Raw genomic sequence first — 56,743 nt, 5'->3', positions numbered from 1 at the left:
CTGTGACATAGCTGACGTGACGGGCCTGTCGGCCTCCAAGTCCGACCTGTATCGTTTCTACTCCATGCAGCAGATGGCGGAACAGGCCTGCCAGGCGTTGATCCGGGATGTGAGCCAGGAAGGGCTTGCGCAAAACCTGCGCTGGCCCGAGATCGGCATTGTTCATGGCACCAGCGACTTCCTGGTCCAGTACGACTGGGATGACGGACTGTACCTGGCCAACAGCGGTGGCTCGCATCATTTCGTCGCCGCCCAGCATATCGCCAGGCAGTTGCAGCAAACGGTTACGCTGCAAGGCCGCCTCGTCCGTAACGGCCTCGATGCCGAAGCCGCTGCCCAGCTGAACGATGACTACGCCATCTACGCCGTCACCAAGGACGTATTCTTTGCTGAAGGTCTCGATGCCATGCGCGACTTCAAGGCCACCCACTACTGGGGCGACCTGCCGCAGCCTTATGACAATGGCGTAGCCATCTTCCTGCCCAGAGATGAAGCACGCTCACGCAAGGTCGCAGAGATCTTCGAGAGTGAAGGCTTTACCAATGTGGGCGAACTACTGATGGCGCTGGCCTCTCCCGACGCCACAGTCGAGCGTCGCGCCCGCCAGGATGAAATACGCTGCCGCATACAAGCCCTGCCCGAACTGGAAGCAAAGGCCGGCGCGGCGCACTTGTTCGGCAAGCACGCAGCAGCCAGCCTTCGTGACGAGTTGCCGACCGCGGTGAATTGGCAAAGCGTCGAGCAAGCGACAATGGATGAAGCCTTTGGCGTGCACCGGCTAGATGCCCAGAGCGTTTACGATGCGCTGGCCCGGCACAGCCCAGGCGCCATCTCCAGCCAGGCCTTGCACACCCTGCGCGCCACGGTGGACGGCTATGCCGCCCTGCATGAGCACCAGGTGGCCAAGCAGGCAACTCCGCAAGCACCGAGCCCAGACTGATCGACCCCTGCAGGGGCAGTTTCATTCCGGGCTAAGCGGAGCAGTACTGGTCTGCCAGCTGGTGGACACGCTCCGCCGATTGCGTCTGCGCCTGGGCCTGCTCGCAGGCCCATCGCAGTGTTCCGGCATCAGGAACATAGTCCTCACCGCTCGCCTTCTTGGCCACGAACCACAGCGCACGCATGACGAAAAGCGGGTCGCCGCTCAAGCGCTGGTCATCCGCCGCCTGCATGTGGCCGACCAGTGCCTGGGTCGCTTTACCCAACCCCTTGTCCCGGCTGAACTGCACCAGGTTGCCCAGCTCTTGCGGATTCATTGAAGGATGAATCGTCAGTGGCGTGCAGCGCTCGGAATCGAGCAAATCCCAAAATGTCACGCCGTCCTTGCAGACCATGCCCACACGGCGACCACCCGCCATGTCATCGACCTCGATGAAGCTGCCTGGCTGGTATTTGTGGATTTTCATGTTCTAACCCTTACCGATTGACTGGCCGACCATCGCCGGCAACAGGTGCATTCTAAGCAAGCAGGTTGCAAAAAGCGTTACTGCAGTGTGTGCCATCGCCCGTATGTGTAACAGCATTGGCTCACTCAGGGCGCTGGGGCCTCCCAGGCAACGGTTCGCTGCTGCTCGGGCACAACAGGGCAGTCAACCATGGCACGAACCCGTGGCCTGCCATCCGCCCCGGCAATTTCGTATTCGTTTTTCAAGCTGCCTTCCGGCCGTTCAGCGATCCATTGCGCAACCTGAGTGAGGCCCTCGCGAATGACCCCCGCCTGTGCACCTGGCGCCACATGCTGCATGTCTATTGCGATCAGGATGCCGCGCTCCCCCGCAAATGCCGGCGCCTCACGCACAGCCTCCAGGCTGCCCACCCTATTGCCATTGGTATCGTGGAGCGCGATCGGGTCATTGATACTCAGCGGCCCTCGATTGCCGGTCAACTCACCGGCATCGGCAACAATGCGGGCGGCCTCGTAGCCAAAGCCCAGGTCAGCAAAGGCAGAAGAACCTTCGGGATCGACGCGAAGCACTGCATACTTCGCCGACACGCTCGCGCCGGGAAGAGGCACTTCCTTCAGGGCCAGGCGCTGGATATGTTCGGCCTCCGGCTTTGAGCCCGCGAGCAATGACGAGAGCTCTGCCAATTGCTTGCGCGGCTCGGCGGCATTGGCATCGAAGTCGTCATCGATCAGCTCCATGGCGCCAGCCATGTTTTCTGAAGGGTTATCAGGCACGGCTGAATCGTTGCTGACCTTGCCGTTCCACCCAGCCAGCGTCTGCCCCACATGCCTGCCTATTTGCTGGATGAGAGGTGCAGCGAGCGAGCGATCATTTTCGAAAATGACTTTACGACCGCTCACTGGATGGTCGAAGGGTTTTCGTTGCCATGCCATAAACCCGGACGTGCTTTCCCACCCAATAAAATTCAATGTGCCGCTCTCAGCAGGAAACGGCCGGTTATTGATGCGGGTGTAAGACCCATCCGCTTCCCGCTTGAACGCTTCATTACCCTTTAGCAACCGGGAGTCAATCAAAGCCTCCTGCAACCGCTCGGGCTGTTTGATCAACGCATTATATTGCTCGATACGCTCAAGCTCTTTGGCCGGAAAATTCACCAGTTCCACGCCTGCTGACTTCAAGCGGTCATACATGAATGCAAGCGGGCCAGCTGCCAGCAAGTCATTACGGTAGCCACCCCCAACCTGCGAATGGGCCCCTGCAAACTTGACCTCTTCGATGCGCGAGTTGTCGTCATTGCGCAGCGCGCTGGTCAAGGGAAATGTCGCACGGTATTCATGCATGGCCACCAAATGCGTGGTGGACTTGACGTTGTTACTAATCTCCAGGTTTTTCCTGACGTGGCTTTCAGTAATGGGAATACCGTAGGAGGCAACCGTGTCAAAAATGGCAAGCTTGTTGATTTGCGCCTCACCAGGCGGGATCAGGTAATCGTCGGTGGCTTTCCATTGGCTGTCGAGTCGGGGCACACCACGGTCGATCACCTCGTTGGTAAAAGCACGGGCCTGCGCCGCCCCGCGACTGAAGCCGATCACATTCAATTCAATATTCAGATCAGGGTTCTTGTTGCAGAACGTGACGAAGGCATCATAAGCCTGCTCGATCCGGTTCTGGCTGCCGCGCCCTGTGCCCCGCTCGATCAAGGCGATAGGCGCATTACCCTTCTGGCTCCCCACCCCATCAAGGTAAATTTTCTCCGACTGGCCGGTAAGGCCGCCAGGGCCATACTTGCGGGGCGCAGCGCCGGAGTTGAGGGAAAGGTTGGTGCCGTGCGCGGTGTCGTATTCATAAAGCCTGGCCACATTGGTATGGCTACCGAGAGGCGTGTCCCTGTCCTTGTTGTTATCGGTGCCATCCATGTAGACACTAAAATAAATTGTATTAGTCACTTCATATCCCTATGAACAAACTGCCGCATCAGCCCTGATTCAACTTCAGAATATGCGCCTTTATGGCCTGCCCGGCTGCCTCGACAAGGCTCAGATAGAACGGCTTGCCCAGGCCGAGCAACGGTGATCCCTTCAATGATTCGGCCGTTGCCTTCAGCGTGATGACGCCGAATTGCTCGGCGATGATCTCGATACTGCGCTGGCGCTTTCCAGGCTGGTCATATGGCTTTTGATACCACGTGGCAATCTGGTACTGGGCGTCCTCTCTTTCGAATGCCGCGTACAAGTGCTGGGCCAGCGCAATAACCGTTTCACGAATCAGCCCAGGGTCGATATCGTGACTTTCCAGCAATGCCTCGAACGGGGCATTGGCTACCGCCAGAAGATCTCCAATGGTGTAACCCGCCATCGGCGGAAACACACCAGGCGGCAGCTCGACGGCTGGGCCACTCCCTTCATTTGAACTGTCTTCGTCGTGCATAAAAACTTCCTTGGGCTACAGGTAGAAAATCGGCCAGCCTTGTTTCACGTTCCAGATACTTACTGCAATCGCAGCACGGCCGCATGGTAGAGCAGCGTCAGGTCCTGCCTGGCATTCAGCACTTCACTGTGAAAAACCGCCGACACAAAAGGCGCCACCCTGAAAAAGTCGGGCAGCACCTCCGGCGCAGTGGCGTGAATAGGGAACACCGGATTGGCCGGTGCAGCCAACTGGAATTCATAACCAAACCCACCCAACCCGGCCCGCTCAGACAACGCCTGCGCAATGCACAGCACCGAGACCAGCCCGATGTCCGCTACATCATCAGCGTACAGTTCCCCGCCGTCATAGATGAACTGCTCACCGCGCACGATGGCCTGGTCAGCCAACCCGGTAAGAAGCCGTCGAAGCTGGTCTTCCAGTTGATTCTCATCCATGCGATGTCTCCGCCAAGCGATCCGAGTCGCGTATCAAGGTGCGCACACGATTGCGCGTCATCGTCCAAGACAACCGAAGGTTTGAAAAATTCCCACCCCCGCAGGCAGCCGACGGACCGTCATTGCACCCACGAAATGCCAAAACAAGAGCGGCACTTTGCCGCTCATCGACCCTCTTCATCGTCGTCTTTGGCGTTAGCCGAACCAGCCCCGGCAGGAAGCCCAGCGTCATTGAACTGCTGCCCCCGGGAGCCGGCAGTTTCAGGAGCAGCATCAGCCGAAGCGGCCTGATCCTGGCCCGCATCACTCCCGGCCGGTGCCGAACCACCCTTGAGCGAGTCCTTGAATGCCTGAACCCGGGCAGGCGCACCTTCGTGGTACGCCGCCTTGCCTTCTGCCTTGGCAGTCGAGAAGGCTTGCTTATAGTCAGCCCCAGCAGCGCTGGCCGTGGAAGCCAGGCCCGCACCGGCAGTCAGCGCGCCGGCCCTGACGCCGTCACGCAGCCGCCCGCCCATCGAACCAGAGCCCGAGCTTTGGAAGGATTCCACCCCCGAACGCCCTGCCGATAGCGCGGCGCTCCCCGCGCTGCGCAGCGACCTGGCAGTTGCAGCAGTGCCGCCCGTGATTGCCCGCCCCAGCGCGACACCAGCAGCCTCGGAGCGCTTTTCGCCAAGGCTTCGGGTGTCACCCGACTCGGCCGAAGCCTGTGCGCCTGAATCCCGGGCAGCTGCCCCACCGGCGCCCTGGCCGTTGGCATTAAGCAGAGGTGTTGCGCCACCCGCCCCGCCTCGAGGCCCGCCACCTCTGGGCCCGCCGCCAGGCGAAGAGCCATCGGGCGGCGGCAGCTTGCCTTTGTCATTACCGAGGCGCATGCCAGAACCCGAACCCTGAATGCCTGCGCCTACAGAAGCCATACCGCCCCGCATCTGGCCGACAGCATTGGTCTCACCCAGGTCGCCAATGCCTGCACCGATCCAGCGCAATACCTGGTCAGGCAATGTCTGCGGCAAGCCGAAGATCATGTACAACACAGGCAACAACGTCAGCCCGAACACCATGAACCACCAGGCAAAGGTCAGGAACTCGGAGATGGCACCTACACCACCTGAAGAAGACACCACAGCCCCCCGCATGGCAAAAAAGCCCTGGGCGATATAGTCGATCACCGGGTCTGACACCAGCACCGCGGCAAACAGCCCCAGAACAGCCAGCGCAGGGCGGGCGAACAGCGAAAGCAGAAGCAGGTAACCCTGGGTCTGGGAGCCTACGAACGTTCGATCCGGTGTCATGTGCATGACCGCCCACAGCGGCGCAGCAATGATCGACTGCAGCACGGCCAGCACCCAGCCAACAAAGACGATCATGAACAGCGTGTACGGCAGGCTTGGAAGAAAGACTGCAAAGTAGAACGCCAGAGGCTCGATGTACGAGGCCATCAGGGCGAGCTGCTTGACCGGCACGGTCATTACCCAGTCCCAGAGCGGGGTCACAACCTTGTCCAGATCAAGGCCGTTGCCCAAGCCCTTGACCGAGGAAAGCGCGCCGGCAATCACCCGAATCGCTGTCCCGGCAGTCTTGATGGCTACATCGGCCACAAGAATGCCGGCACGCGCAACGGTCAGGTAATCGCCCACACACTTCATGCGATTGAGCGAGCCCCCCATCTGCCCGGCCGTTCCGCACAGGGGTGTCTGCCCGTTGCTGCCCGCACCCGTGGCAATCTCCACCACGTTCAACATGACACTGTTGACGTACGAAGACATCTTGGAGTCCATGTCAGCTTTCAAGGACCCGACGTTGATATCGCTGTTGGGGTCCTTGGGAATGAGGCTGGCAATATCCTCAGGCTTGGCCGTGGTCGATTGCTTGTACCCTGGCTTCTCTTCTGACTTCTTGTCGATTGCCTCGGTGACCGTGGTCACGCTGTGCGTCAGCAGAGAGGCCCGGGCATCGGCAGGCAGTGCACCGAGAGAAGGCGCACTGACCGAACCGACCGGCTCGGACAGCACCCCGGCAATCTGGCCTCGGACCATACCCACGCGCTGGAACCATCCGCCAGCCGCCGACCAGCCATCATCGGTCAGCGTACCGAGGAAGTCCTTGAGGCCATTGTCGACATCGCCCTGATCACTGCTCACCTGGGCGAACAGTTGCGTGGCCACCTTCTGCTCCGCCGCGTTCACGATGGTATTGAACTGGTCGGAGTCGACCGCATCCCAGCCAGCGTCGTTGATCGTCGCAGGCCAGCTTCTCACCCAGGTGTCCAGCTGGGTCATCATGCCCATGGCCGCTTCGCGCTTCTTGCCCTGCACATTCACCCGCAGCGATTCCAGAGCCCTGGCCATCGCCTCCGTCTGGGTCTGTGCCGAATACACCGCCACCTTAACGGTGCCACAGAAAGCCGCCCCACCGGCCAGGTTTGTATCGGCGTTGCGGTCCTTGATTTCGAAGACGTATTCCGTGCGGCCATTTACCGTGTTGAGCTTGTCCTGCGTGTTGTTCGCCCTTACTTCGGGAACCGCACCGGATGCCGGGTTGTTGCCATAGATCGAGTTGGCCGCCTTGGCACAATACGACGCCGCCAGGTAGCTGCGGGCGAAATCGCGCAAGCCGTAGAAATTGCCAGGTGAGTTAACCCCTTCGACGATGCCGTTCGGCGACAGCACGCCCATGGCCATGCCTGCTTTGTAGGTGCCATTGGCAAAGCCGACGCCCCACAGGGAAAACATCAACACAATGAGCTGTATGAAAGAGAAGCCGCTTGTTGTGGGCAGCAACACTGCGCCGCCCGCCACGATCCGTACCGGCGTCCACAGCGAGGACCAGTTCTTGCCCATCGCCTCCCCGTCGTTGGCCGTGTTGGTGACACCCATTACGGCAACGTAGGAAACGATCAGCGAACCGATGATGAGGATCCCGCTGTTGAAGAAGCCGAACATCGTCGCGAGGATATTGGCGCTTGCCTGCACAGCGTTGGGGTCGGTGCCTTTGACCAGGGCATCGATTACCGGGCCAAAGATCCTGCCAAGCATCTCGACTGACTGGTCGGTGCAGGCGTTTGCATCGCTGCACGGTGAAAACGGCATCTGAGCCATTGAGAATACCTACCTGAATCGAGTTGCGGACGGTTGATCTAAATCGTTCGCGACGAATTCCCCTTGGAATGCTCCGTCGTCCTTGAATTGAGCTCGCTGCACCCGGTAGGCGATGGCTTACACCGATGCTTTGAGCCTGAGCTCATGATACTACTCTGCAGGCATGATCCTGAAGATATGGAAAACGCGGCAATCTTAAACCACAAATGACAAAAAAATCAAAATAATGCTACGAAAGAAAATTAACAAAATCTGGATCAATACTGATCATGAAGCCGTGCTTTTAACGCCACGGGGAAAGCGACCAACCTGTAAATTCGTGAAAATGCCGAAAATTTGGCTTAAATAAAGAGATATGAGCGCGAAATTTCATAATTAGGCCAAACATGAGGTTTTTTGAACCTTCGGGCTAGCACGTTATTCAGATGCCGGCGGGAGCCCCGTCAACCTGCCTTTTCTGCACAAAAAACGTACAGAAGGCTCTCAATTGAACGGCTTACAGGCTTGTAAAGTTGTGTAAATAGACATTTCACCTACTGGTCAGCACACGAAAGGGGCGGCATGATTGGCCACAACAGCCCGTTTTTAGTGGGCCTCCCGCTCGTCAGCGTCCTGATGAGGGCTTTTGAGGACACAAGCCAGCGCTTGCTCCAGGGGATACCTGATTCAACCAAAAAACCTATTTATCCGACTCAAGCACAAGAAAAATAACAGTAAAAATGCTATGGTCACTCAAGCAAGCGAACCGCAGGGTTCGCGGTGGACTGGCACAGCACGTCAGCGCAGACTCATTCGACCGCCCGCATCAGCCTATGCGCCTGGGTACGGCGAGCCGCACAGGGAAGCAGATGTTGCTGAATGCCGACTGACTCGGGCACGTTCAAGCCCCGTGAAAAAACGACGGACATAGATGCAGCTATCAATACGCGATGCGAGCCGATTCGTGATCGGCGCCGGGCTAATGCGACAAAAGGCCATCGAGGCCTCAGGCAACCCGGCAATCAGCCTTGGCAACGTAGCGCAAGCCGCCCTGCGGGAAGGCCCTGACGGCCAGAAAGTCCGCCAGACGATCGACACACTGGCCGATCAAGCGTCTGAATATTTGCGCAACACGCCTCCCCACACCCTGCGCTCCGAGCGGATAATGCAAAGCAGAGAAGCCGAAGCCAGCGCATTCACAGCCATCCATCGTGCCGTGATCAGCAGCGTGACCCTGGAAATGGCCAGCCCGTCCGGGAGGAGCGGCGCCGAGTCCGAGCTGCGCCAGTCGCTGCTCGATGCACTCGAAGCAATCGACAATACCCCTGGCTCACGGGCAGACAGGGAAGGTTTGCTGGCCTCCGTGCGCGATCAGGTAATCGCGGCCTCCTCCGACGCCGACAGCATGAAGCGGATGGTGCGTGAAAGCGAACAAGCCTACCTGGCTGCCGACCTGGACAAGACGTTCGCCCGCTACGCCAACCCATCGCTACCACGCAGCGAAAGCAGTAACGACTACAGCATGTAAGGATTCAAGCCATGCCGACCCCGCAGGAATTTCAGAGCTTCACCGCCTCCGTGTTCCCTTCCCAGGCGGCGGAGACTGTCATTGCCAAGCAGCCCGTACTGGCCGACTACGGCCGTGAGCTACGCAACGCAATCAGCCAGCTGCCACCTGAAGCCACACGGACGCTGCTCGGCGATTATGGCCAGGCATCCCCGGCGCTCATGACGTCGATCGAGGACTCCATCCTGCTTCGTGAATTTGCCCACGAACGCGTGGCTCAGCAGGCGGACGTCAGCCAGGAGTGGCTGAACGCTGCCGATACGCAACGGACGGGGATCGATGAGTCAGCGGCAGCTGCGGACGACACCTGGAACGCAGAGCCATAGCCTGACAAGCAGGCACAAAAAAACCGGACCTGCGTCCGGTTTTTTTGTGCCTGCTTCCGACTGCGAGGTCGGCCCATCACAGGTTATCGCGAAGCGGTCTTGAACTGACGAGTGCTGTCTTTGCAACCCATGGATGCAACCGTGAACAACACTTCATACCGCGTGTAGGCGCTTGCAGAAACACGTGATGGCCTGGGGCCTTTGTCTACGGTCTTGCTGTAGGCAAGCACCGCATCGCACGCTATCGCATCCACCACCTGGCTGCTGACCTGAGAGGCACGCTGGCGCATACCCAGTTCGAACTGCGCATCATCCAGAACAACCGGCGTACGTGCCGGCGTGGTTGCCAGCGCTACGTGGGCGCCCTGGGACTCTCCCAGCAAGCGCACGGCAATGGTGATGCCGCCGCTGCTCTCGATACGCGGGTATCCGGCAAACCGCGCGGTGAACTTGTCAGCAGCCGCCAACTGGCTGACAGTGCGGCCCACCACTTTGGCCCAGTACTCATTGGGCGGGTTCGAAGGATCATAAGCTGGCGCCCCCCGATCATAGGGCTTGCCCGCCATCCTCAGCTGCTCCTGGCGCAAGAAGTAGCTGGAGCGGCACTTGTTGCTGATCTGCGCGTCCATGGGGCGCCCAGACTTTGCGCTGTAGAGCAGGGCAGAAGCACACTCCAGCTCAAACTGCCCGTTGAGATACAGTTGCTCGCCCGTGCCAAGCGGGCTTGTTGTCGGAACAAGGTTGATCCCTCCCCCACCTGCGCCACCTGCAATCCCGGTAACGAGGCTGCCAGGCATCATCGAGGTGAGCGAACTGACAGCCTCGTCCGAAAAACGAATCTTGGTGGTCCCGTCCGGCATCTGCTCGGTGGTTACACAACCCGCCATCGCCGCAGCGGCCAGCAGGGGCAGGATGAGTTTGCACTTGGTCATGCTCGTGTCCTTACTTGAAAAATCTGCTTGAGCGCGTCAGAAGAACCGCCCCATGTCTTGCTGCTGTGCCTTCACCTTTCGCGTCTCGCGCAGCTGACCCACCACATCGCCCGACCGCATCGCAAAAGCCTCGCCACAAGGCTCGCCGACCTCAGCCACATAGCCTTCATGCACACTCACCCGCACGAACTGGACGAACCTGGCTTGAGCCATGAGTTCGCGCTTGCCCTGTTCGTCGACAAAAATGCCAAGCGCCAGCGGCGGCATGCGAGTGTCCATGAAGTTGACGCTCTCAACCGACAAATACAGCCGGTCGGATACGTAGGCAGCCTCGAAAGGCATGCACCCGGCCCAGGCGGCCTCGAAGGGCTGCACACCCACATACAGGGTGTCCCCTTCCAGCGCAAAGCTGAATCGCCCACTTTGCATGGGCGAGAGCAACATCACGCGGTCGTGCTCAGGATGGCGCAGCACTTCGTCCCGTTTGAAGTTCGCCGTCCAGCGCAAAAAGTTGGCGTACGCCACCACCTGCCTGGCGGCCCGCGCTATCCGGGCTCGCTCATCTGCGCTTATAGCCGGCCCGACATCCTTATGGCCTTGGGTTCCCATCAAATCAGTCCTCGTGCTTTTTGCGCTTTTCCAGCATCCCGAAGAAATCATCAAGAATCTTGTTCAACATCTTTTGCGGCGTATGGCCAAAGTTCTTGGCATGTTCCGACACCCGCTCATGATTGTCGTTGCGCAAGGTGTAGGCATTGGACGGATCTTTTTTCCGGTTACGGAACGAGATCAGCCCAGAACGGCGCGCCATCGACATCATGCGCTCATAATCGGTATGCGAAATGTTGAACTTCTTGCGGATATCGACCTTGGTCAGGCGCTCGTCCGCCTTCATCAGCCGCACCGACTCCAGCATCAGGTTGTGCAACTGGTTGAGCCGCACCAGGTGATTGAAGCCACTGTCGATCTGACCTCGCTCAACGGCACCGCGGTCGGTGTCCGGCCGGGCCAGCCCGCTGGAAAGGTTTTTCAGCACGACTTCATCGGACAGGTCCAGCGGGTTTCGGTTCTTCTTGGTTTCCTTGAAATCGGGCGACTCGCCACTGAGGTAGTAGACCGAGCCCTGCTTGGCTATTTCCACTTCCAGGAACGAGCAGGCAACCATGAAAATGTCTTCAGTGCAGAGCTTGCGCGACACGCCTTGCTGAATGGCTTCGCGGCTCAGGGGTTCGCCAGCTGCGCGCATGGCGGCATGGGTGTGCTTGGTCCGCTGAATGTCCTGGACCATGTTGAAATACGATTTCAGCGGCAGCACCTTGTCGGACAGGTTGACCAGCGGGTGCAACTCTTTGACGGTGTCTGCCAGTACATCCGGCGAGGGGACCAGCAGGGACCGCAAGCCTTGGGCAAGCGACAACAACTTGGTCCCGTCTTTCACTTCATTCGCTGGTCGCATATACGTACCTAAGGTTTTCCAATCCAAAATAGTCTTAAAGTGCCTGCAGGGAGAGCAACACCCTGCTCAAGCAGAACAGCACGGAAGGCTTCGCGGCCCTTGCCTGCTCTTAATCTCCAATCCTGGAAAAGAACCACCTTCGGCACCGCTTGGCAACAATCGGGCAAAGCGAAAAGGCATTACGCCATTTCACACGCCCGCAAACCAGCGAAAGGCATAACCCATCCCTCAAGATGGAAGCAACGGCAATCATTGCGGTGCCAGGCACCCGAGATCGCCGCCTTGACCTGGGTCAAGGCCCATGGACTGAAGCGTCTGCTTGGTAAGCTCCACCTGCGCCTTGATTGACTCAGGGTCATTCGCCATCTGCTGCGCGACAGCATTTTCAATCGGCGACGGGGAGGAAGCAAGATGAGACATGGTGGCCATTACCGCAACCACTACCAATGGCGGAACAACCCAGGCCAATGCAGTCTTGCGCCGGCGCGATCGAGCCTGGCGAGCTGCATCATCGGCGGCCTGTTCGCGCAGGGCCTTGCGTGACGGTTGTGGCGCAGCCACGGGAAGCGAAGCATTAAATGCCGCCGGCTGCAGCTGCCCACCCACCCTTTGAGCTTCATCGCGCTGGAAGTAGTCGTTCAGGGCCTCGTTCAAGCATTGCGCAAGGGCCTGGCGAACGGTGTAGGCAACCAGGGCCGGATCAATGTGGGTCAGCGCGCCCTTGCGATCTGCCTCGGCATGGAATACCAGCTGCAGGGCGGCCAGCTCGTGGTTGGACAGCGCGCCAGTGGCATCCTCGATTGCCAGGCTGACGCTGCCCTTCAGCAAGCGCTGATGACCATCGTCTTCAGCCGTATCAAAACCGGCAACCAACAGGGACAACTGCTGAAACCCCTTGGGAATACGCACGGTCCGGGGCGCCCGCAGCACGTCATGGGGGCTCTGGCTGTCGAACACCACCAGCAAGTGCTCGCCCGAGCCGAAGATGCGGATGCCGGGATCGAACTCGAAGTTCGGCGCTTTGGATTTCATGTACGTTGCTCCTTAAAGTTTCCCAAAGATGTCTTCAAGTACGACGGCCTGTGAAAGGCCCGTCATCATCCTTGGCTTCCCTGTGCGGTGGTCGATGAAGAACGCAGCCGGGACACCCGCCTGTTCCTTGCCGTTGTTTTCGAACGCGGCAAACAGGAACGCCAGGTTGGTGCTCAACTGTTCGACCGTTTCCGGCGATGGCTCAGAGCGGATCTGCTCGTGCTTGCCCAGCACTCGCGCCAGCGTTTTCTGGTCCTTGGCCTGCAGGATAGTGGCCGCAAGCGGCACGCCATCTTCCGGGTTGCCCAGCGCTGCTGAGGGGATCCACTTGATCGAGTGGCCCTTTGCCGCATACGCCCGTGTCAGGTTGTACGCCTCCCGGCAGTATGGGCAGCGGGGGTCGATGATGATGTAGACGGTATCGCCAATACCGCCCTTGCCTTCCTTCACCCCGGCAAGGGAGTCGACCGTCTTCATCGACTCCGGTACAGCCCCTTTGAAACTGCCATCCATTGCTGCGGCCTCACGCACGTTCGGTGCGACAACCGGCGACATCATCGGCGCGGCAGGTGCAACAGCAACGGCTGCAGGAGCAGGAGCAGGCGCAGGGTTGGCGACCTGCGCAGCGCCCGGCAGGAAGGCGTCGGAGATGTTGGCGCCCGATTCGGCATTCCAGGCCACACCGGTGAACAGCACCGCAGAATCCGGGGTGCTGAACAACACCACCTGATGGCCGTTTTTTTCCACCGTCCAGGCAGTCAACCCGCCCAGGCCCACCGGGCGGGCGTTGACGATGCGGCCATAGCGCGATACCCGTTGCGCGGTCAGGTCATCGAGTTCCTGCTGTGCCTGAGTGGCCGGCGCAACGGCTTGAGCGGTGATGAAAGCAGAGAGGTCCGCCGTTTGAGCCGGGGCGGCATGGGCGACTAAAACCCCCGCCGCAAGCACCGCAAGCACGGCAACAGGTCTTGCAAACACACCCTTCATGGCTCAACGTCCTTATTAATAATCCAATACGACCGCATTCTAACAAAAAAGCAGAAAAAGGCACTAAAAAACAAAAAATGGTCATATTGAATGATGACCCTCTGACAGCGAACTGCCGGCTCAGCAGTGCCACTTCATGTCATTTTCTCATCGTGCATCGCCTTCCGTGCCGCGGCTTCCTTCTCTTCCTGGACGGCCTCGTAACGCTTCTTGTCGGCGTCGGTATACTTGTACGCCGACATGGCCTGTTCAAGGCCATTGACTGCCTTGTCCAGCTGGGGCTCCGCCAGCGATGCACCTGCCTTGCACTCATAAAGGAAGTGCGACAGGATGCCCGGCGCCTCCGGGAACCCGGCCTGGCGCCCGATCGTCTGCAGGGCATACCACATGTCCCTGTCGAAAAAGCGCAGCCAGCGCATCTCGGCGGGAGGCAACACGCCCAGGCGCCGCGCCTGGAAGAACATGGCGAAGATGATGGTCCTGACGAACGCATGGGCATGCAGGATCGCACTGGCGTTAGGGTGCTTTATGTATTTCTGGATGATTGCCCGCGGCACCTCCAGTGGCACTTCAGGCTTCAGCCAGGCATAAGGGTCGGCGGCACCAGCGCCTTTACCCCCCTTCGCCGAAGGCGCCTTGAACTGGTCCCAACACCACGCAACCATGTAGTCGCTGTCGGCCATCGCCGCCTTGAAGGCTTCGTCATCGAGCGACGTGTCTGTGGCAACCACCCGTGGCAAGGCAATTGCCACCAGCAGGGTTTCCGCCGCAGACAAGCTGCCAACCCGGGTCCAGTGCTGGCCCAACTGACGCCGCATCACTTCGGTGGCCTTCTCACGGTCGAGCGTCGGCGCCCAGCTTCGGTCCGACTGCGCTTGCCAGCCACTGATCAGCAGATGCTCGTAGGCAAACTGGCGGGAGGTCTGCGACATGCCGAATACTGGGTGGTCCAGTGGCTGGGCGATCAGGTCGAGCTCGGCGAACATCCGCAGGTGCGGGTACTGCGCCTTGTTCTCTTGCACATAGCTCTTGATGTTGTGTGTCCGGGTGAACCTGAGCTTGGGGTGGGTCTTGTTTATGCGCAGGAACATGCGCACCGAAAGCACTACCATGAGTACCAGCAAGAACCCGTTCATGAACAGGGAGGACGAGGTAATTTCGCCCCACGCCACGTTTGAAAAGTCACGCTGGCAGGCGCCCACAATGCCGTCGGGCGCACACATGCGCCCGACCCATTCGTTGATCGACGAAATACCCGGTATGTCCGCAAAGTCGCCAAGCACGCTCGGCAACCAGAGTTCCACGTAGCGGATGTAGGTGTAGGCGGCGGAAATCTTTTCGTGGGCGAAGTACCAGGCACCCCACCCCCCCAGGTAAAGCACCACGATGATCCCTATCAATATCGCGGGATCATCCCACGTGAAACTTTTTTGCCCACCGCCTTGCTGCTTCATTCAACGCCCCTTCTGCCGCCACAAAGATTTTCGCCGGTCATGCCTGCCGTGCCCCTACCTGACCAGCTCTTTGAGGATGTTGTGGGTGGTACGCACACGCCCCACCATGAACACCGCAGCCTGACGAAAAACAGCGCGTACGGTCATTTTCTTGACCACTTCGATGTAGACCAGCCCGAGCGTCATGCACAACGCCAGCGGCAGCAGAAACTTCCACAGCGCCGGCACCAGCAACAACAGCAACCAAGGCAAGGCAGCGCTTGCGTTGATCACGAAGAAACGTGCGGGTGGAGCACTTCTGCTCCAGTGATACCGTCCTGTTGCCATGTTCTTCCCCTGAATTCTGTTGGGTAGCCTTTACGAGAGCGCCCCGGCTCAGCCGTGGCGCAAGTCGCGGGCAGCCGCTTCGTTGATCACGCCCGCTGCCAGCAGGCGGTCCGCCTCGGCAGCAAACGTATGCCCTTCATCGCGCACGAACTCGGCGACACGCTGGGTAACCCGCCCCATGTCGGTCAGGTCCATCAAGGTGTCACGCACCTGCTCGGTGAATTTCAGCCAAGAGCGCGCCGCCGTGCGCTTGCCATCGACCGTTGGCACCAGCTTTTGCGCCATCATGAAACGGCTGGTGTCGACCAGGTCGTAGATGGCCGTCGCCCGTTCCTGTTCGGGGAAGCGGGAGATCATCCGGCGCATGATCGCCGCCACGTCCTTGGCGTGGACCGTGCCGAACACCGGGTGGCCAGTCAGCGACAGCTCGACCGCCGCACGAATGGTTTCCTGGTCTCGCAATTCGCCAATTACACACAGGCCGGGGGCACGCCGCATGGCCTCGCGGTTGGCCCGGTAGAAATCCTTGAAGTGCGTGGGAATTTGCGACTGCACGAAGATCGAATGCTTGCTCTGGATCTTGTCGTAGGTGAACTCGATCGGCTCTTCATGGCTGATCAGGTTGCCCTTGATCGGCGTGTCGTTTTCCAGAATGAAACGGTTGATGGCGGCAAACGTGGTGGTCTTGCCATGGCCCGTGGCCCCGGCCACATAGACGATGCCATCACGCGGCGTGGCCATTCTGACGATGTCCTCGCTCAAACCGACGTCCTGGATTCGGGGCGGGTCATCGGGAATGGCCCGGATGACAATCTGGCACGACGTATCGCCATGGCAGGCAATAGGCGAGGCGTTTACCCGGTAGGCATAACGCAGGCGGGCGCCTCGCGCATCCTTGCGCTGCGGGTCGAACAACTCGTACCGCTCGTTGACCGCCGTCCCGGACACGATATCGGTAGTGGCGGTGTCCCGGTTGGCCGCCATCTTCAACAGTTCGTTGACTTCCCCGACATCGAGCGTACGGCGGGTGACCGCATACAACCGCCCGTACTTCTTCACCACCACCGGCAATGCGGGCTGGATGAAGATATCGCTGACGCCATGGGTAAGGGTTTCCAGCATCATCGCCTTGAACTGGTCGGCGCGGTCGAAGCGAAACGGGTCTTCGTAGCTGGTCAGCCGCTCCAGGCGCTCGATCAGTGCGCCCGGCTCCAGCATCATCACGTCATCGTGGAAGTCCTGCTTCATTGCGGCCCGCCTTCACCGGCAGCGGGCTGCGTGCGCAAGCGGCTGCCACCGGGGGCCGCGAATGCCTCGGCCGCTGCAGGCTGACGGGCGGCGGCCGGCGACGGTGCCGGGTTTGCGGCACGGGCTGGCGCAGCACGTCGCACCGGATCGGCGGTGGTGGAGGTGGCAATCGAGCTGCGCCAGACATTCATGTTGTCGTTGAACTCTGGCAGCGCCGTGATGCGCAACAGGGTTTCGTCCACCGCCATCGACCGCCCTTCCTTGGTAACAGGGATGGCCGCTCCGGAGATGATCGGCAGGGTGACCTGGCCGTGGCGGGCAAACTCACTGAAACGGCGCATGCCATCGATATCGCGGTTCATCCGGTCGAAGCCGTAGGTCAGCATCAGGTTTGCCTGCTCGACGCCTTGCTTCCAGCCTTCACGTACAGCCAGTTTCCATACCCGCTCTTCCTCGTCGGAACGCGGCACCAGCGCAGAAACCAGCGAGGTGCGGTCGAAGCTGGGCAGCGGGAAGGTCAGGTACTCGCGCCAGCTTGGCGGAACGGACGAAAAGCGCGCCTGCGATTCGATCTTGTAGGCCGCCCCCGACAGGCGCAGCGTGTAATCGCCGTCCTGGTTGTACAGGTGGCGCGCCTCGGTGATCACCGGCGGCACCACGCGGTCCTGGATCATCAGGCTGCTGAAGTCATAGACCGTATCGAACTCGCGCTCGCGCACCTTCAGCGCCTTGTTGATGTTGGTGAGCTGCCAGGCCAGGCCAGCCTTTACACCGACCTGCAGCGCGGCATCGAGAATGGCTTCGCCACGGGCTGCCGATGCCTGGTTCTTCTCATCGCGCATGGCCTCGACAGCGGACTTGGCATCGCCGGTGTCGCCCTGCTGCTGAACGTAGGCAGGCTTGTCATAGAGGCGCTCGGCGTCCTCAAGGGTCATCGGGGGCATGTCCATCGCCATGTTCAGCCCCTCCCCAGCGCCAACGGTACCGGCTTGTAGATCAGGCGCAGGGTATTGGTGCTCTTGTCGAGCACCACATCGGCACCGGTGTCGATCTGCGCGCCCACATCCTTGAGCACGTTGATCGGGGTAGCCCTGCGGACCCACACGTTGATGGGCTTGAGGTCCACACGCTTGCCGCTCTCGACGTAGGCATAGCCGTAGCGGCTGGCGAAGGTCTGCAGCAGCTCCTGGGGCTTGCCGATGAAATCGATATCCACCTGGTCGGTGTCGACCGCAGCCTGGCGAGAGGCGGCTTGCACACGGTCAGCGTTCAGGCGCGACACGTAGTTGTGCTGAGAGTTGACCGCTACCGATACCTTGTCGGCGATGATCCGGCTGGCAAACGCCTCGGTGTCGTCGGTGGTCGGTTTGGCAGAACTGGCACAGCCCCCCAGCGCAACCAATGCCAGCAGCACGCCTCCGGCCTTGCAGCAGCGTGCACCCATGAGCATTCCTTTCATTTAAAAACTCCTGAAGTTTGTCATTCTGATCGACCCTGCGCAGGGGCAACCTGCGGCGGCCTGGTTACTGGTAGCTGACCACCAGCCGGTCATGGCGCTGCCGTTCAAGGTATTTGCCCCATTTCACCGCGAGCGGGATCAGGTCTTTCTTGTAGATGTCGTTGAATTTGCGGGTGCGGGAGTGGTAGTTGGCCGCACGGGTCCAGAAGTCCTGACCATTGTTCTCGGCAAGCTTCTGGCGCAGCAGCCAGGCCGCCAGCTCTGCGTTGTAGCAACCGCGCCAGGCGACATCGGATTTGGTAATAGCCGGGTACGAGGCAAATACGCCTTTCGGCCCCCAGTGGGTGGTATTGATCTGGAAGTGGCCAAGGTCGAAGGTGCCGTTGCTGTTCGACACGCTTTGCCCGTTCTTCCCGCTCTCCTTGCTGGAAATGGCCAGCAGCACGTTGGCCGGCACACCCTGGCGCTGTGCGGCCTGCACGACGCAGTCGATATCCGCAGGCCGCACGGCATAGAAGTCGTCGGCCAGCACTTGCGCAGACCACAGCGCCAGCACGGCGACTACCCATTGGAGCCCGTTGCGCGCCATGTTCAGATAATCCACTTCTGATGCTGGAACCAGAACCAGAACGCGCCTTCGACAAACAGTTGCCCGGTCGAGACCTGCCAGCTGCGATAGGACTTCTTCATGCCGAATACCCACAGCGCAAAGCCGATCGACAACCAGTTCAGGGCGATCATGATGCCGGCGCCGGTCGCCAGCATGTAGACGAACCCGGCAACGGCGAAAAGGCTGGCGATGAAAAACGCCCTGGAATGCAGCCGGTGGTTGCGGGCGATACGGTCGAGTTCGTCGCGCTCGATGGTCGTCAGCTGTGCCTTGACGCGCTCATTGCGGTAGCGCGCAGCATGCTCGCGGACCTTTGTGACATTGTCCTCTTCGAACAAGGCGAAGTCACAGTTGTTGCAGCCCCAGCTGTGCAGCACACGCAGCTTGCCTTTCGGGCTCTGCTCAAGCTCCTGATGATCGCCTTCGGTCTTGAGCAGGACCCCGCGCTCGCACTCGGGGCAAGTGGGGCTGAAATTGGAACGCCACAGCGACTTGATGTGCTGGTTGCCCATGCGCAGCTGGTTCACGCCCAAGGCCGCCATGGGCATGGTGATGAACGCGAACTTCGCTGCCTTCTTCCCTGAATCGAACAACCCCATCACGTCACCCTGGCATGCAAAAATTCTAGTTTCTGATTATCTGTTAGATATCTATCGTCGTCAATTTATGACACCAATTAGAATCTGCTTCCGACCAGTGGACGGCGGGCTCGATGCCTACTCATGCGGTTTGTTCTTCATCAGCGCGCGGCATTGCGCCTGCAGTTCATTCAACCGTTCACGCATACCCGCCACATCCTGCGCCTCAGGCGCGGGCGCTACGGAATAGGCCGTTTCGCGAGCGATGGCATCGCAGGCTTCGCGGATGCGTTCTTCGGCGGCCCACTTGTCCGACAGCGATGCAAACCCTTCACCGGCAGCCATCACTTGCATGTCGAGCATTTGCTTGGGCATGACGATTGCCAGTTCACGGGCCCATTCATCGTCCAGCGTCTGCTCGTCCGCAGCCGCAACAGCGGGCACTTCTGGCGCCACCGTGCTCCCGACGATCAGGTCCGCCACCGCCAGAATGCTCGCCTCGATCGCCCCCGGGCTCAGTGGATCCTCCTGGGCTGCCGCTACGGGCGCAGCGGGTGGCGTAACGGGTGTTTCCAGCACCTGCTGCGGAGATGGCGCAGCCGGAGCCGGCTTTTTCAACGCACCGGTCAAATACCCCCCGAGCACGGCGAACGAAGTATCCAGCCTACCCAGCAGTGGCCGGTCGGGGTCTGCGTAGTTGTGTTCGAACGCACTGTGCATACGGGCAAAGGTAGGGTCGCCCTTGACCACCGCCCGCACCCGCCTGGCGAACGAGCCATCTTTCAGGCTGTCGACAAATGCCTGGCGCGATTGCCTGTTCTGCGGAAGGTCTGACGGCTCGGGCGGCTCGACCGGGATGAAATCGTTGATGCGCATTTCTTTCGGTGCCGGGCCGGCTGTGTAGAAGCCCATTCCGCGGATAAGGGCCACACCGCCGGTTTTGCCATTCTGCGATTTCTTGCCGACCAGGAAGGTGAACTCGCCGTTTTCCTGCATGGCGACGTCGTCGTAGTTCAACCGGCTGCGCTGCTCGATGCCAATGTTGTCCGACTGGCGCAGCTTTTCGTTGCCCGCAGTGCGTTCGAAATTGCCCAGCATGGCCTGCGAAGACTCGGCCGCCGCGCCCTGCACGCGCCGCCAGGTTTCCGATTCGGTGCCCGAGGTCAGGCGGCCGACGGCGCGGATGTTGGTGTTTTCCCAGGTGGCATCCGCTTCTTCGGCGCTGGATTTCTTCAGCGAGGAAAAGTCCTGCGCCGCGAAGGTGACACTGAAGCCCAGGCTACGCGCCTGGGCCGGGGCCACGGCGAAGCCGACCACGGCGTAATAGCCGTATTCGTCGAGGATGGTATAGAACGGGAACTTGGAGCCCGTTGGCCGGCTGTCGATGATTTCGCGTACCACCCCTTCGACCCGGTTGCCCAGGCAGCCGGCCATCATCTGCTTGATGCTGCCTACAATCATCTTGCCAAGCATGCGCATGCTGTCAGGTGCACGCTCCAGCGCCGGCAGCAGCACCACCAGCAAGCGGCGGTTGATCACCACATCGTAGAAGTCCACGTCACCGACGCGTGTCTTGAAGATATGGCCGTAGTTGAAGGTCAGGTCGTTGAAGATCCGCCCGAGCTGCATGACGATGTAGCCGTGCTGCTCCAGGGTCTTGGTTTCCTGCTTCTTGAACTTCGCCTTCTGGTAACCCGGCAGCGTCAGCAGGTAGGAGCGCAGCGGGGCCACGATCACATCGAACATCTCGCCGTACTTGCCGCCGTGCTCCCACACCAGTTCTTCGATCACGTTCAGCTCGAAGTACTCCAGGTACTTCTCGGGGGACAGGTTGATGTGACCCTTGTCCCGCAGATAGGTCAGCGGCCGCGTCAGGGCTGCCACGAACATGATCGCCCGCCCCTTCCACATGTCGCCGCCGCCACCGGAGTCATCCATCAGCGACACGATCAGCTCGATCAACATGCCCGACGAGGTATTCCCCATCATGTTCATGTTGTTGGTCACCTTGTCGACCTGCTTCTCGACGAAGTCGCGGCCAGAGGTGATGAAGTTGATGATCAACAGGTCATCTTCGCGGCCGAGGTAGCGCGACAGGCGGAAGATTTCCTTCTGCAGCTTGGGGTCACCCTTGCCGTCGACGTAGATGAAACCCGTGTTCTGCACCAGGGCGTTGAACACGATGCCGAGCAACAGCTCGGTGTTATGGGTGACCAGGCTGTCGTCGGTGATATACAGGTGGTGTGGGTGATCGATCTCGATGCACTGGCAGGGCGCCTGCCCGGCAGCGTCTACCTTCCACACCTCGGCCCAGCCATTGAACTTGGCAGACCCACGCTTCTTGCGCACCTTGGGCAGCATCACCACCACGCCACGCCCCATCAGCTCACGGATGGCATCGGTCGTCACGGTGTGCGCTGCTTCGCTACCATCCTGGCCGCGTGTAAGCACTCGCCACAGGTGGTCACCGGTGGCCTGGGCCCTGCGGCCGTCGCGGGTGGCAATCGTCCAGATCGGCTGAACGCCCTGCTCGATCACCCGCAGCACCGCAGCCTGCTTGCCATCGGGCGTGCACACGCTGTCTCCGACCCGGATGCGGCCCATTTCCACCCAGCCGCCCGGCGTCAGCACCTTGGCATGCTTGGGCTGCGGCTTACCGGAGCCCGTGGTGCCCAACACCAGCTGGTGCGTCCTCAGGTCGCTGTCGCCGGCGTAGATCTGCTCCCGGGTCTCCAGGTCATTGCCGAAAAGGGTAACCCCCTCGCCTTTCTTTTTGCCCTTGTACGAGCCGTCATTGACATCCGCCAGCTTGGGTACCCGGTAAGGGAAATCGAAGGCACGGTTTTCGACATCGACGAACTTTCGCTTGAACACCCAGGCCAGCAGCAACAGCAGCTCACCCGAGAAGGGCACCTTGATCGAAACCAGCGCCAGGATCGGCAGCGCGAAGGTGCCAAACACTGCGCCATCAGCAGACTGGAAAAAATCGCTGAAGCGCTGCCCGGCCAGGCGCGTGTCTTTGCGCCGCCGGCTGGTGCTGACTTCATGCTGACGGGATGCGCCCTTGTACTGAGCCATCTGTCACTCCCTCACACTACGTCTTCGTATGCACTGGCGCTGATGTAGTCAGCGACCAGATCCTTGGCGATGCGCGCAATCACGGACTGCTCCATGTCGTCATCGACGAACTCGACATCCTTGAACGTCTCGCGCTTGAGCCGCTCCACCATGTCCTTGCAGCCACCCGACGGGAAGCGGCGGGCCAGCAATGCGAGCGCGTCCGGGCGCGGCATGTGCTCGTAGAGCATGGTGCGCAGTTTCCGGTCCTCGGCGGTGGTGGTCAGTGCCCACAGGCGCATCGGCCCTGCAGACATGGTGAACAGCTGGCTGTAGGTGGCGTTCTTGGTTTCGAAGCGCGCCAGGAAGGTACAGCCATGCTTGTTGGCCCCGTGCACGAAGTTGACCAGCGCATGCTCCTCGGTGTCGGACAGGCCGATGTTCTTGCGCAGCCAGTCGCGGGTCTCCTTGGTACCCGAGTCGAGGATGAAGGTGGCCGTGGCGATCTTGGTCAGCTGGCCGAAGTCTTCCATCAACTGCGAAGCCAGGATGATCTCCATGTTCCACTTACGGGCCTCACGGCCATCGGTCTGCATCTGCTCCTGCAAGCCCACGTGGCCACCGGTCTTGTGGAATTCGTCCATGCACATGACCTTGTATTCATCCACCAGGTCCGCCACCAGGCGCTCGTAGAATGGCAGGTACTTCTCGGTGAAGAACGGGAAGTCCTCCTTCGAGAAGGCCACCTTCTTCATGAAGCACTGGCGGGCGATCATGTACATCAAGGCCGTCTGCTTTTTCGCCGATGCAGAGCCTTGCAGCGCCACGTCCTGCAGGTCGAGGGCCACGATGCGGGCACTGCCCACGTCAAAGCGGGTGTGATCGGAGAACACCGGGAAGTCACCCACCGCCTCGCGGATACCCAGGATGAAGGCGTCGACCAGGCTACGCCCGACCTCGCCGGACCCCTCGTATTCGGCCCGCACTTCCTCGGTCGACGCCACCGCCACCAGGTCATTGAGGGTTGGCACCGCGTAGCGCTGGGTCACCTCTGCCTCGTACACCATGCCGGCATCGAACATCGCGTCGACCAGCTCCCAGTAGGTAGTCGCCGGAAGAATCCGGAAGCCAAGCTGCGCCACGGCAGTATCCACGACATCGTTGTGCCCCGGCTTGTAGGTTTCCGGGCTGGCCCGCTCGATCTTGTCGTCCTTGCGCCGGTAGGCCAGGTCAACCATCCGGCCGACGAAGTTGCTCATCCCTTCATAGGGTTTTTCGCGCTCGGGCGGCGTCACTAGAATGGTCAGGAAGTTCTTGTTGAACTCACGGTCTTTCGGCAGTGGATAACGTTGGCCCAACGGCGTATCCAGCGGGTTGATGCAGTCTTTCCTGGCATTCTGCAAACGTTTGTACACCACCAGGTGATGAAGCCGGGGGGGCAGGTTGTCGCGCACCAGGTCACAGAAACCGGACGAGGAAATCCCGATGTCTGTGATGCCGATGTAAGGCAGGCCGGTCAGGCCCGGCATCAGGCAGGATTCGAAGTGGTTGTTGTTCATCAGCACCGACTTGCCCGAACCCGGCTTGCCTGCGATCAGCGTGATCCAGGTGGTCTGCTGAGACGAGAAACGCTGGTACTTGAGGATCTTGCCGTCCAGGCTGCGGTAGATGGTCGAACCCTCCTGGAACGGCGAGGCTGGCCGGGTCAGCGGCAGCATGGCCACGGCATCGCCAAGCGGCGCTGCGGCAGGGTCGCCAAGATGCTTGGTGGTCAAGGCCAGGCAGTTGGACTGGAACGCCTGCATCGGGTTGCCGGTACGCTCGATGAACACCGGTTGGCCCCACGACTCCAGCGTGCGCCAGAGCTTCGACTTGCGCAGCGCAAGCTCCTTCACGCCTTTCTCGTCCGGGCTGGCCCAGGTCATGGCGGCAACCTGCAGCTTGACCATGCACTCACCGTCACGCACCCGCTCGCGCAGCTCCTTGGTGGCCAGGTTGATGTTGCGGTTCTGCTCGGAGGTTACCGAAAGCAACTGGGCAAACAGGCTTTTCCAGGCCAGCACGCTCATGCCATCGGACGACAGCATGATCGACACCGAATACGGCAAGGCGCGTGACACACCGTTTTCCTGGGTTTCCGCGCGGTTGAGGCTGTTGAACAGGGTGTTGAAGTATTGCGGCTCTGCCGGTGGAATCGACATCAGCAACGGCGCATACACGCGCGAGCCAACCCGCACGCTGGTAGGGTCGGGCAGCAGACTGGTGCGCTCGCCACTGCCGATTTCAGCCGACGTGACCATGATCTGGCTGGGCAGCGTGGGGTACATGAACTCTGACATGTCCCCACTGCGCTTGCTGGTCTTCCAGCGCATCGGAATGGCGCTGCCCGGAATGTAGGGCTTCCAGGTACGCGGCGTGATGTCGGGGTTCACCTTCGCGCGGATGGCGCGGATTGCTTCACTGACGTCGAGCACATCCGCCGAGCAACCGAACTCGGGGGACGTCAGGTCTTCGGAAATCTTGGTGACAAAGGAAAGGTGGCGGTCCTTGAGGTAGGAAATGGGCCGCAACAGGTTCTGCGCTTCGGCGGTGGCCGGCCATTCCGATGCCTTCCTGAACTCGTTCAGCGCCTCGCGCGCCATCGACCGTTCGGTCTGGTCAAGCAGCGCGGGCCGCGACCAGAACACCAGGTAGCATTCTTCGTCATACACATACTGGGCGTACTTGCTCACGCCCTCGTTGATCAGGTGCCGCACGTTGAGGTTCAACCGCTCGGCAGTTGCTGCCTGCTGCGAGGCGTTCTGCTCCAGCGGCGCAGTCGCATCCAGGTCGCGGCTGAAGACAATCTGCAGGTGATGGCCGCGCACCTTGAAGTACACCGAAAGCGACGCTTCCAGCAGGCTCACCAGGCGCTCGAACTGTTCGCGCCCCAGTACGCTCTTGGTGCCGTTGAAACGTACGATGGACGCCAGTGAACCGTCGTTGGCGACGATGGACTGCCCACCGTCGACCGTTTCAAGGTCGCAATAGTCCTGCACGTCTGCCTTGAGCTGGCTCAGAACCGTCAGGATCACCGCCTCGAGTTTGTTAAACATTTCCTTGTTCTTCCTGTGTAAGGTTCTCAATGGCGAGGCTGATCAGCTCTGCTTCAGGTTGCATCAAGCGAATTGCTTCAGTAGCTGGCCGGTCAATGCCGACCAGTTGCCGGGCAGGAACAAGGCGCGGTTATTGGCCGCGTAATATTCAAGCTGCCCATCCTTGAACGCGCCCTTGGTTGGAAACAGCCGCAGCGGGGCCAACCATTCAGCACGTCTTTCATATTCTTCATCGCTGACAAGTGTTTTGCTTGCGAGGGTTTCGGCCACACTCAATACCGTGATCACTTCTCCGCCGAATACGTCCTTGAGCGTGTCGCCACCGCGAAACTGGAACGCTGCCAACAGGCTGGTCAGTTTCTCGTTGACCGCCCTGTCGCCGAGCAACTCATTGACATAGATGCACCGGGCAATGTTGTTGATCTCGGTTTGTGTCAATTCCTGAACTGCCACGAAAAAACCGGTGCCATTCATGGCGCAGGCACCCAGGTGATGAACCTGGCGGCACAAGTTGCACGCGGTGATCAGGTTGTCCTTGGTGCAATTGTCGGCATTGCCATCCAGTGCATGGAGTTCCTGAAACTTGGCAGACTTGAAACCACAGAAGCGACAGGTGTAATTGTCGCGTTGCCACACTGAAGTGCGCAGAGTGTTGTGCGCTTCACTGAACAGTTTTCGTTGATCATCGTCAGAGCGCCACAGTGGCCGGCGCACGCCGAATACCGGTTGGTTGGCAGTACGGCTGACATAACCACTCGCCAGCGTGGGCACAGTCACTGCCCTGCCCTGCGCAGAGTTTGTTTCGCTCACGTCCGATATCCCCGAAACTGTCTGGAAATTGCGGGGCCTGGCGCCCCGCTTTAGGGTCAGCGGCGCGCAGCCTTAGTTGACCATGGTGTTGCGCATGATCCACATCACGGTGCCGACACCCGCCATCAGGCCACCGATGAACAGGCCGACAATGGCCGACATCGGCTTTTCACGCTCATCCTTCGACGCTTTCCACAGGGTGTACAGCGAAATGGCAACGACCACGAAACCACCAATCGACACCAGCGAGATCAGCAGCGTGGCGCCGCCCTGAGCGGTATTGTCGATGTTGGTCATCACGTCGTCAGCGGTCTTGCCGCCCGAGGTGTCCTGGGTCAGGTCAGTCTTGGTAATGGCAAATGCCGACGGTGCTGCCAGGGCACCGATAACTGCAGTGGTCGCACGAACTTTGGCCGAATCGTAAGCAGCTTTCAGGGTTTTGAGTGCTTTCATGAGTGACGCTCCTTGGGTTTCATATTTCGAAAAGCCGTTACGACCACGGCGTGAAAAGTCCAACCAGATTGAATCCGATTGTGTTGTTGAGTACATCGCTGAACCATTTGAAGTTCCACGCCAGCACACCGCCGATGATCCATCCACTGGCGGTCCCCAGGCCGGCCTGAGTTTGATTGTTGTAATAACCGTTTACCGTCAACCAACCTTTCACCATGGCAATCAGACCGACCACCTGCATGATGCCCAGCAGGGCGAGCGTGGCCAGTTGTGCCTGTTGCTGCAACGTGGTGCCGGTAGAGGAATAGGACAACATGCGCGAGTTGGCATAATCCCCGGTCAACGTTCGCGACATGATCCCCATCCACTCCAGTGTGCCAATGGCCAGCAAAATAGAGCCGATCACCAGTTGCACACAGGCGGAGCCGACAGAAAAACGCTGTCGCCCGGCTACATACTTCAATGCGTTGTCATGGGTAACACCCCAGATTTCAATCAACGCAGCACCTGTCAGGTAAAGACCGATAAGTGCGGCAATACCCTGGCACATCATGATCGCCGTCGGGATTACTTTCCCGATATTGACCAATACATCTACTAGATCGGCAAATCCGGCCGCCATGGCAACGTCCTTGTTTAAAGAGCGGGTGAAGTCACTACAATACCGCTGTCGCGATCAACTGAAAGCACCTTCAATTCGCGCTGCACCGGTGGCAACGTGTCGCCGGCCTTTACGCTGTCTTCACTCTCACCATTCTTCACCCAGGCCCGGTGCCCGACCACGGCCTGCACTTTGTAGCCACTCGATTGCGGAATCGGGTGAGCGCTTCTGGCGTACCCCTGCGACGCGGCAGGTGCTGGCGCCCTGCGCGGCGGCTTGACGATTTCCACACGCTGACGGTTCTGCTCGTAGCTGTTCATGCGCTGGGCCAGCTGGGACATGCTGTTATCCAGGTTCTTGATCTGGCTCAGCAGCAGCTGGGTATTGCGCTGCGATTCCTCACGCACGATCTTCAGTTGCTTTTCACTGTTCTCCTGGGCTTGCAGGGCCGCTTGCGCCTGCTCCCTGGACTTGGCCAGCTCGATGCTCAGCACATCCATGCGTGGCTGTTGTGCCGACTGAGCCTGGATTTGCGCTGTGCGCTTGGCCTTGGCGACCGGCGACGAGGAGGCCTTGATCACGACCACGGCGACCACGATCAGCGCCACGAAGCTACCGGCAAAAACGCCTATGAGTTTTCCGAATGACCAGTTCTTCATGTCGAACTCCTTATCGAGATTGATCGTGAACGTCTTGCAGGAAGAACAGGCCAAAGCCTTTGTTCGCAGGTGTTGCGTAGGTAGCAGGACGGTTGAACCCACGGCGTACTTCCGACGCGATCGCGGTACCCATCTCGCCCACCGACGAACCGATGACCTGCTTGGTCGAAGGCTCGGTCGTGGTCTGGGCCACTACACCGCTGGGGCTGATGATCGTGGTACCTGCCGTCTGCTGGTAAGCCCGACCGTAGCCAGACAGCAGCGAGGCAGCCCCCAGGGCGAAGTAGCGCTCCATGGTGTGGTGGTCCTTGGTCTCGGCAATACCCTGCTTGGCATCATCCTCTCGCAGCGCCACGGCGCTGATGCGCATGGTCGGGCGGGAATCGTTCACCGGTGGCGCCAGAATGGTGAATTTCACACGGATGTTGTCCGGCGCCTGTTCGATCTTGCCGATCAGCTTGGAGCCGTTCCATTTGCCGCCACGAATGGTTGCCAGCACGTCGCCGCCGTCGTCGGTGTTGACCTCCGCATCCAGCGTGGCGTACATGATGGTACCGGTCTTGATGAGCAACTCCCGGTCGGTGTCACCCACGGCCTCGATGTCGTTGGGGTCCTTCTTGTTCTTGTCGTTGCCGGCACGCAACACGCCATCACGTTCGCTGCTGCCAGCACGCTCGGTCGGGTAATAGCTGACCGTGCTGAAGCTGCTTTTTTCGGCGAAGCCTTTTGCGCTTTCAGACTCACCCATCAGTTGCTTGATCGACTTGAGCGTCTCGGCCTTGAGCTCGTTGACGTACAGGTCGCGCTGCTGCTCGGCCTTTTTCAGCTGCTCTTCCAGGCGCAGGCGTTCCTGTTCATCAGACTGTGCGTTGCTCGCGCCGGCGCGCTGGTTCTGGGCGGCCTCGCGGGGCGGCTGCCCCGCCCCGACATAGATCGGCGGCGGCTGCATGCTGGCATCGTTGTACGGCTGCCCGGGCACATTGAACTGGGCATTCTGGCCACGGGCAGCATCCCTGCCGGTGGACTGAACGATATTGGGGTCGAAGCCAGGCTGGTACGACATGCCGCGCTCGGCAGCCTGCTCGGCCTCCAGCGAGCTTCGCTGGTTGCGACGCTCCGCCTCGGCAGCGGAAATAGGGTCGACCGACACCTCGGGCTGCGGTGCACGCGGGACATCCACCGTAGAGGCCTTGCCGACAGGTTCGTCCTTGCTGGTCATGCCGTTGTAGGCCAGCGCCCCCAGCGCAAGCACCACCAGGCCGGCCGCGATCAGCGACACCTTGCCCACACCGGAACCGAACACGGCGTGCAGATTGCGCTGCATCTCATCGGACTTGCGCGCCTTCTTCACGTGCGAGCCAGCCGGCCCGTCGCGGTCGGCTACCAGGTGCTCGTCCTCTTCATCGAAGCCCGAGTCGTTCGGCGGCATGTTGTGATCACTCATTGCAGATTCCCTTGCTCGATGAAGACGGTTACGGCTTGCCCGCCAGTCGTGAACGTGACGCTGTTCTGCAGGCCCGCGTAGCGATACACCGCCACACCGGTGGTGCTTCGCGCAGCGTTGGTGTAGGCCGGGTATTGCGCATCAGCCTTGGCTTTCACGTACATGTTCGGGCCATAGCTCCAGGCCTCGACGCCCTCCAGCCCGGTCACCTTCAGGCGATTGGCCTCTTTCGGCGGCACACCATCCAGGAAGTAGGTCAGCGCATCATCGATACCCGGCATCCTCAGCATTGCCACAGAAGCCGCAGCATCCGGATTACGCCCGGGCACCTTCGCATCCACGCGCATGTCCACTTCTTCCTGGCCGGCAGCCAGGATCAGGATGATGGGCGTGGCCAGCCCGCGCAGGGTGACGGTGACGTTGCCGTAGGCCGCCGCTGTGGCGGGGTCCAGGGTGAGGATGTTGGTCGGTGCGGCAGTGCCGTTCTGTCCGTTCTGACCGCCTCGCTCGCGCCCGTCGCTGAAGAGTTCGCGGTTGATCGACACGTTCTGAATCATCCATGGCTGCCCGGCATAGTCGGAGAACACGATCGACGACTGCTGCCCCTTGCTCAGGCGAACGATGGGTGGCGACACGCCCGGGTCCAGGTTCAGTGCAAGCGTGCGGGTCACAGGTTTGGCCGGGCTTATGTAGGCCGTGGCTTTCTGCTTTTCACGCTCCAGCCATAGCTGCTTGATCAGCTCTACCTGCGACGACGTCAGCTGCGAATCCTGAACGTCCTGTACCGTGTCGCTGATGACATCTTCCGGCCGCGGGTAGACCACTTGAGCAACACTGGATACTTGCCGGCCCAAGCCATTCATCGGTGGCTGGGGCGGAGCTTCGCCAGCTTGCGTCGCGCCAATCTGCCCCATGCCACCCTGGGCGGCCGGCGCTTCTGGCGCCTCGTTGGCAAATGCCGGCATGGCGATAGCGCTCGCAAGCAACGATGCGATCAGATGCTTCTTCATGGTCACTTCCTTGAGGTGTACGGCGACAGCTGAACAGAATCGACGGCGATGCCTTTGGTGTTGGTGGCCGAAGCGGGGATCTGGACGATGGTTACGGCTGCGAGGAAATCCTGGCGCGAGCGTGCTTGCTGATCACCGCCGACATAGAACTCGATGGCAATCGGCACCTGTACCACCCAGTAGTTCTGCCCGCTCGCCAGCACACCGCTTTCTTCGACCTGGGCCACCTGGGTGGCCATGGCCCGCAGGATCATCCGCCCCTTGAGCACGCGCTCCAGGTTGCCGGAATCGTCAAGCGTCTTCAGGAAGGCCTTGCGCCCCTCATCGGTGTACCAGCGCGCACCTGCGGCATTGAGGTTGGAGCGGTAGTTCACATAGTCGTAGGAGTACGAGTTGACCACCGCATCCTTGGCGTACTCGGCCAGCGTCGCAGGGGTGACGCGCGGGTTGCTTTCAGTGGAGACTTCACAGATGGCATGGTTGTCAATCGTCGGAATCCAGCGGTACTTCGGGTACCAGAACACCACCGCCGCGATGGTTACGCCGAACACGCAAGTCAGGGCCAGCAGCTGCCCCCAGACGCGCTTGTTACGGCGCTTGAGATCCAGGCACTCCAGCTGCAGACGCTTGACTTCCCTGACGGTGGCTGCGGCCTCACCGGGCGTTTCGTCCAGTGCCAGCTCCAGCAGCTTTTCTTCATCGGTGCCCCGCCGGGCCTGCGGCGCATCACCATCAGGGGTTCCGTGTTGGGTTTCCTTACTCGACATTGCGGATTTCCCCTGTCGTTCCGTCGTAAATGCAAATCGAGTCGGTTCCGTCATAGAACACGACATTTTCAAAATTCGTTTGCGTCACCAGCCAGATGGCGGCCACCGCTACACAAGGCAGCAAGCCGATGCAGGCCCACTCCCCGATATCCAGCAAAACACCCAGCAACCGGTTGTAGCGTCGTAGCGCGCGAACATCCACATCCTCGCCCGCACCGCTGCCCCATGACGTTGTGGTTGGTCCCAGTTCGTCCATATCTCGCTCCATGAAGCAGCATTTTCATCCAAGACTTAGAAATGTGCAACAGCGAAATTTTGACAGATTGGGTTAATACCTGCAATCCGCGACGCATTTCTGCACACCAATGTAAAAGCTTTTGACGCTAAATACCCAAAATAAAAGCGGGGCGCCGGCCAATACGGCCACGCCAAAATCAGGGCTATAGCCCTGATTACACTGGGGAAATCAACGAATTAGGTGGTGTTTACTGCACCTCGCCGGCATGCACAACAGCGCTGACCGGCCTACTCTAAAAAATTACCGTCGACCTATATTTTCGATGTGCAAAACCTGACCATTCGGACATTTAAAATGGCTGAAGTCAGCGGTCGGAAAAATGTGCGAAAAGCCCTGAAGGCCACGTAAACCGTGATCTCCAGCACCTGATCAGGAAGATCGGCAGGGTTGATGGCGGGGTTTGCAGCGTATCCTCCATGACAAACCTGAATCTTGGTCCAGCCCTCCTCCGTGAGTATCCATAGAACTGAGCGCTACTTTTACTAAAACCCTTGTAAAACAAGGGATAAATCCATTTTTAAGCCACACACCAAACAGTAGATTGCGGCAACCGCTGGCGGAATCGCCCGATGCTCAAGGGCGGTTTCTTCTACCCAAGGTACTGCCTTGGTATGGCGAAAACGTGATTTTCCACCATCTACACAGTTTTGTGCGATAGCGGCTTTTTGCCATCAGGACGGCAGATGGTGCTCATTGCACTTTGGCATCACTCAACAGGCCCGCAATCAATGACATTCGCCGTTCGAAATAGTTGAGGGCCCGGGAGAAATAATTGCAAAACGCTATCCTGTAACGCCGCGTGAGGGCTCACGCACCGTGCTCTGCCCACGCCTCCAGCTGCACTGGCGGGCGGCTCAGCAACACACCCACGACAATGGCAAACACCATGGCGGCAATGCCTGCGACGTGCAGCACGCTCTCAAAACCACCGATGAACGCCTGCCGAGCCAAGGGAGCAACCTCGGCACGCAAGGCGGGATCCAGCATGGCCAACGCGGCGGCCAGGTCACCGGCAGCCACTCGCGTGGCCATCGCTGTAACTTCTCCCAGGTGCGCTGGGGCCACCACTGCCATCGCCTCCTTCATCAACTGGCCGGTACGGGCGGCCAGCACTGCGCCCAGTACACCTATTGCCAGCACGATCGCGCCGAACCGCGTGGTGGTGCTCAGCCCCGACGCCATGCCAGTACGCTCACGGGGCACACAGGCCATGATGTTCTTCTGCGTATCGCCATTGAGCAGCCCGGCGCCCGCACCTAGCACCAGGCTGGCCACTGCAAACGCGCTGTAGCCGCCATGGTTTGCAGCCCAGGCACACAACAGGTTGCCTACCCCCACCAGCATCAGCCCAAGCGCAAACACCTGCGCAGCGCTGCAGTGCGCGGCCAGGCGCATGCCAACCCGCGGCATCAGCAGCATGGCCACGGCGAATGGCAACATGCCCGCACCCGCGGCCAGGGCCGACAGCTGCAGGCCGTTCTGCAGGTACAACGGCAGCAGGGTCATCATCACCTGGGCGCAAGCGGCGTAGGCGAACATGCCCAGCAAGGCACCGACGAAACGCGCACTGCGCATCAGCCGCAGGTCGATCATTGGCCGCTGCTGGCTGCGCTCGACCATGACGAACACGCCGAACAGGAAGGCGCTGATCACCAGCCTACCTAGCGTTTGCGCACTGCCCCAGCCCACCTGGCTGGCATCGATCATCGCCCAGATCAGGTAACCCAGGCCGCCGGCGAAAGTCAGGCTGCCCCATGGGTCGAGCCGGGCCGCCGCACTGTCGCGAGACTCATCGACGCTGTACAGCACCATGACCGCGAGCACTGCCACCAACGGCAGGTTGATGTAGAAGATCCAGCGCCAGCCCAAGGTACTGGCGATTATCCCGCCCAACAGCGGCGCGAAGGTGATGGTGGCACCCATGCAGGCACCCCAGAAGGCCCAGGCGCGCATGCGTTCCTGCGGCTCATGAAAGCGGTTGCCGATGGCGGCCAGTGCCGAGGTCAGCAACAACGCTGCCCCCACACCCTTGGCGGCCCTGGCCATGTCAAGGAACAACAGGCTTGGCGCTGCACCACAAGCCAACGAAGCGATGCCGAACAGCACCAGGCCGAGCAGCAGCATGCGCCGCCTGCCGAAGCGGTCGGCCAGGCTACCGGCAGGCAGCAGGCAGGCAGCAAAAGCCAGCAGGTAGGCGCTGACCACCCACTCGATATCGGCGAACGAGCCCGCCAGGTCACGGGCGATACTGGGCAGACTGACCGCGACGATGTTGGTGTCGAGAATGATCAGAGCGCAGACCAAGGAGGCAGTGAGCAGGGTGAAACGTGCAGAGGGCATGATAAGGCTCCGGAAGCAGAGCGGGTTGGCTTGGCGGTACGGTCAAATTGCAGCATCGCCGGGGGCTGCTTTGCAGCCCATCGCAGGCAAGCCAGCTCCCACAGGTTTTGCCTAACCTTCGCGAGCGGTGCAGCCCCCTGCAAAGCAGTGCCCGGCTATTCCACAAGCGGCCTTTACCCCCAAGCCACCAGCCTTGTAGTGTTGGCCTCAACCATAACGCCGCCAACCCAAAGCGTTGTTAGCCCCGGCGGCCTGCGTCATTACCCTGTAGGTAACACCCATGGAAATCCGCCATTTCCGCTATTTCCTCTGCGTCGCCCGTCACGGTCATTTCACCCGTGCCGCCGAGCAACTGGGGATCGCCCCGCCCACTCTCAGCCGCCAGATCCAGGACATGGAGCGCGAACTGGGCGTACGCCTGTTCGAGCGCAGCCAGCGCGAGGTCAACCTGACCGCCGCCGGCCAGGCATTGTTGATCGAGGCGGAGCACGCCGTGCGTCAGTTCGATGCGGCGCAACTGGGCGCACAAAAGGCCGCCCGTGGCGAAAGCGGGCGTATCGAACTGGGCTACGTGGCTTCAGCCGCCTACTCGGGCATGCTCCAGCAGCAAGTCAGCCGCTACAGCGAAACCTGCCCTGGCGTGCGCCTGAATATCCGTGAACTGCCCATGGCCGAACTGCCCGGCATGGTCCGCGACGGCTTGCTCGACCTTGCCTACGTGCGCTCACCGATGGAGCTGCCTGACGAACTGGAAGCCATCGCCTTGCACCAGGAAGGTTTCGTCCTCGCCCTGCCCGCCAGCTCGCGTATCAACGAAATACCGCAGATCCCGGCCTCGCGCCTGGCCAACGAATCCTTCATCCTGCCCGAGCAAATTTCCGGCACGCTGGAAGTGGCCGCGCAAGGTGGTTTCGTCCCCAGGCTTGGCCCACAACCCGGCAGCCTGGTGGCAGTGATTACCTTGGTATCACTGGGGCAAGGCGTTGCCGTCGTCCCGGAATCGGTGGTGCAGCGCATCAACCTGCCACAGGTGAATTACCGGCGGGTCGTCGATTGCCAAGCTAGCTCGTGGCTAAGCCTGGTTCACCGGCGCTTCGAGAAAGCGCCGGCGGTGATGAGGTACATCGAGATGATGACGGCCTGACCGTCGCCCTGAAAAACAAAGGGCACCCATCCTCGGGTGCCCTTCGCCCTACCGCCAGGTGAACTGAATCACCCCATCGACCGCGCCCCCACAGGTTGCACATGGCCGCGCGAGGTAACGATCCCCAGGAAGGAAATCACGATCGCCAGGCCCAACGTAGAACTTACCTCTACCCGGTGCTCGGGCGTGTACATCATCACCGCCAAGGCCCCGGCAATGAAGATGATCACCGCCCAGGTCAGGTACGGGAACAGCCACATGCGGAACTTCAGCTCGGTGTTCTCCCGCTCCAGGCGGCGGCGCATGCGCAGCTGCGAGATGGCGATGACCATGTACACCAGCAGGGCGATGGCCCCAGAGCTGGCCAGCAGGAACTCGAACACCCCCTTTGGCGCGAAGTAGTTGAGAACGGCGATAGCTGCCCCGATCAGGGTACTGCCAAACACGGCAGCGCGCGGTACGCCAACCTTGGAGGTCTTGTTGAGGAAGGCCGGGGCGTCACCGCGCTTGGCCAGGGAATACATCATCCGCGAAGCAATGTAGATCGACGAGTTCATGCAACTGGTCACTGCCACCAGCACCACCAGGTCGACCATGAACGCTGCGTTGGGAATGTTCATGATTTCCAGCGCACGCTGGTATGAGCCCACCACTGCCAACTGCGGATCGTTCCACGGTACCACCGAGATGATCACGAAGATCGACAGGATGTAGAAGGTGCTGATACGCCAGATCACCGAGCGGGTGGCTTTGGCGATGTTGCGCGACGGGTCGCTGGACTCGGACGCGGCGATGGTCACTGCCTCGGTGCCGATGAAGCTGAACATCACGGTGATGAACGCACCCACCACCGCCGACCAACCTTTCGGAGCGAAGCCGCCATATTCAGCCATCAGCCCGCTCAGGCCGCTGACCTCGCGGTTAGGCAACCAGCCCATCAACGCGGCAAAGCCCAGGCCGATGAAACCCAGAATCGCCGTAACCTTGAGGATGGCGAACCAGAACTCGAACTCACCGTATTTGGCCACGCTGAACAGGTTGGTGCAGGCCAGCAGCAGCACCGAAGCCAGCGCGAAGATCCAGCTGTCCACCTGCGGGAACCAGGCATTCAACACGTGCCCGGCAGCCAGCGCTTCGATAGGGATCACCAGTACCCAGAACCACCAGTACAGCCAGCCAATGGTGTAACCAGCCCAGCGGCCGATGGCCTGGTCGGCGTAGGTGGAAAATGACCCGGTATCAGGGTGTGCCACGGCCATTTCGCCGAGCATGCGCATGACCAGTACCACCAGGGTTCCGGCCACGAAATAAGAAACTATGGTAGCTGGCCCGGCCGCCGCGATGGCGTGGCCAGAGCCTACGAAAAGTCCGGCGCCGATGATGCCGGCGATGGACAGCATCGTTACATGACGAGGCTTGAAACCTTGTGCAAGGTTGCCATCAGATCCCACGGTGCTCATTGATGTTGTTCTCTTTTTGCTGACACAAGGATGGACGGGCAGGTGTAGGCGAAAATATCTCCTTTCAAATCAGTAAGTCGACAGGTTGCTCGCGCGCTGTTGTTGATCTTTGGCGCGCATCACAGAGCAACATGTCCGTGCGGTTCGGGCTTCATTTAAGCCTTGCAGGGCTGCGGGAAATTACACGAGAACGCCCCGGAACTGTTCGATCACGACAGGGCAGTTCCATTACCGCCAGATGTCGCGAATGGCATGCCCGATCGCGCCACCTCGCCATCTGGAGCTTTTGTTTTTCATCTGGATGTGGGTTGCCAGTGCCGGCCCAGGCGATTTCAGCTACTCACAAAAAAGCCCCGGTCACCCGGGGCTGTCTTTGCACTGCGGGCCTGTAACCGCCTCAACGCACCAGGCAAGGCCGCTTGTTATCGAAGCGCCAGCCCGGGATCAGAAACTGCATCGCCACGCTGTCATCCCGCGCCCCCAGCCCCATGTTGCGGTAGCACTCATGGGCCTTGGCCAACTGGTCCTCATCCAGCTCCACCCCCAGCCCCGGCCGGGCCGGGACCCGCACATGCCCGTCGACAATGCGCAGCGGCTCACGGGTCAGGCGCTGGCCGTCCTGCCAGATCCAGTGGGTGTCGATTGCGGTGATCTCGCCCGGCGCCGCCGCCGCCACCTGGGTGAACATCGCCAGCGAAATGTCGAAGTGGTTGTTCGAATGCGAACCCCAGGTCAGCCCCCAGTCATTGCACATCTGCGCTACCCGCACCGAGCCCTGCATGGTCCAGAAGTGCGGATCGGCCAGCGGAATATCCACTGCCTGCGACTGGATCGCATGGCCCATCTGCCGCCAGTCGGTGGCAATCATGTTGGTGGCGGTGCGCAGGCCGGTGGCACGGCGGAACTCGGCCATCACCTCACGGCCCGAGTAACCGTTCTCGGCGCCGCAGGGGTCTTCGGCATAGGCCAGTACGTGATGCTTGTCGCGACACAGGGCAATGGCCTCTTTCAATGACCAAGCGCCGTTAGGGTCCAGGGTGATACGCGCTTCGGGGAAGCGCTCGGCCAGCGCCGTCACAGCTTCCATCTCCTCTTCGCCACGCAGCACACCGCCCTTGAGCTTGAAGTCGCTGAAGCCATAGCGCTGCTCGGCCGCTTCGGCCAGACGCACCACCGCTTCCGGGGTCAAGGCCTTCTCGTGGCGCACGCGGAACCAGTCGTCATCGGCATCGGCCTCGTTGCGGTAGGCCAGGTCGGTGTGTTGACGGTCGCCGATGTAGAACAGGTAACCCAGCATCTTCACCGCATCGCGCTGCTGCCCCTCGCCCAGCAAGGCTGCCATAGGCACGTTGAGGTGCTGGCCAAGCAGGTCGAGCAGTGCCGACTCGATGGCCGTTACCGCATGTACGGTAATGCGCAGGTCAAACGTCTGCAGGCCGCGACCAGCCGAGTCACGGCTGGCAAAGGTCTGGCGCATGGCATTGAGCACGCGCTGGTAGTGGCCGATCGGCTGGCCGAGCACCAGGTTGCGGGCGTCTTCCAGGGTCTGGCGAATGTTTTCACCGCCAGGCACCTCGCCCAGCCCGGTATTGCCAGCGCTGTCGCACAGCACTACCACGTTGCGGGTGAAATACGGGCCATGGGCGCCACTGAGGTTCAGCAGCATGCTGTCATGGCCGGCCACGGGAATAACGCGCAGGTCGGTGACCACCGGAGTGCTGGTATGAACGGCGGGATTGGTCTGCATAGTCATGATTGTTGTCTCGCAGTCATCAGTGGGTATGGCCCAGGGCCGAGGGGGCCTTGAGGTCATCGGTAGGGGCGCCCTTGGGGCGAGTGCGTACAAAGAAGATGGCAATGGCCGCCAGCACCGAGGTCACGGCCAGGCCGTACAGCCCACCCTGGATCGAACCGGTCTGCTGCTCCAGCAGGCCGAAGGTGGTGGGGGCAACAAAGCCGCCGAGGTTGCCGACCGAGTTGATCAGGGCGATCACTGCCGCCGCGATGCGGGCATCCAGGTAACCCTGCGGGATCGGCCAGAACAGTGACGATGCCGACTTGAACCCGATGGCCGCGAAGCACACGGCGACAAAGGCGAACACCGGCCCACCGGTGGTGGACATGAACATGCCGATGGCGGCGACCAACAGGGCACCGGCTACCCAGGCCTGCTGGAACTTCCAGCGCGCAGAACCAGCGGCAAAGGCGTACATGGCCAGGATCGAGATCAGCCACGGGATCGAGTTGAAAAAGCCGACCTGCAGGTCGCTGAGGTCACCCATGCGCTTGATGATGCTAGGCAGCCAGAAGGTGGCAGCGTAGATGGTCAACTGAATGCAGAAGTAGATCACGCAGAACAGCACGATCTGGCGATCCTTGAGCAGGGTCCAGGCCGATGCCTTGACTGTACCAACGGCTTCACGCTCACGTTGCTCACGGTCGATGGCGGCCACTAGCGCGTCCTGCTCGGCCTGGCTCAACCACTTGGCATCTTGCGGCTTGGAATCCAGCCAGAAAAACACGAAGAAGCACAGTGCAACCGAGGCCATGCCTTCGATGAACAGCATCCACTGCCAGCCATGCATACCCAGGCCCTGAATCTGCATCAACGCCCCGGCCAGCGGCCCGGAAATCAGCGAAGCCAGCGCCGAACCGCTGAGGAAGATGGCAATCGCCTTGCCGCGCTCGGCGCCTGGCAGCCAGCGGGTGAAGTAGTAGATCACCCCAGGGAAGAAGCCCGCCTCGGCAACCCCCAGCAGAAAGCGCAGCACGTAAAACTGGGTTTCGTTTTGCACAAAGGCCATGGCCGTGGCTACCAAGCCCCAGGTGAACATGATGCGGGTCAGCCAAAGCCGCGCCCCCACCTTTTGCAGCAACATGTTCGAAGGCACTTCGAACAACGCATAACCAATGAAGAACAAGCCGGCGCCAAAGCCATAGGCCGCAGCGCTGATGCCCAGGTCGCTTTCCAGGTGCGGGCGGATGAAACCGATATTGACGCGGTCGAGGTAGTTGACGATGAACATGATGACAAACAGCGGCAGGACATGACGCTTGACCTTGGCCACGGCACTGGCCAAGGCGTCACTGTCGTGCCGGGCAGACGGAGTGAGGGTGTCGTTCACTTGCAAATCTCCCACTAATTGTTTTTGTGCGGGTCTGGGTTGTCTGACATGGCAGTGGGGATGAGCATATGCGTGGCGATGTTGTACGACAAGATCAACAATGTCGGTAAAACAGCAAAATACAAGCTGTCATAATGTAAACATGCTGCGATCTTTCAAAAACAGCGAAGCTAAACAGCAGTCTGAAGGCACAAAAAATCGGCAAAAAATAATTTGATGGTTTAACTTGTCGTACAAGTTAAGCGCGAAACGGATCACAGCATGGAACCCGAAAACGCCCGCAAGCACGGCCACAGCCGCGCCCATGACCTTGTCTCCAGCCTGACCCAACAGATTTTGCTGGGCACCTTCAAGCCGGGCGACAAGCTGCCTTCAGAGAACACGCTGGTGCGCGAGCACGGGGTCAGTCGCACGGTGGTGCGTGAGGCCTTGTCCAAGTTGCAGGCCTCCGGGCTGGTGGAGCCGCGCCACGGTATCGGTACCTTCGTGATGGCGCGCCAGGCCCAGGCCGGGCTGCGTATGGCAGCGGAAAGCGCGGCGAATGTGCGTGACCTGCTGGAACTGCGTATTGGCCTGGAAGGCCAGGCCGCCGCCCTGGCTGCGCTGCGCCGTGACGAGGGGCACCTGGTGCGCATGCGCCAGGCGCTGGATGACTATCAGGACCTGGCAGCCGCCGGCGACAGCTGTATCGAGCCCGACCGACGTTTCCACCTACTGATTGCCGAGGCCACCGGCAACCTGTACTTCACCGAAATGCTGCTGCACCTGGGCAACAGCCTGATCCCGCGCAACCGCATGGCCCTGGCCGAACGCGGCGGGGCGAAGCTGGCGCGGCAGGCGTACCTGGCCAACCTGGAGCACGAGGCAATCCTCAATGCCATCCGCCGGCAAGACCCGGACGCAGCGAGGGCGGCGGTCTGCCTGCACCTGTCCAACAGCCGCGACCGTTTGCTGCCGGGCTAGGGGCCGCTGCGCAGCCCTTCGCGGGTGCGCCCGCTCACACAGGTCCCGCGTATGGGCAGGGCCTTTGGGAGTCCAGCCTTCACCAGGTCAGGCAGATCTTGCCGAAATGCCGGTTGCTTTCCTGGTAGCGGAACGCTTCGACGATCTGCTCCAGTTCGAAGTGCTTGTCCACCACCGGCCGCAGGCCGTTGGCATCGATCGCCCGCACCATCGCCTGCTGCTGGGCGCGGCTGCCCACCAGCACACCTTGCAGACGAATCTGCCGCACCAGCGCCTGCACCAGCGGCAGCTGACCGGCCACGCCGGTAAGGATGCCGATCAGCGAGACATGCCCACCGATGCGCGCGGCAATCATCGACTGCTCCAGCGTCGCCGGGCCGCCCACTTCGATCACATGGTCGACACCGCGGTTGCCGGTGAGCGCGCGCACCTTCTCACCCCAAGCCGGGGTGCTCTTGTAATTGATCAGGTGGTCGGCGCCCAGGGCCTTCAGGCGCTCCAGCTTGGCGTCGCTGGACGACGTGGCGATCACGGTGGCGCCAGCCAGCTTGGCGAACTGCAGGGCGAAGATCGACACACCACCGGTGCCTTGCACCAGTACCGTGTCGCCAGGTTTGAGGTGGTCGTCGCTCATCAGCGCACGCCAGGCGGTGAGGCCTGCGGTGGTCAGGGTAGCCGCTTCAGCGTGGCTGAAGCCCTTGGGGGCCAGGGTGAACGCGGTGGCACGGGCAGTGACCTGCTCACGGGCATAACCATCGAGGCCGTCGCCGGGTACCCTGCCAAAGCCTTCGACGTTGGCCTGGCCGTCGAGCCAGTCGGGGAAGAAGGTGCTGACCACATCGTCGCCCACCTGGAACTCGCTGACACCTTCGCCCACCGCAACCACTTCACCAGCGCCATCGGCCATGGGGATACGCCGCTCGCTCGGGCCCCACATGCCGCTGACCACGGCAAAGTCGTGATAGTTGAGGGAGCTGGCGTGCAGGCGCACGGTGATTTCGCCGGCCTTGGGGGCAGCGGCCTCGCTTGTGCCGACCTCGACCTTGTCGTAGCCGCCGCCGGGTTGTACGTAGATGGCCTTGCTGGTCATGGGTGGGTCTCCGTATCAGAGGAAAGAATGGGGTTCAGCATAGACAGGTTCGGCCCTTTCGCGGGCACGCCCGCTCCCACAGGGGCACCACAGCCCTGAGACTCGCGCAATACCTGTGGGAGCGGGCTTGCCCCGCGAAGCAGGCGACGCGATGGATGGCCCCGGCTGCGCCGGGGTTCGCGGGACAAGCCCGCTCCCACAAAGTCATTGCTAAATCAGTAAATCAGTTGGGCTGCGCTGTCGCGCAGGGAGCAAGTGCCATTGTGGGAGCGGGCATGCCCGCGAAGAGGCCCGCATTGCCAACACAAAATCAGCCCAGCATCACCTTCAGTGCCCGGCAATCGGCCGCATGCCAGTCCGCCAGCTCCGGCCATGGGTTATCCGGCAGGTTCACCAGCACCGTGCGCGCACCCGCTGCACGACCGCAGTCCAGGTCAAACCGGTAATCCCCCACCATCACCAGCTCGCTCGGCGCCACGCCCCAGGCACCGGCAATTTTCAGCAGCCCATCCGGGCTTGGCTTGGGCGCCGCTTCGTCACGCCCAAGAATGTGCTCCACCGGGAAGCAGTCTGCCAAGCCGATGGCCTCCAGCGTCACATGCGCCAGCTCGCGGGCATTGCGGGTCAGGATGCCCAGCCGGCACCCGCGCCCGGCCAACTCGCGCACCAGCTCCACCGCCCCGGTGGCCGCCGTGGAGGCTACCGCCAGGTCGCGTTCGTGCTCCAGCAACCAGGCATGCTTGGCCGCCGCTTCGTCTGCCGGCAACGCCGCCAGGTGGGTGAGGATGTCGTGCTCGGCCGGTATCTCCAACGCCACGCGAATGGCGTCGAAATCATGCACGGCCACGGTCAGGGTACCGTCCATGTCGAACACCCAGTGACGCACCTCGCCCAGGCTCATGCCCAGTCCTTGCGATGGCGAATCAGGCCTTCCTGGCTCGACGATGCCACCAGTTGCCCGGCCTGGTTGAAGATGCTGCCGCGGCAGAAACCGCGGGAGTTCCCGGCCCAGGGGCTGTCTGTTGCGTACAGCAGCCACTCATCGGCGCGCAGGTTGCCATGGAACCACAGCGAATGGTCGAGGCTGGCGATTTGCATGTCGCGCTGCCACACCGACTTGCCATGCGGCAGCAACGCCGTGGTCAGCAGGCCGAAGTCCGAGGCATAGGCCAGCAGGTACTTGTGCAGGGCGGGTACGTCGGGCAGGTTGCCGTCGGCGCGAAACCAGGCGTACTTCACCGGGTCGCCGGGCTTGGGGTTGAACGGGTCGCGCTCGGTGACCGGGCGGATCTCGATTGGCTTGGCGCACAGCACTTTGTCGCGAATACGCTCGGGCAACTGGTCGGCCATGGCGCGGGCCAGCTCCACCTCGGTGGGCAGGTTTTCCGGGCCGACCACGTCAGGCATTTGCGCCTGGTGCCCGAAACCTTCCTCGTCGTACTGGAACGACGCGCTGCAGGTGAAGATGGTCTGGCCCTTCTGGATCGCCGTCACCCGTCGGGTACTGAAGCTGCCGCCATCGCGCACGCGGTCCACCGAGTACACCACCGGCAGGCTGGCATCGCCCGGGCGCAGGAAGTAGCCATGCAACGAATGCACATGGCGGGCGTCCTCGACTGTCTGGCTGGCCGCCGACAACGATTGGCCCAGCACCTGCCCACCGTACAACTGACGGAAGCCCAGGTCCTGGCTGCGTCCACGGAACAGGTTCTCCTCGATGGATTCGAGGCTCAACAGGTCGACCAGGTCGTCCAACACATGACTCATTGGGGGTTCTCCTCGCAAGGCAACACGTCTCTACAGCGCTCGTTATGAAGGCAAATGATACAGGGTTTGTCATTCTTACCGGGCATGGCCGTGCGTTCAGGCGCGCAGGGTGCGCTCCCAAAGCGCGCGGTCGATGCGGTACAGCACATGCGGGCGCAACGGGTGCCCCACGGGCAGGCGGGGGTGTTCGAAGCTGCCGTTCAGGTCCTGCTGCATGCCGATGGCCTGCATCACCTTCTGCGACGGCAAGTTGCTCTCGCTAGTGAACGACACCACCTCTTCCAGGCGCAATTGGGCGAAAGCACAACGCAGGCAGGTCCACGCCGCCTCGCTGGCAAAGCCCAGGCCCCAGTGGCGGCGTGCCAGGCGCCAGCCGATCTCCACCGCCGGGGCAAAAGGCGCGTCGAAGTTGACATTGAGCAACCCGGTCATGCCGATGAATGCGCCACTGTCCTTGCGCTCCAAGGCCCACAGGCCAAAGCCGTACTCATTGAAATGCCCGCGTACCCGGCCGATCAACGCTGCCGCCTCAACACGCGTCAGCGGCGCCGGAAAATAGCGCATCACCTGTGGGTCGGCGCACAGCGCGGCGAACTCGCGCAAGTCATCGTCATGCCATTGACGCAGCACCAGCCGTGCGCTTTCCAGTTCAAGAATGGGGGTCATCGTGCCTGCTCCGGTTTACCGCCTTGCAGTTTACAGCGTAGGCGCGGGCGCGGGGTTCACCCAGCCGGCAGCAGCCAAATGCAATTTTCACACGCCCTTCACCGGTCCCCGACAGGCCACTTGGCAGGATGCTGCCATCCACCTCCGCGCCAACCGCGGCACCGCCAACGGAGCAACACATGCTATCGAGCAACACCCTGGGACACCCTGCCATTCACGCCCGGCGCAAGCGGCGCCTGTCACGCAAAGCCCTCGGTGCCGCCCTTGGGCTTTGCATGGTCGTGGCGGCGGTGACCACCTGGCTGGCGACGAGGACGCATATCGTGGACCTTGGTAACGAGCAACAACTGAGTGACAGCGGCCTGCTGCAGGACTGGGCCGACGGCGCAGTGATCGTGATGATCCGCCACGCCGAACGCTGCGACAGCGCCCCCGGCCCCTGCCTGGGCGACCCCACCGGCATCACCGTGGCCGGCAGCCAGGCCGCCGGACGCGTTGGCCAAGGGTTGCACCAACTGGGCCTTGACAACGCCGATATGCTTAGCAGCCCGAAACTGCGCACCCGGCAAACCGCGCATTTCATCCTCGGCCAGGCGGTGGCCAGCGAGAACTGGCTGGAAGGCTGTGACAACCAGTTCGCCAGTGAAGCACTGTCACGCAAGCGCCCCGGCCACAACCTGGTGCTGGTGACCCACAATGGCTGCATCGACCATTTCGCCCGCCAGCAGAACGTTGCGGGTGGCGAGCGCGAGAGTGGCTATGCCAGTGCCCTGTTCGTGTCGGTGGATGGCAATGGCAAGGCACGCATCCTCGGGCGACTGAACGAACCCGACTGGCAACGCGTATTGGCCAGCACAGGAAAATAGCCCTCAAACGTAAACGCGATCCCTGTGGGAGCGGCCTTGTGTCGCGATAGGGCTGCGCAGCAGCCCCAGCAACTTGTGCATTTGCGCTGAATTTTTGGGGCTGCTGCGCAGCCCTATCGCGACACAAGGCCGCTCCCACAAAAGGGCCAGTACCGGCGAAAAAAACAGGTACTCCCATTGCAGTCACCCGTCATGGCAAGATCAGCACTGGCCCTGATTGCGACCCCACCCATGCCGTTGCCGCTGATCTACCACGAAGACTACAGCCCGGAGTTCCCCGCCGAACACCGCTTCCCGATGGACAAGTTCCGCCTGCTGCATGACCACCTGGTGGACAGCGGGCTGACCACCGACCAGGCATTGCTGCGCCCGGACATCTGCCCCAACGACATCCTCGCCCTGGCCCACGACCGTGGCTATATCGAGCGTTACATGAACGGCGACCTGTCCCGCGAGGACCAGCGTCGCCTCGGCCTGCCCTGGAGCGAAGCCCTGGCCCGGCGCACGGTGCGGGCTGTGGGTGGCTCGCTGATGACCGCCGAGATGGCGCTGCAACATGGCATCGCCTGCCACCTCGCCGGTGGCACCCACCATGCCCATTACGACCACCCCGCCGGCTTCTGCATCTTCAACGACCTGGCCGTGATCAGCCGCTACCTGCTGGAGGCTGGCCGGGTACACCGGGTACTGATCTTCGATTGCGATGTGCACCAGGGTGACGGCACCGCGCGCATCCTGCACGACACCCCCGAGGCCATCACCGTGTCGTTGCATTGCGAACAGAACTTCCCGGCCCGCAAGGCGCAGAGCGACTGGGACATTCCCCTGCCCCGTGGCATGGGCGATGCGGCCTACCTGAAGGTGGTGGACGACACCCTTAACTACCTGCTGCCGCTCTATCAACCCGACCTGGTGCTGTATGACGCCGGCGTCGATGTGCACAAGGACGACGCCCTGGGCTACCTGCAACTGACTGACGCCGGCCTGGCCGCCCGTGACGAAGCGGTGCTGCGCCATTGTCTGGGCCGTGACATCCCGGTGGTTGGCGTGATCGGCGGCGGCTACAGCAAGGACCGCGAAGCGTTGGCCAGGCGCCATGGCATCCTTCACCACAGCGCGGCACGCGTCATCGGTTGTTCACAGTGACTGTGGAACCGCTTGTGGATAACCTGCGGGAAAGGCGCTGTAGCCCTTTGTACGCAAGGCCTGCAGAACTATGATCATTTTTTGACCAGTGCTTCCATGGGCAGCGCTGCGCTAGAATGCGCATCTTTTCCACAGCCTGCTGCCCACCATGTCCGATCTGAACCCCGCCTCCCCTCCTCTCGCCGTCGTTATTGGTGGTGGCCCCGCCGGCCTGATGGCTGCCGAAGCACTGGCCCAGGCAGGCCTGGCGGTCGAGGTGTTCGACGCCATGCCTTCGGTGGGGCGCAAGTTCCTGCTGGCGGGTGTTGGCGGGATGAACATCACCCACTCCGAGCCGTACCCGGCGTTCGTTTCACGCTATGCCGGGCGCCAGGGCGAAGTCGAGGCGCTGCTGCGCGGCTTCGACGCCGAAGCCTTGCGCCAGTGGATTCACAGCCTGGGCATCGAAACCTTCGTCGGCACCTCGGGGCGGGTGTTCCCCACCGACATGAAAGCCGCCCCCCTGCTGCGCGCCTGGCTCAAGCGGCTGCGCGACTGCGGGGTAGTTATCCACACCCGCCACCGTTGGTTGGGCTGGAATGCCGACGGTGCCTTGCGGATCGCTTATCCACAGGGCGAGCGCGCGGTGCAGGCTGCAGTCGTGGTACTGGCGCTGGGTGGCGGCAGTTGGGCGCGATTGGGTTCGGATGGCGCCTGGCAGCCATTACTGGCCGAACGGGCTGTGGATATCTCGCCTTTGCAGCCCAGCAACTGCGGGTTTGAGGTGGATGGCTGGAGCGCATTGTTGAAGGAGAAATTCGCGGGCGCACCGCTGAAGAACATTGCCCTCAGCGTCCCCGGCAGCGCGCCGCGCAAAGGCGAGTTCATCCTCACCGCGCAGGGTGTTGAAGGCAGCCTGGTGTATGCCTGGTCGGCACCGGTGCGCGAAGCCATCAACCGCGAAGGCCGAGGGGTACTGCTGCTCGACCTGCTGCCAGACAAGCCTGTGGACAACATTGCCCAGGCACTGGCCAAGCCACGCGGTTCGCGCTCCATGGCCAAGCATCTGCACAGCCAGCTGGGCATTGATGGCGTAAAGGCGGCGCTGCTGCGCGAGCTGACCGATCAGGCGACCTTTGCCGACCCATTGGCGCTGGCCCAGGCGATCAAGGCCTTGCCGATCACATTGGTGCGTACACGACCACTGGATGAAGCAATCAGCAGTGCCGGCGGGGTACGCTTCGAGGGGCTGGATGAGGGGTTGATGGTCAAAAGCATGCCGGGGGTGTTCTGTGCCGGCGAGATGCTGGACTGGGAGGCGCCGACCGGGGGGTACCTGCTGACGGCTTGCTTTGCCAGCGGGTTGCGTGCCGGGCGGGCGGCGGCGGAGTGGGTTACGCGGGTTTCCTGACAAATTTTGGGGGCCGCAAAGCGGCCCCATCAATCTCAAGGCTTACGCTTACGCGGCCCACCATTGAAGCTCGGCACCTTGCGCACCGCCTTCACTGCCGGCTCCGGCTCCCCACTGTCCATCCAACGCCCCAGCCCGCGCTTGGCGCTGTTCTCTTTCGGCTTTTTGGGTTTCTTCGGCTTCTTGATCACCTGGCCACTGGCGTCGGTCATCGGCACCCGGTGATCAGGGATGAAATCCGGTTCTTCATGGCGTGGCAGGGTCTGCCGGGTCAGCACTTCGATAGCCCCCAGCAACTGCACTTCATCCGCGCACACCAGCGAAATCGCCTCGCCCTTGTTACCCGCCCGCCCGGTACGCCCGATGCGGTGCACGTAATCCTCGGCGACGATCGGCAGGTCGAGGTTGACCACCAGCGGCAGGTCGTCGATATCCAGGCCACGGGCCGCCACGTCGGTCGCCACCAGTACCTGAATCTCGCGGGCCTTGAAGCTGTCCAGCGCCCGCTGGCGGGTGGCCTGCGGGCGGTCACCGTGGATGCCGTCGGCGTTTACGCCTTCGGCCAGCAAGCGCGACACCAACTGGTCGACACCGTTACGGGTCTTGGCAAACACCAGCACCTGGCTCCAGCGCTGTTTGCGCAGCAGGTGACAGAACAGGTCTTCCTTGCGCTTTTTGTCCACAGGCACCAGCCACTGTTTGACGCTGGTTGCAGTGGCGTTGCGCGGGCTCACTTCGATACTGAGCGGGTCATTCAACGCCAGCCCCGCCAGTACGCGAATCTGGTCAGAGAACGTGGCAGAAAACAACAGCGTCTGGCGCTTGCGCGGCAGCGCGGCGTACACCGATTGCAGTTCTTCGGCAAAGCCCAGGTCGAGCATGCGGTCAGCTTCGTCCAGCACCAGCGTCTGCACCTGGTTGAACTTCACCGCATTCTGCCGGAACAGGTCGAGCAAGCGGCCCGGGGTGGCCACCAACAGGTCGACGCCACGGCGCAGGCGCATCATCTGGGGGTTGATGCTGACGCCGCCGTACACCGCGTAAGTGCTCAGGGGCAGGTTCTCGGCATACTCGCGCACGTTGTTGTGCACCTGCTCGGCCAGCTCACGGGTAGGCACCAGCACCAGCGCGCGGATCGAGTTGCTGGCCACCTTCTCGCCCTCCAGTGCCAGGCGCTGCAGCACGGGCAGGGCAAAGCCTGCGGTCTTGCCGGTGCCGGTCTGGGCCGCGGCCATCAGGTCGCGGCCGGCCAGCACGGCGGGGATGGCCTTGGCCTGCACCGGGGTCGGGGTGGTGTAGTCCAGCTGCTGCAGCGTGCGCAGCAGGGGTTCGATCAGGCCGAGTTTGGCGAAATTCATGGCAATACCGTCAGGGGGTTCAGCGAAGGCGGCAAGTTTACCGCATCACCCCGGCCTACTTGCAGATTTCGCCTTCCAACGGCTGCGCAGGCGCAGGTGCCTTGCGCCACTGTGGCAGGCCGATCAGCACCACCGCACCGATAATCACCGCCATGGCCACGCACTCCTCGGCGCCAATCTGTTCGCCGGCAAAGACAATGCCCAGCAGCACGGCAACCGCCGGGTTAACGTAGGCATAGCTGGTGGCCGCCGCCGGGCGTACGTGCTTGAGCAGGTACATGTAGGCACTGAACGCCAGGATCGAGCCGAAGAACACCAGGTAGGCCAACGCCCCCCAGCCGGCCGCAGTCGGCATCTGCGTCATACGCTCGCCAGACAGCACGCTGCCCAGCAACAGCGCCGCGCCACCCACCAGCATTTCTGCAGCGCTGGCCATCGGCCCTTGGGGCAACGGCAAGGTCTTGCTCCACACCGAACCGAACGCCCACGACGCCGCCGCGAAAACAATCAGCGCCGCACCCATCGGGCTTGCCTGCAGGTTGGAGCCCAGGTTCAGCAGGCCGATACCTACCAGCCCCAGGGCGATCCCGGCCCACTCCAATCTCGAGTTGCGGTGCCCGAACAACAGGCCGAACAGCAAGGTGAACAAGGGAACTGTGGCCACTGCCAGCGCCGCCACGCCCGATGCCACCCCTGCATGCTCGGCCACGGTCACGCCGCCGTTGCCACAGCTAAGCAGCAGAAAACCGATTGCCCCTGCCGCCCGCCACTGCGCCCAGGTCGGCGCCGGCGCACCACGCCAGCGCAGAAAACCGTACAGCAGACCACCCGCAATCAGGAAGCGCACCCCGGCCATGAGCATCGGCGGCCAGCTCTCCACACCAATGCGAATGAACAGGTAGGTAGAGCCCCAGACCAGGTACAAGGCCAGGAAAGCACCGATGAGCAACAACGGGAAGCGACGGGAGGCAGGCATGGGAAAACTCGAAATCCGTTTACGGGTCATTCAGTCTAACGGCCTGCCTGGGTCAAGGTACGTTACAGAACGGGTGCAAATGAGCGGCACAATTGTGGTGCGTCCGGTTTAGGGGCAGTGTTGCCTAACGGTATTTGGCCAGCGCTTCGCGCATTTTCGCAGCCGGGGTCTTCTGCAAACGGCAAAGCAGGTCGTGCGAGAGTTGCTGTACACCATGGGCCTGGCGCAATTCGCCTACCAAATGTTGCAGCAGGTTGGCGGCCATCTCGGCATCGGCCATGGCCCTGTGCGCGGTACCGGTATCCGGAAGGCCGGCCCAGCGGGTCAAAGTGCCCAGCTTGTGGTTCGGTGCCATCGGCAGCAGGCGCCGGGACAGCAGCAGAGAGCAGGCGAAAGACTGGCTACGGCTACGGCCAATGCGGCTCAGCTCGTAGTCCCAGAACTTCTGGTCGAAGGCAGCGTTGTGCGCCAGCAACGGGGTGACCCCGACGAACTCGGCGACTTCGTTCATTACCTTGTCCACCGGCGGCGCGCTGCGCAGCATGGCGGTGGTAATGCCAGTCAGCCCGGCGACGAAGGCTGGCACCGGCACACCGGCGTTCATCAGGCTCTGGTAGCGCTCGACAATGCGCCCGCCCTCCAGCATCACCACCGCCACTTCGGTAGCGCGGCAGCCGGCGCCAGGGCTGATGCCGGTAGTTTCAAAGTCGATTACAGCAATACGTTCCATCAAAGGGCCTCAATGTTTGAGCAATAGCTTACCCTCGATGGGCACATAGCGGGTGGCCGCACGGATCAACGACAAGGCGGTAAGCCCAGGCACGCCATACACCACGGCCTCTGTACCGTGGCGCTGGATCACCCGTTCCAGCAACAGGTCGAAGTCACCATCGCCAGAGGCCAGCACCACCTGGTCGACCCGGCTGGCCGCGTCGATCACATCCAGGGTAATACCCACATCCCAGTCCCCTTTGGCCGAACCATCGCTGCGCTGGATGAAGGGTTTGAGGCGGACATCGAAACCAAGGTTGCGCAAAATCTGCTGGAACTGCTGTTGCTTGCTGTCGCCACGGTCGATGGCATACGCCACCGCTTCGACAATCTGGCCTTCACGGCTGACGTCAGCCCACAACGCGGTGTAGTTGAAATGGCAGCCGTGCGCCTGGCGCACGGTGTAGTAGAGGTTCTGCACATCGGCGAACAGCGCGATCTTTTTCACCTGGGAACCTCATGTCTGGCCTGGGATACCGGGGGCTGCTGCGCAGCCCTTCGCGGGCACGCCCGCTCCCACAGGTGTCGTACATGTCACTGGGGGAGCGGGCGTGCCCGCGAAGGGGCGCCAAGCGCCCCCAGAATTGCCAGCAGTATGCCAGACCTGTCAGACGTACGAGTCGTCGTCCGAGAAGAACTCGCCATCGTCACTGCCGTAATCGGTGTCGGCATAACCGCCCTGGTCGCTGCCCCAACCACCGTTGTCAGCCACCTGCTGCTGCCCGCCCTGGTCGTTCCAGCCGCCGCTGTCACTGGCCGGTGCTGGCTCTTCCTTGATCACCTCGACCACCTCTTCCGGCTGCGAGTTATGGTTGAACAGGCTGCTGATGCCCTGCGCCAGCAACACACCACCGGCCACACCGGCTGCGGTCTGCATGGCCCCACCGAGGAAGCTGCTGGCACCGCTGCGCGCCGGCGCGGCGCCAAAGCCAGGCTGCTGCGGCTGAGGCTGGGAGAAACCTGGGGCCGACGGCTCGCGCCAGCCACCGCCGGATGCTGCAGGCGGCGCCGAAGGGCGCTGAGGCTGCACAGCCGGGGCCGCACTGCGCCCGCCCGAGCCAAAGATGCTGGACAAGAAGCCACCGCCGCCGTTGCCTGGTGCGCTGTTACCGGCCTGTGCGGCCTCGGCCTGGGCGCGGGCCTGCTTCAGCTCGGCCTCCAGTTGCTTGTTCTGCTCGTCGAGGCGTTTGATTGCCGCCTCCTGCACCAGAATTGCCTGTGCCATGTAGTAAGGCGCCGCCGGCTGCTGACGCAGGTGTTGCTCGATGCACGCCTGGGCCTGCGCGTCACGCGGCTGGTTCGGGTCTTCGGCTTGCTTGATGCGGCCGAACAGGCCGTCGATCAGGGTTTGTTCTTCAGTGTTCATGGGGCGACCTCGTGGGGTAGCGTGACAACGGACAGCGTCAAAGATGGGGTGTAGCGGCACAGGATTCAATCACCGGCGCCGTGAAACTTTTTTCAGCAAGTGACAGCCCCACGCCTGCTTTGGGCTAAAGTTATGCCCCTGTTTTTACTGCCATGCGATGTTGACTGATGAATCCGCTGAGCGTTCTGCGCGACTCCCTGTACTTCTTCCGCCGCCACCTGCCGAACATTCTCCAGCTGTGCCTGCCGTTGGTGGTGCTGGAAGCCTTGCTCACCCAGCTGCTGTACCGGCAGATGGGCGACCAGGCATCGCCGGCCTACGGCATGCTGGTCAGCCTGCTGTTCTACCCGCTGTACAGTGCGGCACTGATTCTTTACCTGCACACCCGCAGCAACGGCCAGGACATCGGCAAGCGCGACCTGTTCGCCCGCGCCTTGCAACTATGGCCACAACTGGCCCTGCTGATCCTGATCAGCTCGCTGCTGATCATAGCCGGCCTTGCGCTGTTCATCTTCCCGGGCGTGTGGATCATGATCAACCTGGTGTTCGCCGAGTACCTGCTGGTGCTGCGCGGCCTGCCGGTGGTGCAGTCGATGCGCGAAAGCGCCCGCATGACTACCGGGCACTTCATGCGCATCATGATCTGCGTGCTGGCAGTGCTGGCACCGATCTGGCTGATCGACGGGCTGCTGCTGATGGCGTTCCCCGAGCCATCGCCCGGCATGGAGCTGGCCATGGACAGCCTCAGCGGCTTCCTGCAGCTGTTCAGCACTGTGGTGCTGTACCGCCTGTTCATGCTGCTGGAAGGTGAAGCCGACTGACCACCGGCCCGGCTACGGTCACGTCCCCCTGGGCTTGGCCCGTGCTGTAGCCTCGGCCACCAGCGGGTCGTCCGGCCAGTAATGCTTGGGGTACCGCCCTTTCAGGTCTTTCTTTACCTCGGCATAAGTGGTGCGCCAGAAATTGGCCAGGTCCTGGGTCACCTGCACGGGTCGGCGTGCCGGTGACAGCAGGTGCAACTTGACCTGCTGCCGGCCATTGGCAATGCGCGGGGTGTCGGCAAGGCCGAACAGTTCTTGCAGGCGCACGGCAAGAATCGGCGGGGTTTCGCTGTAGTCCAGGCGGATGTTCGAGCCGGACGGCACGGCCAGATGCGCGGGTGCCTGTTCGTCCAGGCGTTGCGGCAGCGGCCAGGGCAGCAGGTTGCGCAGTATCGACGGCAGGTCCAGCGCGCTGAAGTGGCTGAGGCGGGACACTTTGCCAAGGTAGGGCTGCAACCAGTCTTCCAGGCTGGCGAGCAGCGCCTCGTCACCCAGGTCGGGCCATTCGCTTTGCCCGCCCCTGTCCAGGTCCAGCTGGCGTAACAGTGCCACCCGTGCCTGCCACTGGCGCAGTTCCGGTGTCCATGTCAGCAGGTTCAGACCTTTGCGTCGTACCAGGCCGAGCAGCGCTTTGGCGCGCGCTTCGTCACTCAGGCCGGTCAGTGGTTCGCGGCTTAGTATGAGCTCACCCACTTTGGTTTGGCGTTCGGCACGCAGCACCTGCTCGCGCTCGTCCCAGTCGAGTAGATCGACGCGTTCTACCTGCTCGGCCAGCACATCATCGAGCAGCGCCGGGTCGAATGCTGCCGCAAGGTAGATACGCTCTTCGCGCTGGCCCTGGCGGCTGCCCAGGTCGGCGATCACCAGCCACGGGTGTTTCATCAACGCATCGACCTCACCGAACAAGGCTGCACGGCCGTTGGCCAGACGATACTCGGCGCCCCCTTCACGCCGCTGCTGCGCAACCCGGTCGGGATAGGCCAGCGCCAGCAGGGCCCCAAGCCAGCGCGGGTGATCAGGGTCAGCGACGGCGGCTTTGGCCTTGCCGCGCAACAGGCCACGGTACTGACGCGCAAGCTGCCGGGCGCGCTGCACGCCACCCTGGCCGCCTCGGCTGGCCTTGGTCTCGCCGCTGATCAACGCCAGCCGGCTGTGCAGGTCGGCACCGCCGCCACGCTGGATATCCCGCTCGCCGAGCAACGCCGCCACATCACAGGCCATGGCGGCCAAACCCAGGCCCTGACCACGCAGCAACAAATGGGCGATACGCGGGTGAGCCGGCAGCTCGGCCATGGCCTGGCCGTGATCGCTGAGGTTGTCGCGGCTGCCCGGTTTAAATGCCCCCAGGCGCGCCAGCAGGTCCTGAGCCTGGGAAAACGCTGCGCTGGGCGGTTGGTCGAGCCAGCGCAACTGATGAGGTGCGACGCCCCAACGCGCCAGTTGCAGGGCCAAACCAGCCAGGTCGGCCTGGAGGATTTCGGCGCTGCCATGGGCAGCCAACTGGTCATGCTGGGCCTCGGACCACAGCCGGTAGCACACGCCCGGCTCCAGCCGGCCGGCACGGCCGGCGCGCTGGGTGGCGCTGGCGCGGGAGATACGCTGGGTGTCCAGCCGGGTCATGCCACTGCCAGGATCGAACCGCGGCACCCGGGCCAGGCCGGCATCGATCACGACGCGCACGCCGTCGATGGTCAGGCTGGTCTCGGCGATATTGGTGGCCAGCACCACCTTGCGCAGGCCCTTGGGCGCCGGGTCGATGGCTGCGCGCTGGGCATTGAGGTCAAGTTCGCCATGCAGCGGGCACAGCAAAATCTCCGGCCGCTCGCCCAGTGCCTCCTGCAGGCTCTGGTGCACCCGGCGGATTTCGGCCTGGCCGGGCAAGAACACCAGCACGCTCCCCGTCTGCTCGGCCAAGGCCTGCAGCACGCTGTCCACGACCCGTGGCTCGATGAACTCGCCCGGCTGGAAAGGCCGCCCCCAGCGGATATCCACCGGGTGCATGCGGCCCTCGCTGCTGACCACCGGGGCTTCATCCAGCAGCCGTGACAGGCGCTCGCCCTCCAGGGTTGCGGACATCAGCATGATCTTCAGTGGCGGGTCGTCACGCAGCAACTCACGGCCATTGAGGCTCAGGGCAAGGGCCAGGTCGGCATCCAGGCTGCGCTCGTGAAATTCGTCGAAGATCAGCAGGCCCACACCTTCCAGCGCCGGGTCGGCTTGCAGGCGGCGGGTAAGAATGCCTTCGGTCACCACCTCGATACGGGTTTTCGGCCCGACCTTGCTGTCCAGGCGAATGCGATAACCCACCGTTTCACCGACCTGCTCGCCCAGTTCACTGGCCAGCCGTTCGGCCGCCGCCCGCGCCGCCAGGCGCCGGGGTTCGAGCATGAGAATGGTCTGCCCGGCCAGCCACGGCTCGTTCAGCAGCGCCAGCGGCACGCGGGTGGTCTTGCCGGCGCCGGGTGGCGCTTCGAGCACGGCTTCGTGACGGTTTTCCAGGGCTTGGCGCAAGGCAGGCAAGACGGCATCGATCGGTAATGAAATCATGGTGGTCCTCGAACAATCTGGCGAGTATAACGGCGAACCCAGCCTGCTCTATCATGGTCTTAAGCTTCAGGCGCAGGCGCTTCGCTTGCCCTGCTGAAAACCCTCTCGGAGATTTACATGCGCATCCCATCCCGCGTCATCGGCGGCGCTCTCATCGCCACCTTGCTGACCCAGCTGACGGCCTGCGGCACCATTTTCTACCCGGACCGGCGCGGCCAGATCGGCGGCAAGATCGACCCCGTGGTAGCCGCAATGGACGCCATCGGCATCCTGTTCTACGTGATCCCGGGGCTGATTGCCTTCGGCATCGACTTTGCCACCGGCGCCATCTACTACCCGGGTGGCCGCACCGCCCAGGTCGACCCGGCCAAGCTGCAAGAAGCGGTAAGCCCCGACGGCAAGGTCGACAACCTGAAGTTGCAGGCCATTCTCGAAAGCGAACTGGGCCAGCGCCTGCCGCTGAACGACCCACGGCTGATCCAGCACCGCGGCAGCGTCGAACAGCTGGCCAGCCTGGGCCTGGTGCCGGCAGCCTGAACCCCACACACGGACTTGACCACGGATGATCACCCCAGCCGAACACCAGCGCCTGCTACGCCTGGCCACCCGCGCCTCACTGGCGGTGGCCAGTATCCTGGTGCTGAGCAAGGCCCTGGCCTGGTGGCTGAGCGGCTCGGTCAGCCTGCTGGCCGGGTTGACCGACTCGGCACTGGATGCTGTCGCGTCGTTTATCAACCTGCTCGCCGTGCACTACGCCTTGCGCCCCGCCGACGACGACCACCGTTTTGGCCATGGCAAGGCCGAAGCCTTGGCCGGTATGGCGCAGGCGCTGTTCATCGGCGTCAGTGCGGTGCTGATTGGCGTGCAGGCGGCCGAACGCCTGCACACGCCGCAGCCTTTGGGCGACACCGGTGTCGGCATTGCAGTGATGCTGCTGTCACTGGTGCTGACGCTTGCCTTGCTGGCACTGCAGCACAAGGTCATTCGCCTGACCGGCTCCACCGCAGTACGGGCCGACTCCCTGCACTACCGCTCGGACCTGTTGCTGAACAGCAGCATTCTGCTGGCCCTGTTGCTGGCACGCTTTGGCTGGCCACAACTGGATGCACTGTTCGGCCTGGGCATTGCCTGCTACATCCTCTGGAGCGCATTGCAGATTGCCCGCGAAAGTACGTCGATACTGATGGACAAGGAACTGCCCGGCGATGTGGGCGAAGACATGAGCGCGTTGGTTCTGGCCATACCCGGCGTGAAAGGTGTGCATGACCTGCGCACGCGGGTGTCGGGTAATCAGTGGTTCGTGCAGTTGCATCTGGAGCTGCCGGGGCAGTTGCCGCTGCATGACGCGCATGGGTTGTGTGTGGAGGCGTCGCGGGTGATCCGCCAGCGTTATCCACAAGCGGATGTGATGGTGCACGCCGACCCGGTGTGAA

Annotated in this window: 52 protein-coding genes (1 of these 52 only partly in view); 11 read left to right on the top strand and 41 right to left on the bottom strand. The window is 61.8% G+C overall.

Annotated features, from left to right (window positions below; genetic code table 11):
* Positions 1–940, top strand: partial view of a DUF6685 family protein gene (locus tag ACK1VC_RS02120; protein ID WP_191087007.1) — the 3' portion only. It extends 314 nt beyond the left edge of the window; the window shows 940 of its 1,254 coding nt (coding positions 315–1,254); its start codon lies off the left edge, out of view; it ends in the stop codon at positions 938–940.
* Positions 941–971: 31 nt separating this feature from the next.
* Here the strand turns inward: ACK1VC_RS02120 and ACK1VC_RS02115 are convergent, their stop codons facing one another.
* The 5 genes from ACK1VC_RS02115 to ACK1VC_RS02095 form a co-directional block, all read right to left on the bottom strand.
* Positions 972–1,406 (bottom strand): hypothetical protein, encoded by a 435-nt coding sequence (locus ACK1VC_RS02115; protein WP_016489279.1) that lies wholly within the window; start codon positions 1,404–1,406, stop codon positions 972–974.
* A gap of 125 nt (positions 1,407–1,531) precedes the next feature.
* The gene (locus ACK1VC_RS02110; RefSeq protein ID WP_224372389.1) at positions 1,532–3,352 is read right to left on the bottom strand and encodes a phospholipase effector Tle1 domain-containing protein; all 1,821 of its coding nucleotides are present in this window, start codon (positions 3,350–3,352) and stop codon (positions 1,532–1,534) included.
* A gap of 28 nt (positions 3,353–3,380) precedes the next feature.
* Complete coding sequence (locus ACK1VC_RS02105) at positions 3,381–3,833, bottom strand: hypothetical protein (RefSeq protein ID WP_023047575.1); 453 nt, start codon at positions 3,831–3,833, stop codon at positions 3,381–3,383.
* Positions 3,834–3,892: 59 nt separating this feature from the next.
* Positions 3,893–4,270: a hypothetical protein gene (locus ACK1VC_RS02100; protein WP_016489282.1), complete on the bottom strand. Its 378-nt coding sequence runs from the start codon at positions 4,268–4,270 to the stop codon at positions 3,893–3,895.
* Positions 4,271–4,434: 164 nt separating this feature from the next.
* A complete protein-coding gene (locus tag ACK1VC_RS02095; RefSeq protein WP_060518521.1) occupies positions 4,435–7,365 on the bottom strand; it encodes a DotA/TraY family protein in 2,931 nt (976 codons plus the stop codon).
* A gap of 961 nt (positions 7,366–8,326) precedes the next feature.
* Here ACK1VC_RS02095 and ACK1VC_RS02090 point away from each other — a divergent pair.
* Both ACK1VC_RS02090 and ACK1VC_RS02085 read left to right on the top strand, forming a co-directional pair.
* Positions 8,327–8,872: a hypothetical protein gene (locus ACK1VC_RS02090; RefSeq protein ID WP_016489284.1), complete on the top strand. Its 546-nt coding sequence runs from the start codon at positions 8,327–8,329 to the stop codon at positions 8,870–8,872.
* An 11-nt stretch (positions 8,873–8,883) separates the two neighbouring features.
* Positions 8,884–9,237 (top strand): hypothetical protein, encoded by a 354-nt coding sequence (locus tag ACK1VC_RS02085; protein WP_023049287.1) that lies wholly within the window; start codon positions 8,884–8,886, stop codon positions 9,235–9,237.
* 83 nt (positions 9,238–9,320) lie between these two features.
* Here the strand turns inward: ACK1VC_RS02085 and ACK1VC_RS02080 are convergent, their stop codons facing one another.
* The 23 genes from ACK1VC_RS02080 to ACK1VC_RS01970 form a co-directional block, all read right to left on the bottom strand.
* Positions 9,321–10,169, bottom strand: coding sequence for a hypothetical protein (locus ACK1VC_RS02080; protein WP_016489286.1), 849 nt, complete (start codon positions 10,167–10,169; stop codon positions 9,321–9,323).
* Positions 10,170–10,205: 36 nt separating this feature from the next.
* The gene (locus ACK1VC_RS02075) at positions 10,206–10,778 is read right to left on the bottom strand and encodes a hypothetical protein (RefSeq protein WP_224372391.1); all 573 of its coding nucleotides are present in this window, start codon (positions 10,776–10,778) and stop codon (positions 10,206–10,208) included.
* Positions 10,779–10,782: 4 nt separating this feature from the next.
* Positions 10,783–11,625: a hypothetical protein gene (locus ACK1VC_RS02070; RefSeq protein ID WP_016489288.1), complete on the bottom strand. Its 843-nt coding sequence runs from the start codon at positions 11,623–11,625 to the stop codon at positions 10,783–10,785.
* 249 nt (positions 11,626–11,874) lie between these two features.
* Positions 11,875–12,657, bottom strand: coding sequence for a hypothetical protein (locus ACK1VC_RS02065; protein WP_016489289.1), 783 nt, complete (start codon positions 12,655–12,657; stop codon positions 11,875–11,877).
* 12 nt (positions 12,658–12,669) lie between these two features.
* Positions 12,670–13,644 (bottom strand): hypothetical protein, encoded by a 975-nt coding sequence (locus ACK1VC_RS02060; RefSeq protein WP_191087008.1) that lies wholly within the window; start codon positions 13,642–13,644, stop codon positions 12,670–12,672.
* A gap of 134 nt (positions 13,645–13,778) precedes the next feature.
* Positions 13,779–15,098 carry a secretion/conjugation apparatus DotM-related subunit gene (locus ACK1VC_RS02055; protein ID WP_060518527.1) on the bottom strand — a complete coding sequence of 440 codons (1,320 nt, stop codon included), beginning with the start codon at positions 15,096–15,098 and terminating at the stop codon, positions 13,779–13,781.
* A 54-nt stretch (positions 15,099–15,152) separates the two neighbouring features.
* Entirely contained in the window at positions 15,153–15,425 is a 273-nt protein-coding gene (locus ACK1VC_RS02050) for a hypothetical protein (RefSeq protein WP_172455929.1), read from the bottom strand.
* A 48-nt stretch (positions 15,426–15,473) separates the two neighbouring features.
* Entirely contained in the window at positions 15,474–16,673 is a 1,200-nt protein-coding gene (locus ACK1VC_RS02045) for an ATPase, T2SS/T4P/T4SS family (protein ID WP_016489293.1), read from the bottom strand.
* Positions 16,670–17,617: a type IV secretory system conjugative DNA transfer family protein gene (locus tag ACK1VC_RS02040; RefSeq protein WP_224372393.1), complete on the bottom strand. Its 948-nt coding sequence runs from the start codon at positions 17,615–17,617 to the stop codon at positions 16,670–16,672. Before ACK1VC_RS02040 ends, ACK1VC_RS02045 begins: the two co-directional genes overlap by 4 nt.
* Positions 17,618–17,631: 14 nt before the next feature.
* Positions 17,632–18,132, bottom strand: a complete 501-nt coding sequence (locus ACK1VC_RS02035) for a DotD/TraH family lipoprotein (protein ID WP_224372395.1) — start codon at positions 18,130–18,132, stop codon at positions 17,632–17,634.
* A 64-nt stretch (positions 18,133–18,196) separates the two neighbouring features.
* Positions 18,197–18,721: a transglycosylase SLT domain-containing protein gene (locus ACK1VC_RS02030; RefSeq protein WP_016489296.1), complete on the bottom strand. Its 525-nt coding sequence runs from the start codon at positions 18,719–18,721 to the stop codon at positions 18,197–18,199.
* Between the two features lie 2 nt (positions 18,722–18,723).
* Positions 18,724–19,341: a hypothetical protein gene (locus ACK1VC_RS02025; protein ID WP_023047878.1), complete on the bottom strand. Its 618-nt coding sequence runs from the start codon at positions 19,339–19,341 to the stop codon at positions 18,724–18,726.
* 117 nt (positions 19,342–19,458) lie between these two features.
* Positions 19,459–22,398: a type IV secretion protein DotL gene (locus tag ACK1VC_RS02020; RefSeq protein WP_191087009.1), complete on the bottom strand. Its 2,940-nt coding sequence runs from the start codon at positions 22,396–22,398 to the stop codon at positions 19,459–19,461.
* An 11-nt stretch (positions 22,399–22,409) separates the two neighbouring features.
* Complete coding sequence (locus ACK1VC_RS02015; protein WP_016489299.1) at positions 22,410–25,472, bottom strand: type IV secretion system protein IcmB/DotO; 3,063 nt, start codon at positions 25,470–25,472, stop codon at positions 22,410–22,412.
* A gap of 63 nt (positions 25,473–25,535) precedes the next feature.
* On the bottom strand, positions 25,536–26,282 hold the full coding sequence (locus ACK1VC_RS02010; RefSeq protein WP_024717374.1) for an HNH endonuclease: 747 nt from the start codon (positions 26,280–26,282) through the stop codon (positions 25,536–25,538).
* 72 nt (positions 26,283–26,354) lie between these two features.
* Positions 26,355–26,735 carry a hypothetical protein gene (locus tag ACK1VC_RS02005; RefSeq protein WP_016489301.1) on the bottom strand — a complete coding sequence of 127 codons (381 nt, stop codon included), beginning with the start codon at positions 26,733–26,735 and terminating at the stop codon, positions 26,355–26,357.
* Positions 26,736–26,772: 37 nt separating this feature from the next.
* A complete protein-coding gene (locus tag ACK1VC_RS02000; RefSeq protein WP_016489302.1) occupies positions 26,773–27,357 on the bottom strand; it encodes a hypothetical protein in 585 nt (194 codons plus the stop codon).
* Between the two features lie 14 nt (positions 27,358–27,371).
* Positions 27,372–27,995: a hypothetical protein gene (locus tag ACK1VC_RS01995; protein ID WP_016489303.1), complete on the bottom strand. Its 624-nt coding sequence runs from the start codon at positions 27,993–27,995 to the stop codon at positions 27,372–27,374.
* A 10-nt stretch (positions 27,996–28,005) separates the two neighbouring features.
* The gene (locus tag ACK1VC_RS01990) at positions 28,006–29,439 is read right to left on the bottom strand and encodes a DotG/IcmE/VirB10 family protein (RefSeq protein ID WP_016489304.1); all 1,434 of its coding nucleotides are present in this window, start codon (positions 29,437–29,439) and stop codon (positions 28,006–28,008) included.
* Positions 29,436–30,449, bottom strand: a complete 1,014-nt coding sequence (locus ACK1VC_RS01985) for a DotH/IcmK family type IV secretion protein (protein WP_016489305.1) — start codon at positions 30,447–30,449, stop codon at positions 29,436–29,438. The genes ACK1VC_RS01990 and ACK1VC_RS01985 overlap by 4 nt, the downstream gene beginning before the upstream one ends.
* A 2-nt stretch (positions 30,450–30,451) precedes the next feature.
* Positions 30,452–31,216, bottom strand: coding sequence for a DotI/IcmL family type IV secretion protein (locus ACK1VC_RS01980; RefSeq protein WP_016489306.1), 765 nt, complete (start codon positions 31,214–31,216; stop codon positions 30,452–30,454).
* Positions 31,206–31,472, bottom strand: a complete 267-nt coding sequence (locus ACK1VC_RS01975) for a hypothetical protein (protein WP_016489307.1) — start codon at positions 31,470–31,472, stop codon at positions 31,206–31,208. Before ACK1VC_RS01975 ends, ACK1VC_RS01980 begins: the two co-directional genes overlap by 11 nt.
* 849 nt (positions 31,473–32,321) lie before the next feature.
* Positions 32,322–33,854: an MFS transporter gene (locus ACK1VC_RS01970; protein ID WP_016489308.1), complete on the bottom strand. Its 1,533-nt coding sequence runs from the start codon at positions 33,852–33,854 to the stop codon at positions 32,322–32,324.
* Between the two features lie 280 nt (positions 33,855–34,134).
* Between ACK1VC_RS01970 and ACK1VC_RS01965 the strand changes: the two genes are divergently transcribed.
* The gene (locus ACK1VC_RS01965) at positions 34,135–34,998 is read left to right on the top strand and encodes a LysR family transcriptional regulator (protein ID WP_191087010.1); all 864 of its coding nucleotides are present in this window, start codon (positions 34,135–34,137) and stop codon (positions 34,996–34,998) included.
* Positions 34,999–35,066: 68 nt separating this feature from the next.
* Here ACK1VC_RS01965 and ACK1VC_RS01960 read toward each other — a convergent pair whose 3' ends face one another.
* The 3 genes from ACK1VC_RS01960 to ACK1VC_RS01950 all read right to left on the bottom strand — a co-directional run bounded on the left by ACK1VC_RS01960 (position 35,067) and on the right by ACK1VC_RS01950 (position 39,583).
* Positions 35,067–36,458, bottom strand: coding sequence for an amino acid permease (locus ACK1VC_RS01960; RefSeq protein WP_016489310.1), 1,392 nt, complete (start codon positions 36,456–36,458; stop codon positions 35,067–35,069).
* A 397-nt stretch (positions 36,459–36,855) separates the two neighbouring features.
* Positions 36,856–38,211 (bottom strand): glucarate dehydratase, encoded by a 1,356-nt coding sequence (gene gudD / locus ACK1VC_RS01955; protein ID WP_191087011.1) that lies wholly within the window; start codon positions 38,209–38,211, stop codon positions 36,856–36,858.
* 19 nt (positions 38,212–38,230) lie between these two features.
* A complete protein-coding gene (locus tag ACK1VC_RS01950) occupies positions 38,231–39,583 on the bottom strand; it encodes an MFS transporter (RefSeq protein ID WP_016489312.1) in 1,353 nt (450 codons plus the stop codon).
* A gap of 261 nt (positions 39,584–39,844) precedes the next feature.
* Between ACK1VC_RS01950 and ACK1VC_RS01945 the strand changes: the two genes are divergently transcribed.
* On the top strand, positions 39,845–40,546 hold the full coding sequence (locus tag ACK1VC_RS01945; protein WP_016489313.1) for a FadR/GntR family transcriptional regulator: 702 nt from the start codon (positions 39,845–39,847) through the stop codon (positions 40,544–40,546).
* Positions 40,547–40,625: 79 nt separating this feature from the next.
* Here ACK1VC_RS01945 and ACK1VC_RS01940 read toward each other — a convergent pair whose 3' ends face one another.
* The 4 genes from ACK1VC_RS01940 to ACK1VC_RS01925 all read right to left on the bottom strand — a co-directional run bounded on the left by ACK1VC_RS01940 (position 40,626) and on the right by ACK1VC_RS01925 (position 44,069).
* Positions 40,626–41,636, bottom strand: coding sequence for a zinc-dependent alcohol dehydrogenase family protein (locus tag ACK1VC_RS01940; protein WP_016489314.1), 1,011 nt, complete (start codon positions 41,634–41,636; stop codon positions 40,626–40,628).
* 310 nt (positions 41,637–41,946) lie between these two features.
* Positions 41,947–42,537 carry an HAD family hydrolase gene (locus ACK1VC_RS01935; protein ID WP_016489315.1) on the bottom strand — a complete coding sequence of 197 codons (591 nt, stop codon included), beginning with the start codon at positions 42,535–42,537 and terminating at the stop codon, positions 41,947–41,949.
* Complete coding sequence (gene tesB / locus ACK1VC_RS01930) at positions 42,534–43,403, bottom strand: acyl-CoA thioesterase II (RefSeq protein ID WP_016489316.1); 870 nt, start codon at positions 43,401–43,403, stop codon at positions 42,534–42,536. The genes ACK1VC_RS01935 and tesB overlap by 4 nt, the downstream gene beginning before the upstream one ends.
* Before the next feature lie 96 nt (positions 43,404–43,499).
* Positions 43,500–44,069, bottom strand: a complete 570-nt coding sequence (locus ACK1VC_RS01925; RefSeq protein ID WP_023048884.1) for a GNAT family N-acetyltransferase — start codon at positions 44,067–44,069, stop codon at positions 43,500–43,502.
* A gap of 179 nt (positions 44,070–44,248) precedes the next feature.
* Between ACK1VC_RS01925 and pmrG the strand changes: the two genes are divergently transcribed.
* From pmrG to ACK1VC_RS01910, 3 genes are all read left to right on the top strand, one after another.
* The gene (gene pmrG / locus ACK1VC_RS01920) at positions 44,249–44,935 is read left to right on the top strand and encodes a lipopolysaccharide core heptose(II)-phosphate phosphatase PmrG (protein WP_016489318.1); all 687 of its coding nucleotides are present in this window, start codon (positions 44,249–44,251) and stop codon (positions 44,933–44,935) included.
* Positions 44,936–45,166: 231 nt separating this feature from the next.
* Positions 45,167–46,081 (top strand): histone deacetylase family protein, encoded by a 915-nt coding sequence (locus ACK1VC_RS01915; RefSeq protein ID WP_191087911.1) that lies wholly within the window; start codon positions 45,167–45,169, stop codon positions 46,079–46,081.
* A gap of 148 nt (positions 46,082–46,229) precedes the next feature.
* The gene (locus ACK1VC_RS01910; protein ID WP_023048885.1) at positions 46,230–47,471 is read left to right on the top strand and encodes a TIGR03862 family flavoprotein; all 1,242 of its coding nucleotides are present in this window, start codon (positions 46,230–46,232) and stop codon (positions 47,469–47,471) included.
* 35 nt (positions 47,472–47,506) lie between these two features.
* Here the strand turns inward: ACK1VC_RS01910 and ACK1VC_RS01905 are convergent, their stop codons facing one another.
* The 5 genes from ACK1VC_RS01905 to ACK1VC_RS01885 all read right to left on the bottom strand — a co-directional run bounded on the left by ACK1VC_RS01905 (position 47,507) and on the right by ACK1VC_RS01885 (position 51,942).
* A complete protein-coding gene (locus tag ACK1VC_RS01905) occupies positions 47,507–48,829 on the bottom strand; it encodes a DEAD/DEAH box helicase (RefSeq protein WP_060518539.1) in 1,323 nt (440 codons plus the stop codon).
* Between the two features lie 55 nt (positions 48,830–48,884).
* Entirely contained in the window at positions 48,885–49,805 is a 921-nt protein-coding gene (gene yedA / locus ACK1VC_RS01900) for a drug/metabolite exporter YedA (protein ID WP_023048887.1), read from the bottom strand.
* 124 nt (positions 49,806–49,929) lie between these two features.
* Positions 49,930–50,535 (bottom strand): 3'-5' exonuclease, encoded by a 606-nt coding sequence (locus tag ACK1VC_RS01895; protein ID WP_016489323.1) that lies wholly within the window; start codon positions 50,533–50,535, stop codon positions 49,930–49,932.
* A 9-nt stretch (positions 50,536–50,544) separates the two neighbouring features.
* Entirely contained in the window at positions 50,545–51,024 is a 480-nt protein-coding gene (locus ACK1VC_RS01890; protein ID WP_016489324.1) for a LabA-like NYN domain-containing protein, read from the bottom strand.
* Between the two features lie 159 nt (positions 51,025–51,183).
* Positions 51,184–51,942: a DUF2076 domain-containing protein gene (locus ACK1VC_RS01885; protein ID WP_191087012.1), complete on the bottom strand. Its 759-nt coding sequence runs from the start codon at positions 51,940–51,942 to the stop codon at positions 51,184–51,186.
* Positions 51,943–52,109: 167 nt separating this feature from the next.
* Here ACK1VC_RS01885 and ACK1VC_RS01880 point away from each other — a divergent pair, with 167 nt between their 5' ends.
* Positions 52,110–52,763 (top strand): YciC family protein, encoded by a 654-nt coding sequence (locus ACK1VC_RS01880; RefSeq protein WP_191087013.1) that lies wholly within the window; start codon positions 52,110–52,112, stop codon positions 52,761–52,763.
* A gap of 18 nt (positions 52,764–52,781) precedes the next feature.
* Here ACK1VC_RS01880 and hrpB read toward each other — a convergent pair whose 3' ends face one another.
* Positions 52,782–55,310, bottom strand: coding sequence for an ATP-dependent helicase HrpB (hrpB, locus tag ACK1VC_RS01875; protein ID WP_191087014.1), 2,529 nt, complete (start codon positions 55,308–55,310; stop codon positions 52,782–52,784).
* 117 nt (positions 55,311–55,427) lie between these two features.
* Between hrpB and ACK1VC_RS01870 the strand changes: the two genes are divergently transcribed.
* Both ACK1VC_RS01870 and ACK1VC_RS01865 read left to right on the top strand, forming a co-directional pair.
* Entirely contained in the window at positions 55,428–55,847 is a 420-nt protein-coding gene (locus tag ACK1VC_RS01870) for a hypothetical protein (RefSeq protein WP_016489328.1), read from the top strand.
* Positions 55,848–55,872: 25 nt separating this feature from the next.
* The gene (locus tag ACK1VC_RS01865; RefSeq protein WP_016489329.1) at positions 55,873–56,742 is read left to right on the top strand and encodes a cation diffusion facilitator family transporter; all 870 of its coding nucleotides are present in this window, start codon (positions 55,873–55,875) and stop codon (positions 56,740–56,742) included.
* The last annotated feature ends 1 nt before the right edge of the window (position 56,743 follow it).

This window comes from Pseudomonas sp. XP2, assembly GCF_053557975.1.
This window is presented reverse-complemented; position numbering and strand designations above follow the sequence as displayed.

Excerpts from the sequence above, each read along its gene's own strand:
- ACK1VC_RS01910 (WP_023048885.1), top strand. The coding sequence starts at position 46,230 with ATGTCCGATCTGAACCCCGCCTCCCCTCCTCTCGCCGTCGTTATTGGT.
- ACK1VC_RS01960 (WP_016489310.1), bottom strand. The coding sequence starts at position 36,458 with ATGAGCACCGTGGGATCTGATGGCAACCTTGCACAAGGTTTCAAGCCT.
- ACK1VC_RS01965 (WP_191087010.1), top strand. The coding sequence starts at position 34,135 with ATGGAAATCCGCCATTTCCGCTATTTCCTCTGCGTCGCCCGTCACGGT.
- ACK1VC_RS01970 (WP_016489308.1), bottom strand. The coding sequence starts at position 33,854 with ATGCCCTCTGCACGTTTCACCCTGCTCACTGCCTCCTTGGTCTGCGCT.
- ACK1VC_RS01880 (WP_191087013.1), top strand. The coding sequence starts at position 52,110 with ATGAATCCGCTGAGCGTTCTGCGCGACTCCCTGTACTTCTTCCGCCGC.
- ACK1VC_RS02000 (WP_016489302.1), bottom strand. The coding sequence starts at position 27,357 with ATGGCGGCCGGATTTGCCGATCTAGTAGATGTATTGGTCAATATCGGG.
- ACK1VC_RS01905 (WP_060518539.1), bottom strand. The coding sequence starts at position 48,829 with ATGAATTTCGCCAAACTCGGCCTGATCGAACCCCTGCTGCGCACGCTG.
- ACK1VC_RS01870 (WP_016489328.1), top strand. The coding sequence starts at position 55,428 with ATGCGCATCCCATCCCGCGTCATCGGCGGCGCTCTCATCGCCACCTTG.
- hrpB (WP_191087014.1), bottom strand. The coding sequence starts at position 55,310 with ATGATTTCATTACCGATCGATGCCGTCTTGCCTGCCTTGCGCCAAGCC.
- ACK1VC_RS01940 (WP_016489314.1), bottom strand. The coding sequence starts at position 41,636 with ATGACCAGCAAGGCCATCTACGTACAACCCGGCGGCGGCTACGACAAG.
- ACK1VC_RS01995 (WP_016489303.1), bottom strand. The coding sequence starts at position 27,995 with ATGAAGAACTGGTCATTCGGAAAACTCATAGGCGTTTTTGCCGGTAGC.
- ACK1VC_RS02055 (WP_060518527.1), bottom strand. The coding sequence starts at position 15,098 with ATGAAGCAGCAAGGCGGTGGGCAAAAAAGTTTCACGTGGGATGATCCC.
- gudD (WP_191087011.1), bottom strand. The coding sequence starts at position 38,211 with ATGACTATGCAGACCAATCCCGCCGTTCATACCAGCACTCCGGTGGTC.
- ACK1VC_RS02060 (WP_191087008.1), bottom strand. The coding sequence starts at position 13,644 with ATGAAGGGTGTGTTTGCAAGACCTGTTGCCGTGCTTGCGGTGCTTGCG.
- ACK1VC_RS02085 (WP_023049287.1), top strand. The coding sequence starts at position 8,884 with ATGCCGACCCCGCAGGAATTTCAGAGCTTCACCGCCTCCGTGTTCCCT.
- ACK1VC_RS01975 (WP_016489307.1), bottom strand. The coding sequence starts at position 31,472 with ATGGACGAACTGGGACCAACCACAACGTCATGGGGCAGCGGTGCGGGC.
- tesB (WP_016489316.1), bottom strand. The coding sequence starts at position 43,403 with ATGAGTCATGTGTTGGACGACCTGGTCGACCTGTTGAGCCTCGAATCC.
- ACK1VC_RS01980 (WP_016489306.1), bottom strand. The coding sequence starts at position 31,216 with ATGTCGAGTAAGGAAACCCAACACGGAACCCCTGATGGTGATGCGCCG.
- ACK1VC_RS02070 (WP_016489288.1), bottom strand. The coding sequence starts at position 11,625 with ATGCGACCAGCGAATGAAGTGAAAGACGGGACCAAGTTGTTGTCGCTT.
- ACK1VC_RS02050 (WP_172455929.1), bottom strand. The coding sequence starts at position 15,425 with ATGGCAACAGGACGGTATCACTGGAGCAGAAGTGCTCCACCCGCACGT.
- ACK1VC_RS02005 (WP_016489301.1), bottom strand. The coding sequence starts at position 26,735 with ATGAAAGCACTCAAAACCCTGAAAGCTGCTTACGATTCGGCCAAAGTT.
- ACK1VC_RS01985 (WP_016489305.1), bottom strand. The coding sequence starts at position 30,449 with ATGAAGAAGCATCTGATCGCATCGTTGCTTGCGAGCGCTATCGCCATG.
- ACK1VC_RS02040 (WP_224372393.1), bottom strand. The coding sequence starts at position 17,617 with ATGCCCCCGATGACCCTTGAGGACGCCGAGCGCCTCTATGACAAGCCT.
- ACK1VC_RS01895 (WP_016489323.1), bottom strand. The coding sequence starts at position 50,535 with ATGGAACGTATTGCTGTAATCGACTTTGAAACTACCGGCATCAGCCCT.
- ACK1VC_RS02035 (WP_224372395.1), bottom strand. The coding sequence starts at position 18,132 with ATGAAAGGAATGCTCATGGGTGCACGCTGCTGCAAGGCCGGAGGCGTG.
- ACK1VC_RS01935 (WP_016489315.1), bottom strand. The coding sequence starts at position 42,537 with ATGAGCCTGGGCGAGGTGCGTCACTGGGTGTTCGACATGGACGGTACC.
- ACK1VC_RS02075 (WP_224372391.1), bottom strand. The coding sequence starts at position 10,778 with ATGGGAACCCAAGGCCATAAGGATGTCGGGCCGGCTATAAGCGCAGAT.
- ACK1VC_RS02045 (WP_016489293.1), bottom strand. The coding sequence starts at position 16,673 with ATGAAGCAGGACTTCCACGATGACGTGATGATGCTGGAGCCGGGCGCA.
- ACK1VC_RS02095 (WP_060518521.1), bottom strand. The coding sequence starts at position 7,365 with ATGGCTCAGATGCCGTTTTCACCGTGCAGCGATGCAAACGCCTGCACC.
- ACK1VC_RS01925 (WP_023048884.1), bottom strand. The coding sequence starts at position 44,069 with ATGACCCCCATTCTTGAACTGGAAAGCGCACGGCTGGTGCTGCGTCAA.
- ACK1VC_RS01915 (WP_191087911.1), top strand. The coding sequence starts at position 45,167 with ATGCCGTTGCCGCTGATCTACCACGAAGACTACAGCCCGGAGTTCCCC.
- ACK1VC_RS02020 (WP_191087009.1), bottom strand. The coding sequence starts at position 22,398 with ATGGCTCAGTACAAGGGCGCATCCCGTCAGCATGAAGTCAGCACCAGC.
- ACK1VC_RS02025 (WP_023047878.1), bottom strand. The coding sequence starts at position 19,341 with ATGGGGTTGTTCGATTCAGGGAAGAAGGCAGCGAAGTTCGCGTTCATC.
- yedA (WP_023048887.1), bottom strand. The coding sequence starts at position 49,805 with ATGCCTGCCTCCCGTCGCTTCCCGTTGTTGCTCATCGGTGCTTTCCTG.
- ACK1VC_RS02030 (WP_016489296.1), bottom strand. The coding sequence starts at position 18,721 with ATGGCGCGCAACGGGCTCCAATGGGTAGTCGCCGTGCTGGCGCTGTGG.
- ACK1VC_RS02080 (WP_016489286.1), bottom strand. The coding sequence starts at position 10,169 with ATGACCAAGTGCAAACTCATCCTGCCCCTGCTGGCCGCTGCGGCGATG.
- ACK1VC_RS01990 (WP_016489304.1), bottom strand. The coding sequence starts at position 29,439 with ATGAGTGATCACAACATGCCGCCGAACGACTCGGGCTTCGATGAAGAG.
- ACK1VC_RS02015 (WP_016489299.1), bottom strand. The coding sequence starts at position 25,472 with ATGTTTAACAAACTCGAGGCGGTGATCCTGACGGTTCTGAGCCAGCTC.
- ACK1VC_RS01865 (WP_016489329.1), top strand. The coding sequence starts at position 55,873 with ATGATCACCCCAGCCGAACACCAGCGCCTGCTACGCCTGGCCACCCGC.
- ACK1VC_RS02065 (WP_016489289.1), bottom strand. The coding sequence starts at position 12,657 with ATGAAATCCAAAGCGCCGAACTTCGAGTTCGATCCCGGCATCCGCATC.
- ACK1VC_RS02100 (WP_016489282.1), bottom strand. The coding sequence starts at position 4,270 with ATGGATGAGAATCAACTGGAAGACCAGCTTCGACGGCTTCTTACCGGG.
- ACK1VC_RS02090 (WP_016489284.1), top strand. The coding sequence starts at position 8,327 with ATGCGACAAAAGGCCATCGAGGCCTCAGGCAACCCGGCAATCAGCCTT.
- ACK1VC_RS02115 (WP_016489279.1), bottom strand. The coding sequence starts at position 1,406 with ATGAAAATCCACAAATACCAGCCAGGCAGCTTCATCGAGGTCGATGAC.
- ACK1VC_RS02105 (WP_023047575.1), bottom strand. The coding sequence starts at position 3,833 with ATGCACGACGAAGACAGTTCAAATGAAGGGAGTGGCCCAGCCGTCGAG.
- ACK1VC_RS01945 (WP_016489313.1), top strand. The coding sequence starts at position 39,845 with ATGGAACCCGAAAACGCCCGCAAGCACGGCCACAGCCGCGCCCATGAC.
- ACK1VC_RS01885 (WP_191087012.1), bottom strand. The coding sequence starts at position 51,942 with ATGAACACTGAAGAACAAACCCTGATCGACGGCCTGTTCGGCCGCATC.
- pmrG (WP_016489318.1), top strand. The coding sequence starts at position 44,249 with ATGCTATCGAGCAACACCCTGGGACACCCTGCCATTCACGCCCGGCGC.